This is a genomic window from Clostridium sp. (assembly GCF_047718555.1).
In the GTDB taxonomy this organism is placed as follows: domain Bacteria; phylum Bacillota; class Clostridia; order Clostridiales; family Clostridiaceae; genus Clostridium_I.
In genome coordinates, this window is record NZ_JBDNRK010000003.1 from 56,720 (window position 1) to 114,390 (window position 57,671).

Below are 57,671 nucleotides of genomic sequence, written 5' to 3' on the forward strand. Positions count from 1 at the left end.
TTAATGATTTTATTAAAAGAGCAGTGGAATAAATGGTTTAATAGCATGATTGAAGATAGGGGTAAAAAAGTTATTTTAAAGCAAAGTTTTGATTTAACAACCAATATGTTTAATCCACCTGTTTTTTCTGAGTTCCCATATTATGAATTAAGAGAGTGCTGCAAAAATGCATGGCAACCCTTTATAGAATGGTGGCAAATGACTGGTGGAGGCAGAAATGCACTTTCGTACTTTGAAAGATTAGATAATGAAAAAATATATGAATATATTAGTGAGTTTGAAAATATATCTCAGAGAAAAGTTAAACCATTTAACTTATACATAGATATGATATACACATATACAAGTGAAATTGTAGAAGTAAATAGTGAATATATTATTATTGTTCCAGATAGACCTTTGTATTTTGATAAGGATTGGTGGATGAATAAATTAAGTCAGATAGGTTAGAAAATGATAATGTACGTTTTTAAAATATAAATTAAATAAGATTAGGAAGATATATTATGAAAAGTATTTATAATATTGGAGATTTAGTGAAGGAATTAAAGATAAATAAAGAGACTATAAGATATTATGAAAAAATTGGATTGCTTTCTGACCCTAAAAAAGATAAAAATGGATATAGAATATATTCAAAAGAAGATATACAGAAAATTAGATTTATACTCATTGTCAAAAAATTTGGTTTTTCATTGAAGGAAATAAGCATGTTGCTTCCCAAGATATATGATGAAATATTGGAAGAGAATATGGAGAACATTAAAGCTATAGTTGAATATAAAATAAGTGAAATAGATAATAAAATAAATGAATTAGAAGAAACTAAAAGGTTACTTCAAAAAGTAAATGATAATATATTATCGCAGAATAGAGAATGTTGTAATGATATAGAAACCTATTTAAGAAAATAATTCTTGACTGTGTAGTATAGTACATGCTTTACAATACCATTAAAAGCTGATAATCTGCTTTTCGGCAAAATGAAAAGTGAATATAAAAAAGAGGTGGCATTATTATGGTAATAGAAAAGGATACTATACTGTATTTCTCGGGGACAGGCAACAGCTTACAAGTAGCAAAAGATATAAGGAGTGAGCTTGGAGAAATTGATTTATGTGGCATATCTTCACTCATAGATGAAAAAGAAATAAAAGTGAATGCAGGAATACTTGGAATAGTATTTCCAGTGTACTATGCACGTCTTCCATTAATAGTAGAAAGAATTGTAAAAAACCTAAAATTTAATAAAGGAACTTATATTTTTGCAGCAGCAACTCATGGTGGAGCCCCTGCAGAGGCATTGATTAAGTTGAAGGATATATTACAAAATAATGGAGGAGTACTTAATTCGGGTTTTTTAATTCATATGCCAGGAAATCATATTTTTGCCTATAATCCTAGTGCTGCGGGAAAATATGATAGAGTTTTTCAAAGAGAAAAAACAAAAGTTAAGGAAATATCAGATATTATAAGACAAGGAAAAGATTATAAATGTGAAGTAAGCAAATTAATTATTGATAGAATAATAGACAGGGTTTTTATCAAAATTACGGATAGAATAATGGATAGTCTCCATGTAAAAGATAAAAAGTTTTGGGTTAAAGATAATTGCAATGGGTGCAAAATATGTGAAAGAATTTGTCCGGTTAATAACATAGAATTCAATACAGACAATCCCATTTGGAAACATAATTGTGAGCAGTGTACAGCTTGCATTCAATATTGTCCTAATGAAGCTATTCAATGGGATAAGAAAACTATAAATAGAAGAAGGTATAGAAATCCTAATGTAGATATTAATGAGTTAATATAAAATAATACATTAAAGAAGAAGTTTCATATGATTGGAAGCTTCTTCTTTAATTTTGTTTACAATAGAATTTTTAAAATTTTAGTAGAATGTAATGACTTACATAAAATTTAATTATTAAGATATTTCAACATTATGTATATGTGATGGATATATTTATACTTTATTCTAATTATTAGTTGATAATTTATAATTTATCTTATACTATTTACATAGAAGACAATTGAAAATTTCAGCATATAGATTAAAAGATTAAAATAAATAAAAACTATAGGAGGTGAACGATATGGCTAACGCAATATGCCCTAAATGTGGAACGCTTAAAGAACTTGATATTATTGTAAATGAAACCGAAGAAATTGACTCTGATGAAAATATACTAAAGATTAAGACTAATAACTTCTATTGCTCTTCTTGTCATGTATTTGTAAAAAGTGAAAATATAAAATCAAAAAAATTATAGCTGTATAAAAAATAATATAGCTAACTATTATAATGAATTGAGGTGATTTTATGAATAAGATATTTATATTTATTTATGATGGAATGGCTGACTTTGAAATGACTCTTATTGCTCACATTTTAGGGACAGACTTAGGTAAGGAAATAGTTACTATTGCATATGAAAATCATATTATAAGAAGTTTATCTGGCTTGGAATATAAACCTAAAGCTTTAGTTAAAGATATTGTTGAAGCCGATGCGAATGGATTAATAATTCCTGGTGGGTGGAATGGTGAACTTAGACCAGAATTAATTGATTTGATTAAAAATATTAATTCAGGAGGAAAGCTTTTAGGTGCAATTTGTGGTGGACCATATTTTTTGGCAAAAGCTAATATTCTAAAGAATAGAAAATATACTACTTCAATGATTGAATGGACAGAGATGCATAAACAACAATATGGAGAAATTGATCCTTTCCCAAGAGAAAGCTTTGTTAATGAAAGAGTTGTAGTAGATGAAAATTTAATAACCTCTCAGGGAGTAGCTTTTATTGATTTTGCATGTGAAATATGTGATTGGTTTAAATTATTTAAAAGCAAAGATGAAAAAAATCAATTTTTAAAAACTCTAAAAGGTAATATCAACTAAGTATTATAAGTATACTTGTAAATTAATTTGTAAATTTCTTATTGGTGAAATTATATGGTGGAGGGGTTTATGAATACATTATATGTCTCTGATTTAGATGGAACACTATTGAATAGCAATTCTCAATTGTCAGAAGAAAGTAAAGAAATAATCAATACTTTAGTGAAGAAGGGTGTTAAATTTACCTACGCAACTGCTCGTTCCTTTTCATCTGCCTCCAAAATAATTGATGGATTACAATTATCTATTCCTGCCATAACCTATAATGGTGCTTTCTTTGTGGAAACTAATAATGGAAAAATTATATATTCAACTTCTTTTTCAGATGAACAGATAAAATATGTTTCAAGGATTTTTATAGAAAATAAAGTTTATCCCCTTGTTTATTCTTTATTAGAGGGCAAAGAAAGAGTTTCATGGATAAAAGGGAAGGAAAACGAAGGAATATTATACTATCTAAAATTAAGAAAAGGAGATAAAAGATTAAGATCTGTCACAGAGGAAATGGAATTGTATTCAGGTAATATATTTTATTTTACAGCCATCGGTGAAAAAAATAAATTGGAATTATTAAAAAGATATTTTGATGATAAATCTCAGTTTGTATGTACATTGCAGCAAGAGTTATATAGAGATAATGAATATTGGCTGGAAATTATGCCTCCAACTGCAACAAAAGCAATGGGCGTAAAAAGGCTAAAAGAACTTATGAATTTCGATAGAGTAATATGTTTTGGTGATGCAATTAATGATATTTCTATGTTTAAAATTGCAGATTTTGCCTATGCTGTTGCAAACGCCAATCCCCAATTAAAACAGATTTCAACTGGGATTATTGCTTCAAATGATGAGGATGGAGTTGCTAAATGGTTATTAGAGCATGTAATTTAAAATTAAAAGTGGCTAATCTTAAGAAATGAATTAAGTGTAAATTTTTATAATACATTGGAGATTGTGTGGAAAATATTTTATCTAGATCCTTGTAATTTGTTGACAAATATATCATATAAATTTATTCTGTTAACAGAAGGTATGAGAAGAACTTATAATTTTTTATTTAGTGAAAAAGGGTGAATTTTTATGGATATTAATAAAATTTTTGATATGGAAAGAGAAATTAAAGGAAGAACAATCCATTTAGACCATTTTCCAAAGAAAAATACAGCAATAGTTATAGTCGATATGGTGAAGGGCTTTGTAAATAAGGGTATACTTTCTTCACCGAGGATTATCTCTATTATAGATACCATTGTCAATTTAAACGAAATAAGTAATGGATATAAAAAGATATTTTTTCTAGATGAACATGAAGAAAATTCTGCTGAACTTACTACTTACGCAAAACATTGTATAAAGGGAACAGAAGAAAGTGAACTCATAGATGAATTAAATACAGACGCTATATTCAATAAAAATACAACTATGATTTCTAAAAATAGTACTAATGGATTTCATGCACCGGCTTTTAAAGTATGGCTTGAAAAGAATGAAGATATTATAGAAAACTATATAGTAATTGGGTGTGAAGCTGACATATGTGTAAGTCATTTTGCTACTACCCTTAAGACTTATTTTAATGAAAAAAATCTCAACAAGAGAATAATTGTGCCTATAAATGGGGTTGAAACCTTTGATTTTGGAACTCATGATGGAGATTTGATGAAAATTATTTCACTATGGGAAATGAAAGCAAATGGAATTGAAATTGTAGATAAGATATTATAAGAACCATTAATAAATATAATACCAATTGTAAATCAGCTATTTGAATAGAAAATTAAAACTTCCCAAGTTTCTAAAGAGCATTATAGCAGCAATTAAATAGAAAATAAATTAATTGGAGATTACTTTATGAAAAATAAAGATAAAAATAAAATAAAATTAACTAATGAGAAAAGAGAAGAGATGATTTCTGCAATAAAAGCTTATTTTTTTAATGAAAGAGAGGAAGAAATGGGTGATTTAGCCGCAAGTCTTATTTTAAATTTTATTATAGAAGAATTAGCTCAAGAATTTTATAATCAAGGAGTTTATGATTCCTACAAATACATGAATGACAGAATTGATGATTTATTATCAATTCAAAAATATTAACGTTGTTTTAATCCAGTAAATAAATTCAGAAGGACTAAAATATGATACATTATTCTAAAATAACAGATTATAATAACTATTATACTAATATCATTTTATAATAAATATATAATAGAATTTTATTAGTATATATGTTATTATATAAATAACATACGAATATCGTAATAAACGTATAACGTATATTATTTATTGAGAACTAAATTTTTCAATAAAAATAATAATATGTACTTTTAACAATATAATTTATAGGAGGAGATATTATTTGGACCAAAATACTTTATTGCATAAACTGATAGAAATATTAGAGTACAAAAATCTTTACCAGTTTGAAACATCTAATATTCAACCGCAGGACATGTATATTTTAGAAAGGATATATTTTAGAAAGAAATTAAAGGTTAAGGATATATCAAAGGAATACAACATACCAGCTTCAACGGCTACAGGCATTATAGATAGATTAGAGGATAAAAGGTATATTAAAAGAACTAGAGATAATGCAGATAGAAGAATTGTAGAACTTATTATAACTGAAGAGGGGTGTCAGGTAATACAGGATCATATCAATCAGGATAAAATATTTGCTGAAAATTTATTTAGTACATTGGAAGAAAATAAAAAAATAGTATTTAAACAGCTGCTGTCTGAATTGATTGATAATGTAAATAAAGAAGAGTTGTTTAAACAAAATCAATAATTAAAGAAGGTGCTCATATTGTCTTTAGTAGATTTTCAAAATGTGACATATGTTAATGATAATAAAATTATATTAAAAAATATATCAGTAAATGTTGATTCAGGAGATTTTATTTCTGTAGTAGGACCTTCAGGCAGCGGAAAAAGTACATTTTTAAAATTGTGTGCTCAGCTAATAAGTCCTACAGAAGGAGATATAGTTTATAAGAATAAATCCTATATGGAATATAGTCCCGTAGAGTGGAGAAAAAGTATAGGATACTGCTTTCAAAATCCTTATCTCTTTGGAGACACTGTAATGGATAATTTAAAATTTCCATATTCAATAAGAAGTAAAAAAATAGATCTAAAAAGGGTGGAAGAACTTTTTGCAATTTTTAACATTAAAAGCGATTGTCTAGATAATAAGGTAAAGAATCTTTCAGGAGGAGAAAAACAAAGAATAGCACTTATTAGAACTTTATTATTTAAACCAGAAATTCTTCTGTTAGATGAAGTCACTTCAGCTCTTGATGTGGACAACACTTTGATTGTGGAAAAAGTAATACAGTCTTTAAATGAGGAAGGTATTACAATTTTATGGATAACACATAATCCTGTACAAAGTAAGAAATATTCAAATAAAGTAATATCCATGGAAAATGGTGAAATAATGTCTTTGGAGGTTTTAAAATGAATAACGGAGCAGATATTAACATTTCTTCAATGCTAGTTTCGTCTCTACTTGTATTGATTTCTCTTTTTTTTGCCTATTTTCAAAAACTAAAGTTAGAAAAAGAAATAATTATAAGTGTAATTAGAGCTGTAATTCAGCTGGTTGCTGTTGGCTATTTACTTAACTACATATTTGGTTTTAAAAGTCCTATTTTTACTACGTTTTTATTGGTTTTTATGACATTTAATGCTGCTTATAATGCGGCGAAAAGGGGCAAAGGAGTAAAAAATGGAGTACTCATAGCCTTTATTTCAATATCTGTAGGAACCATTAGTACTCTAGTAATTCTTGTGCTTTCAGGAGTTATAAAATATGAGGCCTACCAGATAATACCTATAGGCGGAATGATTATAAGCAATGCAATGGTAGCTTTGGGATTGTCTTTTAAACAGATGAGTTCATCTTTTAAAAATAAACGTGAAGAGGTGGAGACAAAACTTTCACTAGGGGCAGATGTTTTACCATCATCTATAGAAATAATAAGAGATTCTGTTAAAACTGGAATGCTTCCCACAATCGACTCCACAAAGACATTAGGAATTGTATCTCTACCGGGTATGATGACCGGACTGATTTTGGCTGGTACTTCACCAGTTAATGCTATTAAATATCAAATAATAGTTGCCTTCATGCTTCTTTCTACTACAGCTATATCCTCATTTATAGCCTGTTATATGTGTTATAAGAATTTTTTTAATAAACGAAAACAACTAATTTAGGAAAAAATTATATATTCTTTATATATTTACAAATTCATAACTTGACAATAGGAATTATTTATCATAGTATATAAATTGATAAATACGTATTGGTTTAGTAGGGTGATTTTAGATGAATTTACAGGATATGGATCGCTTTAGCTTGATTAAACAAATTGAAGAGCTAAAAAAAGAAAATGAAAAGTTGAAAAGAGAAAATGAAAAATTAATAAAAAGTCTTGAGAATAATGCCGTTGATTTTAATATAAAAGCTAAAGAGGCAATACAGAGGAAAAAGGAAGAAAAAATTGAGAGATATAAGCAGAAAATTTCTGAAATAGTTAAGAAAAGAAAAGATATAAATACTAAAGAGCTTATAAATGTGTTAGAAATAAATAATAAAACTTTTTATAATTTAAAGTTGAATGATTTTTTTAATGATGGAGCAGGTATATAAAAATATTAAGGCATATGAAAATAAATAATAAGTCAAAGATGCGACGGATATTTTGAATCATACAAGGAAACAGGTTCCGAAGATAGTGAGCTATCTGAGGGTTCTGTTGACGCAGTAGGATTCAAAATAGACTAGCATACTGACTAGTTATTTATTTGAATGTGCCTTAAAGTTAAGATGAGGAATGTTGATAGTTATTAAAGTTTAAATTCAGCATTCCTCATTTTTGGTTAGATAAAAAATCAAAATTGATATTACAAAGTGTATGTATTAGGAGGTGCATATGTGAACATTATTTTTAGATTTTCTCTAAAAAGTATTAAAGAAAAAAAGTTTAGGACCTTTCTTATTTTATTCGCAATTGCTGTATCATCAGCATTATTTTTTGCTTCCAGTGCCATATCTGGTACCATAGAAAAAATTTATGTAAATAAATTGAGCAGTTCCTATGGTAATTCAAATGTTATAATTCATTCTGGAGACAAATCACCTTCCAAATATTTTTATATGAATAAGATACAAAAAGAAAACGATAAGATAGATTATGCTATTGGATCAATTAGTGAAATAGGTTTATATAAAATTAATAAAGATGAAACAGTCAGCTTTAATTTACGTGGCTTTAATTTTAATGAATTACAATTGATGAATCCCATTTCTTTTATGGAGAGCAGCAATGATAAGAATTTTAGCGGGAAAAAAATCATAATAAGTAAATTTACATCACAAAAATATAATAAGAATGTGGGAGATTCAATTGAACTGGAAATAAATGGCGCAAAATATAAGTTTACAGTGTGGAGAATAGCTGGTCAAACAGGATTCTTTTCTAATGATGGAAAATCTGTATCTGGTATAGTTCCTTTGGAAGCTTTAAATTCTATAATGAGTGTTAAGGGTATGGTATCTGTTGTATATATAAAATCCAAGGATTCAATTAAAAAGGAAGAAATTATTCAGGATTTAAAGCCTGTATATAAAGATTATGAAGTTGAGAGTGCTATAAATGATGATGATTTAAAGCAGCAAGTAAGCAGTTTTACCACACCATTTATGATGATGACTATTGTAGTGCTCTGTATGAGTATGTTTATAACTTATACAGCCTTTAAGGTAATTGCTATGGAAAAATTACCGGCAATAGGAACCTTCAGGAGTATAGGTGCCACCAAAAGAATGACGGATCTAATATTAATTATAGAAAGCTTATGTTATGGTGTGATTGGTGGAATAATAGGCTGCGGCTTAGGTATAGGAATATTATATATAATGACCTGGATTACTACACCGGATTGGATGAAAGGCAATTCAATACAAATCCATTTTTCAATTTTACAGCTTTTAATTGCATTTGTTTTAGCCGTTTTTATTTCATTTATCAGTGCAATACTGCCTATAATCATGATATCAAAACTTCCAGTTAAGGATATTGTATTAAATGAAGTCGAAAAAGAAAATAAAAAAAATAAACTTTGGAAATTAATTTTAGGTATTATATTATTAGGTATTTCTTTTGGGCTTCCTAATATAGCACCAAAAAGTTTTGCACTGTACATAGATGGACTTTGTATGGTACTAGCTGTTTCTTCCGTTGTAGTTCTGGTACCATTTATAACTAATATATTTATTAAAATTTTTGAAAAGGTATATATTTTTACTTTTGGAAATGAGGGTGTATTAGCAGCTAAAAATTTGAGGGAAAACAAGAGCCTTTTAAATAATATTTCACTTTTAGCTATAGGAATATCTGCATTACTTATGATAAATACCGTGAGCTATAGTGTAGGAGTAGAGGTTCTAGATGCTTACGCAAAATTTAATGTAGATATTGAAATGTGGGGTAATATGCTGGATAAAAATACGGAGAGGCTGGTTCAAAATGTAGATGGAGTTAGTGATACTTATGGAGTCTATAGTTCTAGTGTAAAAGTTGCTGATTCAAATAGAACCATTGATTCTGTGGAAGGTGTGGCTACAAATAAGTATCTGCAATTTTATGATCAAAGATTGGGAGACAATCCAGATGAGATTTTTCAAAAGCTAAATGAAGATAGAAATATATTGTTAACAGATTCACTACTTTCAAGATTGGGCTTAAAGATAGGAGATTATATTGCCTTGGAAATGGGAAAAAATGAGAAGCAATATAAGATAATTGGAGCATTCAATTCAGTAATGTATAATGGAAACTATGCACTTGTAGGAGAAAAATATATAAAGAATGATATGGGAATTAAATATTATTCCGCAATATATGTAAAGACAAATAAGAATCCACAGATTGTATTAGATAATATTAAAAATAAGCTGCAGACTATAAGATTATCTCTTATGACAAAAGAGGAGATGGAAACTGAAAATAGAAAAAGCAATGAGCAAATGTTTAATGTCCTCAATGCTTTTTCTATAATGGCATTGGTAATAGGTATATTTGGTGTATTGAATAACCTTCTCATTAGCTTTATGGAGAGAAAAAGATTCCTGGCAATATTTCGTTCCGTAGGTATGAGTAAATTACAGACTATTAAAGTGATATTTATAGAATCATTAAGTGGAGGTATTGTGGGAGGAACGGTAGGCATTTTTGCGGGAAGTCTAATGATTAAAATTGTACCTAAAGTCAGTGAAGCTATGAATCTTCCACTTGAAATAAATTATTTATGGACTTTATTTGTTTATGCTTTTATAGGTGGAATAATTATTAATGTGGCAGCATCCATAATACCAGCTTTTAAATCTTCTAAACTGAATATTATTGAGGCTATTAAATATGAATAAATGTGTGTAAAAATTATAATTAGTATTTAAGTTAATAATAAAGAATTTTGTGAAATTATACTTTATTAACAATTAAAGGGCAAGCAATTGGTAAACAGAATTCTTAGCATCAGGTGGAGTTTTTTATTCCAACTGATGATTAGGAGTCGTTATCCAGGGATGTAGCCACTCTTTATTCCAACTTCGAAGAATATGGGAATATTAGAGTGGGTAGTCATCGGATAAATGTTTAAAATTGCTTGCCTACTTACAGAATTAAAAATCCTTTTACAATTTTTATTGGTAATAGTTTTCCTCAAATATTTTTTTTATTTCAGATAAATCTTTAGTAAATCCAAGAGCTACTATCAGCTTTATTCTGGCTTTTTGTCCATTAAGATTATCGCCTAGTATTACACCTCTTTTAGTGAGATCTCTTCCCGCACCTTCATAACCATAGTTGTCATAAACTTTTCCAGATATGCATCTGGAAACTAGAACAACAGGTATATTTTTATTTAGAGCATACTGAACGCCGGAAACCATATCAGGAGGAATATTTCCTCTACCCATACCTTCTAGGATAATACCTTTTGTTCCAGAGTCTACACAGAATTTTAGAATACTATCGTTCATGCCACAAGCACATTTTATAAGATCTACTCTGGTTTCAACTTCTGTTGATGGTATATATTGGCGCTTTGCGTAGTTTAGATAAAAATAAGGTTTACTGTTGTCTATAAATCCTATAGGACCAAAATCCAAGCTCTTGAAGGTATCTAAAGATGATGTATTTGTTTTTGTTACCTGAGAAGCGCAGTGAATTTCACCATTCATTACTACTAACACTCCTCTATTTTTTGAATCTTCACATATAGCAGTATGAACAGCATTTATGAGATTCAAGGGACCATCCCATTCAAGTTCTGAACTATTTCGCATAGAACCTAAAAAGATTACAGGCTTTGAACTATTGTAGGTAAGATCTACAAAATAAGCAGTTTCTTCTAGAGAATCTGTTCCATGAGTAACCACGATACCATCATAATCCTTAGATTTATCTCTTATTATTTTTAACAATTCCAGCATTTTTTCTGGTGTCATATGTGGACTGGGTACAGTGCCGAAATCCATACAATGAATATTGGCTATGCTTTCTATTCCTGGCGTTAGATTCAATATATCTTCACTACATAGCGATGGTACAGCTGCATTAGTGTTTTTATCTGTTTTCATTGATATTGTGCCACCAGTAAATATAATAATAATGTTTTTCATTTTTAATGCTCCTTGTATATAATTATTAAATAGAATTTATGAGTATAATTGTTATTAATATCTATTCGGACAAGCTATTTAAACTATTCCTATTTTAACATAATCTTTTGCTGAGGTATATGTGAAAAATAATTTAATATGAAATGTAAATGTTTTAATTTTATAAATTTAATAAAAAATACAATGAATATGCCAGCGTGATTAATAAATTGATAATAGTGTCCATTATTGCACAAAAAGCAGCAGAACATTGTAAACGTTTTTCGAATATGCACGTTTATATGATAAATTATTAACTTTGTAAAAATAAACTTAAATAAGCAATAAAATAATAATTATTTAATCAAAAATTAACAAAATAATGTTTTTTTAATTACAAATGTGGTATTATAGAATAAAGAAAAAAATATTTAACTGTTATATAACGGGATAAAATATTAATTGATAAATTTAAAGATAGTTGGTGGAATATTATGAATAAAGTAGAACAAGCCATAGGAAAATTTAGCAGAGGGGTTAATTGCGCTCAAAGTGTATTGTTAACCTATTGTAATGAATTGAATTTAGATATGGATTCACTTTTAAAACTTGGTAATGGTTTAGAAAACGTATTATGCGGGGATGAAGTTTGTGGAGCTGTAACTGGTGCAATGATGGTTTTGGATCTTAAATATGGAACCAATGAAATTGAGAATAAGCTATCAAAGGAAAAAGCACAGCAAATGATAGAGATTTTTAGTGAAAAATTTAAAAATATGAATTGTTCAATGCTATGTAAGGATCTAATTGGATGTAACTTAAAGCAAAAAGGTATGATAGGTTATGCTAGAGAAAAGGGCGTATTTAAAGATGTGTGTCCCAAGCTAATAAAAGATGCCATTAATATTATAGAAGAACTTCAGTGTAGTGTACAAGAGGTAGTTTAATAATGAAGGAAAGAAAAGTTATATTTCACATTGATGAATTAAATAAATGGAAATTACTTTTAGGAAATATTAATAATTTGATAAATGCTCTTCAAAATGAAATTTATAATATCGAAGTAGTAGCTAATGCAGAAGCTGTAAAATTATATGATTTTAATAATAATTTTTCTTCTGAAGAGTTCCATGTTATGGAGGATTTAAGCCATAAAAAGGTTAAATTTGTAGCTTGTAATAATGCATTAAAGAGTTATGGTATACAAAGAGAAAATCTAATGGCGTTTGTTCTGGTAGTACCAGCAGGTATTTTAGAACTTATAGATAAGCAAAAAGAAGGATATGCATATATTAAGCCTTAGACTTCATAATATTAGTACCTTTATATTATTTTCACGTCTATTTTAAATTAGGATGATCTTATGATATTAAAATTTATTTATGCAGGAAAAGAGATAGAGTTTGAAGTGGTGTTTAGTAAGCGAAAAACTATGGAGATATCCATAGCACCTTCCAGAGAAATTAAAGTACGGGCACCTTTGGGGATTCCAAAAGCTGTAATAAGAGAACGAGTAATGGAAAAAGCACCTTGGATTGTTAAAAAGCTCTATCAGTTTAGAAATGTTAAGAATGAACCTTTAATTAGGGAATTTATTAATGGTGAAGTGGTTATGTATTTGGGAGTAGATTATCAGCTGCAGATAGACATAAAATCTCATATTAATAAAGCTAAAGTTAATTTACTTAATGATAAAATTGTAGTTACTATCAATAATGAAAATAAAGAAAATATAAGAAAAACTATGGAATTATGGTATAGAGAAAAGGTAAAGGAAGAAATAGATAAAAGAATAAATTTTTATCAAAAATTTTTTATTATGACTCCATCTGAAGTTAAGGTAAAAGAACAAAAGAAAAGATGGGGGAGTTGTACTTATAAAGATGCTCTACTGTTTAACTGGCGCTGTGTTATGGCAAAATCAGAGGTGCTTGATTACATAGTTGTTCATGAAATGTGTCATATGGTTCACAAAAATCACTCTAAGGAGTACTGGAAATTAGTAGCTTTTATTTTACCGGACTATAGACAAAGAGAACAGTGGCTTAAAAATAACGGATATAAATTCTTCATAATTGCTCCATAATTTAATTTTATAATTTAATTATAGAAAATTAAAAGGAGGAGGATATTATGTTTGGTTGTGGTTACGGTTATGGTAATGGATTCATAGGCTGGGGAGGCCCATATCTTATAATATTTATGATAATACGACTTCTAATAATTATAGGAATAGTTGTTGCGGCAGTAAAATTATTTAAGGGCTATTTTAAGGTGAATAGCAATGCAATTAAAACTCTTGATAACATGTATGCTAAAGGAGAAATTACCGAAGAAGAATATAAAAAGAGAAAAGAATTTATCAAAAATAACTAGAGATCACTCTCTAGTTATTTTTGATATAATAATCCTATGAAGTAACGAATTGCGTATTGAGGTGTTTGAAAAATGAATGATACTATTAATATACTTGTAGTTGATGATGAATATACAATACTAGAAGTAATTAAAGCTTATTTAGAAAAGGATAATTTTAAAGTATATACAGCTGCTGATGGTGAAGAAGCAATTGAAATTTTTAAAAAGGAGAATATTAAACTCATTGTATTGGATTTAATGCTTCCCAAAATTTCTGGAGAAGAAGTTTGTAGGAGGATAAGAACAATATCTGATGTTCCCATTATTATGCTTACTGCTAAAATAGAGGAAGATGATAAAATTGAAGGTTTAGCAATGGGAGCAGATGATTACCTTACAAAACCTTTTAGTGTAAGAGAGCTTGTGGGAAGAATAAGAGCGCTTCTTAGAAGAGCTTATAGAGATGATAATCCACTTGCAGATTATCTTGTATTTAATGATGGTGATTTGGAAATAGATGTGAGAAAAATGAAAGTTAAAAAGAAAAGTAAAGAAATAGATATTACTCCCTATGAATTCAAAGTATTGGTGGCACTACTTACGAATCCTGGCCAGGTGTTTACAAGAGAGCAGTTAGTTAAAAAAGCCTTTGGAATTGAATATGAAGGATTTGATAGAACTGTGGACAGCTATATAAAGAATGTAAGACATAAAATTGAAGATGATGCAAAGAATCCTAAATATATAAGTACGGTTTATGGAGTAGGCTATAAATTTACAGGCTCAAAGTCTTAATAATATCTTAGTTGATATAGGAGGTCATGGTGGTGAAAATAACACTTGGTAAAAAATTATCTTTAGGTTTTTTAATTGCTCTTATTGGCTCTTTAGTTATTACTAGTATTATTTCAAATTTAAGAATTTCTAATGAATTTAGTAAATATTTAGTAGATGAACATAATACAAAGATAAATGAAATAGTTAAATTTATCGAAGATTCCTATAATAAAGATAATGGGTTTTCAAGTGATAGCCAGGAAACAATGGTCAGAAATTCAAATATGAATGAATTATATATTGAAGTAAGAGATAATTCAGGTAATATTATATTTTCTTCTGGGAATTCATATATGCAGCATAAAAATATGATGAATTCAATGATGGGCGGAGGAAAAAGCAGTATGATGGGGGGGTTATCCAATATTAATTCTGGAGAATACAAAGAAGAAAAACATGAACTGAATAAGGATAATAGTGTAGTTGGGACAATAATCATTGGCTATTATGGCAGTTCTTATTTTTCTTCCAATTCATTAACCTTTATAAATAATCTTAATCAATCTTTTATAATATCTTTTTTTATAACACTAATTTTTGGATTATTAATAAGTTTCCTTTTATCAAGGCAGATTGCATCTCCACTTGAAAAGATAACTAAGGTTGCTTCTGACATGAGGAGAGGGAATCTATCAGTTCGTTCTAATATAAAATCCAATACGAAGGAAATAGAAGAATTGGCTTCTTCAATAAACTATCTTGCAGAAACATTACAGAATCAAGAGGAGCTTAGGAAAAGACTCACTTCTGATATGGCTCATGAAATAAGGACTCCACTTACTACATTAAAAACTCATGTGGAAGCTTTGATTGACGGCATATGGGAACCATCAAAAGAAAGGTTTCAAGTATTTTATGAAGAATTAGATAGACTTTCAAAATTAGTAAATAATCTTAGAAATATATCAAAACTTGAGCAAGCAGGTATAACCCTGAATAAAAGTAAATTTAATTTATCTTCTGAAATTATAAATATTGTAGATACTTTTAAACCTATATTTATGAGGAAAAACTGTTTGATTATCACTGAAATTACAGAAAACATAATTGTATATATGGATAAAGATAATTTAAAACAAATATTGCACAATCTTCTTTCAAATGCAAATAACTATCTTGAAATTAATGGTAGAGTAAAAGTAGCTTTATTTCAAAAAAAAGACCATATTATAATAGAGGTAGAAGACAATGGCATAGGCATTTCTGAAAAAGATTTACCATATATATTTGAGAGATTCTATAGAAGTGATATATCAAGAGCTAAAAATACCGGTGGATCAGGACTTGGACTTACCATAACTAAAAGTTTAGTAGAAGCTAATGGAGGAAAAATTCAGGTTGAAAGTAAAATGGGGGAAGGTACTATATTTAGAGTAAAATTTCCTAAAATTATATGTGTGTAATATTAATTTGCCTAAATTTTATCCCTAACTTGACATAGGGGTATTTCAAAATTATATAGATAAATCAAATTGTTTTATCTAGTTATAACAAATAACACCTGAATTAATTAGTATGAACGTTAATTCAAGTGTTATTTGTTACTATACAACCATTTTTATTTATACTGTGTATGATTTCTTTCAAATTCATTAGCACAATTTTTACTACAAAAATAATATGTGGTACCATTTATTTCTCTTGAGATGGCATCTTTCTTTGATACATTCATACAGCACACAGGATCTTTAGCAGTATCTATACTTATATTTGTTGAATTTTCTATATATCCACCATTGTGTTCATTAGGTTTTTGGTGATCCATGTGTTCGTTTCCACAGCACCCACCATCATGAGAATCATTGTGCTCGTTGTGACTTCCATGTCCACCGCCACAGCAGCCTCCGCCGCGAAACATCATGTATGCCATTACTGCTATAATTAAAATATACCACCAGTTATCTGTTAAGAATTTCATCACAAACGCCTCTTCTCAATATTAAAGCATATTAAAATTTGCTTATATTTTTATTATTTGTATACAGTATAGAATAGAATTATGTAGATAGAATGAAGAAATGTACTGACAAGTAAATGCAACGTATTATGGAAGTATATTATAAATTCTTCATAATTTCTTTATAAAAATAATATATAATTCGTTTAAAGACCGATTATTAGATAATAAATAATATTATTTATGGAGGGGTTAACTTGAATAAAAAAGGAAATATATTGATTATAGTCGTGATTGCTGCTATAACGATTACAGGTTATTATTTAATTTTGAGTTTTAGAAATAATAACTATAACAAAAATAAATCAGATCAGACTGGGGCTATGATGAATAGTAATATGGAAGAGCAACAAGACCCTATGAATTCAAGTAGTGCAAATAAAGGCGGTTTGAAGCAAAGCACAATGCTGCCAATACCAAAAGTTTTGGAAGATACGAATCCTGACCCTAATGTAGCAGACTTTACATTAAATGCTCAGGAAGGAACTACTTCTTTTTTTAATGGAAAAGAAACAAATACCTATGGGTATAATGGAAATTATCTAGGACCAGTTATTCGTGTAAATAGAGGAGAAGAAGTAAACATCAATGTAAATAATAAATTGAAGGAATCAACTACTGTGCATTGGCATGGATTAAATGTTAATGGAGACATAGATGGTGGACCTCATCAGCCAATTGCAGCTGGTAGCCAATGGAATGTTAAGTTTAATGTTGATCAACCAGCTGCAACTTTATGGTTTCATCCTCATGTGGATAAGAAAACAAGTATACAGGTATACAAAGGGTTAGCAGGGCTTATATATGTAGATGATGAAGTGTCCAATAAATTAAATATACCTAAAGATTATGGAGTAAATGACATTCCTCTAGTCATTCAAGATAAGACCTTTGATGACAATGGAAATATATTTTATTCTCAAAGAAAGTCAGTGGACGGTGCTCTGGGAGATACTATTTTAGTAAATGGAGCAGTACAACCATATTTAGATGTAAAGAAAATAAAGATGAGATTTAGGATTGTAAATGGATCTAATGCCAGAGTTTATAATTTACAACTAAGTAATGGTGGAGATTTTACGCAAATTGCATCAGATGGTGGGTTTTTAGCAGCTCCAGTTAAATTAAATAAATTAGAATTAGGCCCAGGAGAAAGGGCAGAGATTATAGTGGATTTTTCTAAATACAAGGATGGAAGTACAGTAACATTATCTGGTGGTAAATTTGATATAATGACTTTTAATGTAAAAGGCGACGGGAATGATAATACAATTATTCCTGAAAAGTTAACTGAAATCGAAAAACTTTCACAGGAATCTGTGTCTGCAACAAGAAAGCTTGATCTTCAGGGCATGGGAAATATGGTTGCAATCAATGGCAAGAAATTTGATATGAATAGGACTGATGCAAGAGTAAAGCTTAATGATACTGAAATATGGGAAATCAATAATATTGAAGATATGATGGGTAGTATGAATCATCCCTTACACATTCATGGAGTTCAATTTCAAATACTATCACGTAATGGAAAGCAACCTCCCGAAAGTGAGAGAGGATGGAAAGACACAGTATTAATTCATTCAGGAGAAAAAGTTCGTATTATAATGAAATTCACTAAAAAAGGAGTCTTCATGTATCACTGTCATATTTTAGAGCATGAAGATGGAGGAATGATGGGTCAGTTTGAAGTACAATAATAAAAATTAATGAAGTATATCTCTATTTATATAAAAAGTTAGTATATCAAGTATCACAAATTAGATATACTAACTTTTTTATGTGAAAAAATAATGTAAGAAAAAATAACTGGAACAAAAGTAGATAACCAAAATCTTCGATTTTGTGCGAATCACTTTCACAGAGTGCAGGTAGATAGAGTAGATTTAAATTATATTACTAGATATATTAAGAAAAGGTTATATTAGTAACAGATATTATAACAAAAAAGTATATAAAACTTTGTTGTTTGAGAATTCTAATTAATATTTAATTGTTTTCTAATTTAATTTTAATTTTGATAAGAGATAATTACTAGGAAGATAAGTAATCTATATTATACAAAAATATTACTAAAAGTAGCTTATTCTTATAAATCAGAGATTGAATAACAAGGGGCACAGAAGGAGGAGTGGATAAATAGTAATAGAATTTCCATAAGATAAAAGAATATTGTAAAAAATCAAGAGATTAAATGAAGAAAGGAATACAGAAATGAATATGAAAATTTTTCGATTAATAAATAATTTAGCAAACAAAGATATGTTACTGGATAAAATAATGATATTTTTTTCAAAAAATGGGATTTACATGTTTGCGGGAATACTTGTGCTATTATTTTTATTAGGTATTTTTAAAAAGGATAAAAAAATTCGTTGTGCAGCTGTTAATACAGCTTTATTTACAAGTATTAATTTAGTATTAGCTTATTTTATTGGAATTTTATATTATACTGATAGACCATTTGTTAATAATAAAGTTAATTTACTTTATCCTCATGTTAAGGATGCATCCTTCCCAAGTGACCATGCTACTGCAACAATGAGCATTTCATTAGGTATAAACAAATATAATAAAGTTCTTGGAATAATATTAGGATTTTTATCAATTATAATAGGATTTTCAAGGATATATGTGGGTCACCACTCTCCTTTTGATATAGTCGGTTCATATATAATAGTATTTATTATGAGTTACATATATCATGCTAAATTAAGCAATAAAATTAACAAAATATATGATAAAATTGAAAGTGTGATTGCAGCTAAGTTAGAATTCACTTCGCTATATAAATAGGCATAATAATATTTAATTAATATGCTCTGTTTTAATAATTATTAATCAGTTTTAATCTTCAAGTTATCAGTATTAGATTAACAAAATCTGTCAATGATTTAGAGAGTTACCTATGCTGAAAGGAAGTATTATTATGAAAAAAAGTAAAATCAATATATTTTTAATTATAGGTATAATAGTGTTGATATTAGGATTTATCGGAGGTACCATCAATAATTTCAGGATACAGGAAAATTATACTGAGATACCTCTAAATTTTTCTTCATCAAATTCTGTATCTTCTTATGATTGGAATGGTACAAATGTGACTATAAAGGGCGGATTTGTTAAAGGAAAAGTGGTGGAAAACAAAGCAGAAAATCTAATCCTTAGAAGTCTTTCTCCAACACCGCAAATAAGAATTAGAGGAAATCCAAAAACCTCCGGAACTTATCTAATTAGATTAGAAAACATAAATCCAATAGACACGACTTTCTCAAACTTGGATAAAGACGCAATGAAGATATCAGATCCACATACATTGTTGTTGAGTATTAATTTAAAGCCAGGTGAAAACAAAATTATAGATGTTTCTCCCAAAGATAATACTCAAGGATTTGAATTTGTAATGCTTGGTGATAATAGAGATGGTTATGATACATTTTCAAATATAATTGATCAAATAAATGCTATAAATCCAGTTTTTACAGTTGATGATGGTGATTTAGTGTATGGGGGAGAGCCACATAAGTACAGGTTATTTAATGAGACAGTTTCAAAATTCAAGGGTCCACTTTACACTACACTTGGAAATCATGATATTAGAGAAAATGGAAGGCCCACCTATACAAAGCTATTTGGTCCACCCTATTATTCTTTTGAATACAAGAATGCACATTTTGTATTCTTAGATAGCTCACGGGGGTGGGCAGAAAAAACAGCAATTCCTGAAGAACAATATGTATGGCTGGAAAATGATCTTAAGAATGCCCAAGGAAAGATGATATTTGTTTTTACACATGTACCACCCAGAGATCCAAGATCGGCAAAAAAACCTAACAATATACCTAATGTTTCAGAGGACGAAAAACCGGGGTTGATCGAGCGATTAGCCAATAATTATAGTGAATATAAGAGTTTAAATCATGGTTTCCCGGATAGTAACGAAGCAACGAGATTTGAAAACTTAATGACTAAATATAAGGTAAACACTGTTTTTGCTTCACATATACATAGCTATCTTAGTTATGCTAAGAATGATGTCAGATATGTAATAAGTGGGGGAGCAGGTGCTGAACTGCTGACTACTGACAGTTATTATCATTACTTGAGGGTAAAAGTAACGGATAAGGATACTTATCTTGAAGCTGTAGAGTTGCCATCTCCCACAAATAGAATTCAAGATAGGTATATTGCTGCAGTCCAGCTGTTTGCACGGGCAATTTATAAAGAATATAAGACATCTGTGTTAGGCATTGCCATTATTACAATCATCGTATTATTGTGGTTATTATGGAATAGTTGTAATAAATGGAAAAAATACATTTTGCTGTGGGCTAAACTTCTAGTTGATATATTTAATTTTTCGGTAGAAAAGTATAGGGAACTGAAAAAGAAGTATATTGATAAGATTTAGAGGGTTAGTAATTAAGAGTCTATAATCTTTAACTTGAATTTTTTTTGTAACGAATATTACATTGTGATAAGATTTATTATGTAGAGAACATTATATAGGTGAGAAAAGTGGCATTAAAAAATGATTGGTAATAAATTATAATCTTCCTACAAATAATATTTAATTTATAAATTTGGGGGGAATAGATGTGGAGGCTAATAATGAGAAGCATAGAAATGTCTTGGGACTGGAAAAAAATATATTTTTTTCGGGTATAACCAGCTTTTTAACTGATACAACGACAAAAATGATATACGCTATTATGCCACTTTTTTTAATGTCCATAGGTGCATCAAAGACAGAAGTGTCTCTTATTGAAGGAATTGCAGAAAGTACAGCATCGGTTATAAAAGCTTTGTCAGGCTGGTGGAGTGATAAAATTGGGAAAAACAAACCTTTTATGGTCATTGGCTATGCATTTACAGCTATTTTATCACCATTATTTTCAATAGTAACTTCGCCTTTACAAGTTCTAATAATCAGATTTAGTGAAAGACTTGGAAAGGGAATAAGAACAGCACCTAGAGACAGTCTTATAGCTGGATCATCAGGTGAGAACACTAAAGGTAGAAGCTTTGGATTCCATAAGGCTATGGATAACAGTGGAGCCATAGTGGGACCACTTTTGGCTTTTGCGGTCTTATCAATGTTTCATGGAGATTACCGTAAGGTATTCCTACTTTCAGCAATACCGGGTTTTTTAGGAGTTGTAGCTGTAGTTTTCTTTGTTAAGGAGGGTAAAAAGAGCAAAGCCAAACTTCCTGAGAAAATTGCTTTTAAGGATTTTTCAATTAAATATTATGTATTTCTAGGAATTGCTTTCATATTTACTCTGGGTAATTCAACTGATGCACTGCTATTGATAAAGGCTAATGACATCGGTATACAGGCATTGTTTATACCTCTTATATATTTGATATTCAACTCAGTTTCTGTAGTTTTGGCTGTTCCTGCTGGTATACTTTCTGATAGGGTCGGTCGGGAAAAACTTATTATTTTTGGATATTTACTATATTCCATAATATACTTTGGTTTCGGATGGACAAACAATAAAGTTGTAGTAATTCTACTTTTTGCATTATACGGACTTTACAGTGCAACAACGGATGGTGTGCAAAAGGCACTGGTTTCTGATCTCATAAATAAGGACAAGATGGGTACTGGACTTGGAATATATAATTCAATTATTGGCATCACATTACTTCCTGCTAGTGTTATAGCTGGCGTGCTATATGATAAGGTGAATTATAGTGCTTCTTTTTACTTTGGTTCAACAATGGCATTAATTGCTACAATATTAATGCTTGGATTTTATAAAAAAAGAATTATAGTGTGTTAAATATAGTTAAAAGATAGTTCAACATTTTCGTATATTCTGAATTTTATGGGGGATAGAAATGAATGTAAATGAAATAAGAAATACAAAAATATTAATATATGGTTCAGGAGCAATTGGAAGTATTTTTGGAGGTAAATTAGCTCTTGCAGGTGTTCATATTACTATGTTAGCAAGAGGGAATCGTTTTGAAGAACTAAAAAATGAAGGCATAATACTAAAAAATGCAATCAACGGAAAAGTGGAAAAGATAAAAGTTCCTATTATTCATACTCTTAAAGAAAATGATATATATGATTATATTATTATTGTAGTGCAAAATACACAGATAGATAGCATATTACCAATATTATCAAAAAATAAAAGTTCAAATATGGTTTTTGTAGTAAATAACCCTTGTGGTTATCAAAAGTATATTGATTCAGTTGGGTATGATAGGGTAATGATAGGTTTTCCCTCTGCGGGTGGAGAAAGAAAAGATGGAATTGTTTCATATTTTATTGGCAAAGGACCAGCCAAATTATTTCAAGCTACAACCTTTGGTGAAGTAAATGGTAAAAAAACGGAGAGACTTAAAAAATTGTTGCAAGTTTTCAAAAGTGCAGGATTTTCACCGAGCCAAAACAACAATATGATGGATTGGCAAAAAACTCATGTTGCAGTTATAGTCCCAATAGGCAAAGCATTATACAAGTTTAATTCAAATAACTATGAGTTAGCTAAATCACCTGAAACACTTAAAAAAATGATACTGTCAATTAGAGAGTGTTTTACGCTATTAAAGAAAAAAGAAGTTAAAATTACGCCCGCGAAATTAAACTTTTTTTATCTACCTTGCTTTATATTAGTTCCAATTTTTTCAATAGGAATGAATACCAAAATTGCTGAATTTGCTATGTCAAAACATACAATAGTAGCAAAAGATGAAATGGAGGTATTGGAAAAACTCTTTATAGAGATGTTAGGTGAAACAGAAGAGAATATGCATTATCTTAATTCTTTAAATTTATAATAACTTCGCCTATTTTATTATTGTTCATCAATTAAAAAGGCAATCATGCCTTTTTTCTTTGCATTTATATAAGTATAGAATACCATATTATAACAGTGAAAAGGTAATTTACCATTTATAAGGAATATACTATATATGTATAATATAATAGTATATTCCTTATAATGATGATAAATCTATTGGTACTTATTTACCCATTGTTCATTATCAATACTTTTTTGGATTGTGTATTGATAATAGAATTTACCACAGGTTTTGTACCATAGTGTATAGAAGCTATACCCCCAGAAAGAGATTTGTAATTAGTATCATTGAAGCCCACGGATTCGAAGGCATACTTAAGTTCAGCTTTTGACATAAACTTGTTTACAGAATCTCTAAGATAAGAATATGCATTTTTACTGCCAGTGCCTAAATATCCAATAATGGGAAGCATATAATTAAAATATAATCCATATAGCTGTTTAAATACAGGTATTTGTGGAGTTGATAGTTCTAAGCAGATTGCTTTTCCGCCTGGTTTTAGCACTCTGTAGATTTCAGATAGTGCTTTTGTTTTATTAGGAATGTTTCTTAATCCAAAGGCAATAGTTACACAATCAAAGCTGCAATCTTTAAAGGGAAGTGCTTGCACATCACCTTTAAGCAATTTAAATTTATAATTATTAATACTCTTATTAAGACGCTTATAGCCTACGGCAAGCATAGCTTCATTGAAATCTAAACCTGTAACTTCAGTGTCTTTACCAACTTTTTTGCAGGTATAATATATCATTTTACCGGTACCGCAGCATAAATCTAAAACTTTACTATTTTCATTTATATTTGAAATATTTATAGCTTTTTTTCTCCAGAGACTATCAATATTAAGAGTTAGTACTGTATTCAACATATCATATTTTTCAGCAATAGATGAAAAAATATTTTGAACATTTGATTTTTCACTGGCCATATTATAACCTCCTTTTATATTAATGGGAATAAAACAAATATTGCAAGATCCCAAAGTGCATGGGATATAATTAAGAGAGACCATACTATCATCATTTGTCTAATAACTAAGAGCTATACATCCCAAAGTACAATGTATGTGTCCTTAGATTTTGATGAGAGATATGGTCTTAAATAAAATTTTAATATTTAGATTTTGATAGTTTAAATTACATACGCATTTCCATTGGAAGAGCAAATAATATAAGATTTACAACTGCTAAAAACACTAATAATATTGTATAAACAACTGTGGTTTTTATGGAATTTTTGTTTCCATAAGTATGCTTTGCAATTTTATACACAGTATATACGGAACCTAAAGCTCCAATAACAATTAATATATATTGTAGGGCTTGTATGGTTTCATTATCTAATAGAGCTGTTGATCCATGCATGTTTACTCCAAAAAGTTCTACAAAGGTGAAAATTACAGATTTACCTTCTGCTAGTAAATGAAATAAATTATGAGCTATATGAGCTGCTAAATCTAATGGTATAATGGCGTATCCAAATCTAGCAAAATTTTGTTTGACTGAATCTCCATTAAATTTCTTTGCAATTAATCCTGTTACAGAAAGTAGAATAATAGGAATTAGCATTGCAACAATAAAAGTTACAGTAAAGGTTACATAATAGCTTGTAGTTCCAGTTGTACGTTCAAGCCAACTTAATATATCTTTCCATATAGTTAGCATAGTAATATTTTGAACAAATACAATACCCATAATTACAACAGCGAGAAATGATTCTGCAAGCTTAGGCTTACGAATAAACCATAATTCTTTAGTAGGTACACGTGGGTACATTTTGATAGAATCATTAGGACAATTTTTTACACAATTACCACAAAAGTTACATTCTGCATTGGTTTCCATGGTTCTTGGGAACTCAAACATTGGACATCCATCAGCCTTTTCACTACCTTTATAGCAGGCAAGTACTTTACATTTAGCACATTTTTCTGGAGTTGCTCTTAGTTCCATCATGCCAACTCTTGTATAGTTACTAGATACACCACCAAGGAAGCATAGATATCTACACCAGGTTCTGCGTTCAAAGAATGCACCTGAAAAAATAACTCCAGCGGTAATAAGTAGTAGTACAACTGCTGAACCACGAGGGGATTCAACAACGCCCCAAATATGGTCGCTCCAGGTTATCATTATAAACATTGCATCTATAATCCATATTCCATATTTTCTTAAGAATTTAGGAACTGGACGATTATTGCCAACAAACTTTTGTACAAGATCATTTATAAGTCCAAAGGGACATATAGCACACCAAAACCTACCAAGAAGAAATAACATGATTGGAAGTAAAGGCCACCATAGTACCCATGTGCCAGCTGTACCAAAGTTATCGTGAGCAACAGATGGACCAACTAATAATTCATAGACAATAAAAGCAAAAACTATTAAAACTGGCCATTGGAATATACCAGGATACCATTTACTCTGTATAAATTTTTTAAACATTTTATTTTTAAGTAAATTTACATTAGATGAAGAATTGGAATTTTGTTTACCTTTATTATCTTCATATTTTTCTTTTTCTTCCATAAGAATTATTTCCTCGCTTTCTATGCTGCCGAAGTTTTTTTCTTATTTTTAGATATTACAGCAATAATAATAATTAAAACAACAACTCCTAAAAATGCACCTATGATAATCCAATTAGGACCAGCGTTAGCTACTTTTACATCAAAATCAGCCATTTTTTCCTGATTTGCTACTGTAAAATCTGTTTTAATTGTCCAATTACCTTTATCAGAGAAATTTACGTTCCCTGTATATTCTCCCTTTTCATGTCCTGCTTTAAAGTCAATAGCTCCAGGTTTAGAATTATCCATATTCATATTACCCATATTGTTGCTTGGCATAGCGGCAGTTACTTTAACATTTGCATTTTCCAACGGTTGTCCTTTCTCATCATAAAGTCTAATTGTTAACTCATTATCGCCGGTTTTCACTGTATCACTGCTTAAAACTAAGTCTGCCTTTAGTCCATCTACATTTTTCTCAATTTTAGTTCCACCACTAGCCGCCAATGCTGTTGTGGATAATGTAAGTGTAAAAAGTAAGCCTAACACTAAATTTTTAATTAATTTTTTTCTCATATAGTAAAATTCCTCCTAAATATATAATTAAATAAAATTCCGCTAAGATTTTAACTGGTGACCTTTTTATTAAATATTTCTTGCTACACCTCTTTCTATATAATTTGTCAATTTAGCTATATTGAACCGAATGGCTTAAGTATATAAATTTCATATGAAGATATTATGAAGATAAAAAATAAAATTATCAAAATAAGTGAAAGATTTTGTAAATACTTTTTCTTTTCTTAGTTTAAGTCTTCATAAAATTCACATATTAATTTGATAAAATAATTTAGAAATATATAATAAACTTAGTAAGTATAATTTTACTTAGTATAAAAGTATGAATTTAGCTGTAATATTTAAGCTTGTATATAAGTCTGGAGGGAATACTTTGCAGAGTATTAGAAGAAGATTAGGTATAATAATTATTTGTTGTTCAATTATTGCTGTTATTCTATCAGCACTGTTTGTTAACTTTACACTTAACAGCACCTTTGATAAATATATGGTAAACATTCAGAATCAAAGAAATAATAGGATTGTGGATTATTTTAAACAAATATATATAAGAGATAAAAAATGGACTGCAAATTCTGGGGAAGAAATGATGCACGAAGCTTATATGAGCAACTATTGTTTAACTCTTTTAGATGCCAATAAAAATGTAGTTTGGGGAATGAATCCAAATGATATAAGAGAAAGATCTCATTTAATGATGCAAAAAATTAATAATAACAGTGGAGTTTATACATCAAATTCCTTTGAAATTAAATCTGATGGAAAAGTTGTAGGCTATGTGGAAATTGGTCAGTATTCTCCAATTTTGTTATCGCAGCAGGATATAAATTTTAAAATATCAATAAACAGAGGCATTATTATTAGTGTTTTAATAACAATTTTTATAGCTGTTATAATCAGTATAATTATATCGAAGCAATTTTCTGCACCTATTAAAGCGGTTTCAGATACATCTGTTAAACTTTCCAATGGAGACTATGATTCTACTGTAAATATAAAGAGTAATATAAGAGAACTAAATAATCTGACTGAAAGTATAAATACATTAGGTAAGAGATTGAAAGAGCAGGATCAGCTAAGAAAGAGATTGGTTTCTGATATTTCTCATGAAATAAGAACTCCATTAAATGTTCTTCAAAATAATTTAGAAGCAATGATTGATGGGATATTTCCTGTGAATGAGGAACGCTTGAATTATTTGAATGAAGAAGTAATAAGATTTGGAAAAATGTTAAATAATTTAAATATATTAAAAGAATTTGATGAAGAAAAATTAAATCTTAATATGACAACTGTATTTTTAGATGAACTTGTATCTTCTGTAAGTAATGAGTTTTCTATTGATCTTAAAAACAAAAATATTAAATTTAATTTGAATATTGATAAAGATAAGGATTTTCAAATAGTGGGAGATGAAGATAAGATAAAACAGGTTTTTATAAATTTATTAAGTAATGCCATTAAATTTACTCAGGCTGGAGGAAATGTGTGGGTTAATCTGGATGTAAACAAAGATAAGGTTATAGCTAAAGTTAAAGACGATGGTATGGGTATAAAAAAGGAAGATTTACCTTATATTTTTGAAAGATTATATAGAGGAGATAAGAGTCGACATGAAATAGAAGGAAGTGGTATAGGGCTAACTATTGTAAAAAGAATACTTACTCTTCATTCTGCCACTATTAATGTTGAAAGTGTTGCTGGTATAGGAACATCGTTTACATTATATTTTAATAAGAAGATGTCTTAATATGTCGTTAAAATATTAAGAATAATTATCAAAGGTTTTACCTTTTAAATGAAAATTAAAAAAACAGATAAAAAGTGTACTTATAATCTTGATAATCAGTAATAATCTATATATTTAGAAAATAAGGAGAATAGGGATGAATAATATTTTAATAATTGAGGATGAAATAAATGTATCAGAGGTAATTAAAGCCTATCTTGAAAGAGAAGGATATAAAGTATATTGCACAACTAAAGGATATGATGGACTTAACCTATTCAATAAAATAGATTTTCAGTTGATTATATTAGATTTGATGCTTCCAGATATTGATGGGGAAGAGGTTTGTAAGTTTATAAGGAAAACATCAGATGTGCATATATTCATGCTTACTGCAAAGGTAGAATTAAGTGACAAAATTCAAGGACTTAATATTGGAGCTGATGAATATCTCACTAAACCACTAAGTCCAAGAGAATTGACAGCAAGGGTAAATGCTTTGTTTAGAAGGGTAGATTCTAATAAGACAACAATGCTTTCATATGATAATAGAAAACTTAAGATTGACAAAGAAAAGAGAACTGTTCTATTAAAAGGAGAAGATATAATTTTGACTCCAAATGAATTTGATCTTTTGTATACTCTTGCTTCAAATGAAGGTAAAGTTTTATCACGAGAACAGCTCATTCAAAATGTATATGGTATTGATTTTGAAGGATATGATAGAACTGTAGATGTCCATATTAAAAATCTAAGGAAAAAAATAGAAGATAACAGTAAAGCGCCTAAATATATAATCACTGTTGTTAAAGTAGGTTATAAATTTGGCGGCGAAAGAGATAAGGCATCTGAAAATAAATAATAAGTCAAAGATGCGACGAATATTTTGAATCATACAAGGAAACAGGTTCTGATGATAGTTGAGCTATCTGAGGGTTCTGTTGACGCAGTAGGATTCAAAATAGGCTAGCATACTGACTTAGTTATTTTTTGAAGATGCCTAAGTAGTATTTAATGAGGTGGATAGCTTGAAATATCAGAAAGTGCAAATTAAATTAGATAATCCACTTACTTTTTTAAAGTATTTTAAAAATGAAGAAAATTTTTCCTTTTATAATCCATTGAAAAAGGAATTTATTCTTGGGGCAAAGCGTTTAAAAGCCTTGACTTTAGAGGAAAGTTTAAAGGATTATCCATATATTTTTTCATCAAGAACCTTCTTTAATTCTATCAAAGATGAAAAGTGGTCAGGCATTGGAAATGAAAATATAGCATTTGAATATTATTTGATTGTAAAGGAAGATATACAGACGCTTTATTATTTAAAAGATTTTGTTGAAATTGAAAATATAAAGGTGGAAATTTGCAGACATTCTTTCAGATATGAAATAGATGACTATAATTCTTGGGAGCAGCTATTTTATGCTGCTCATAATGCTATATTGAATAAACAATTAAATAAAGTTGTTATTTCAAGAGAAATTAAAATCAAGAGCGATGGGTTAATAAATATAGAAAGTATTTTACAAAACCTTTTGAAGCAGAATGAAAGTAGTTTTATATTTTCATATTGTAAAGGTGGAAAAACTTTTCTGGGTGCAACGCCTGAAATTTTGATTCAAAAAGAAAAAAATAATATTTTAAGCTATGCCTTAGCTGCTACTGTTTTGCGGAGCTATAAAGAGGATGAGAGTGAAGAGAAAAGATTGCTAAGGGATACAAAAAATCGTCATGAACATCAAATCGTCATTGATTCAATAGTTAATTCCATGAGGAATTTTACAGATGAACTAATAGTAGATGAAACAAAGATTTTGGAACTTAAAAATTTATATCATTTACAAACTTGTATTCATGGAAAAAATACAAGCAGAACTCTGCATCAATGGGTAAAGCTGCTTCATCCTACACCTGCATTAGGAGGAAATCCTGTAAATAAAGCATTGGAACTTATTAAAAGATATGAAAAGCATGAAAGAGGTCTGTATGCGGCACCAATAGGAATAATAGATGAAAATGGAGATGGGATTTTTGTAGTAGGAATACGATCTGCGCTTATTGAAAAAAATATAGTCTATGCATACAGCGGCTGTGGTATAGTGGATAAATCAAATTGCGAAAGTGAATATATTGAAACTACAAATAAATTGAAAACTATAATTGAAAGTTTATCCGATGATTATCTGCTGTAACACTCGACTTTAAAAGTTGGATAATAGCGATATGTCATTGGGTAATTTAATCTAAACTTAGTTGGCGAATACAAATTGCCACTAAGTTTAGATTTATGGATAGTTGAAAGGGGAAAGAAATGACAAATTATATTGCAGCTTTAGTTGATGAATTATATGAATTAGGTGTTCATGATGCTGTAATCAGTCCTGGATCACGTTCTACGCCTTTAGCATATTTATTTTGGGAGCATAATTTTAATAATTTTGTGAATGTTGATGAACGATCTTCTGCCTTCTTTGCACTTGGAATTGCAAAGGAGCATGAAAGACCGGTGGTATTAGTCTGTACTTCAGGTTCAGCGGCAGCGAACTATTTACCTGCAATTGTAGAAGCAAAATATTCAGGAGTGCCATTAATTGTTTTAACAGCTGATCGTCCATTTGAATTGCGTAATTTTGGTGCACCACAGGCAATTGATCAAAATAAAATATTTAATAATTTCACTAAGTATTATGAAGAATTACATTTACCAGAGGAAAATGAAAATATGTACCGTTATGTGCGTGTGGTTATGCAAAAGGCATATTCAAATGCTATGTCAAAAGAATATGGTGTAGTCCATATTAATGTACCACTTAGAGAACCTTTAATCCCGGAGTTTAAAAAGGTGGATTTTACTAAAGGAAGATTTGAAAACAAATTTGAATATATAGAAGGTGAAAACCAAGTTATTTTTGAACCTTCAATTCTTAAGAATAAGAATGGTATTATCATTTGTGGGGGAGATGCCTATTCAAATTATCATAAGGAAGTTATAAAACTAGGAGAACGATTAAAAGCACCTGTATTAGCAGATCCAATTTCCAATTTTAGAAATTATTCAAAAGATATCATTGTTGATAGCTATGATGCTTTTTTAAAAAATGATGATATTAAAAGAGAATTGAAGCCTGAGTTTATCATTCACTTTGGGCAAGTGGCTGTATCAAAACGCCTTCAACAATTTTTGTCTATGCATAAAGATGCTCTATACCTACAAGTATCTGAAACATTTTACTACCATAATCCAGCTCTGTCTACGAAAAAATATATTGTTTCATCACCAAGAGCGTTTGCTCAGTGTATTTCTATAGAAAATAGCAACATAGCTTACTTATCTAAATGGCTAAATTATCAAAATCAAATGCGAAAACAATTAAACACTGCTAAAGATGAGATTAACTTGTTTGAAGGAAAATTAATTCAAAGTATGCAAAATATGCTCCAAGATGGAAGTAGATTAGTTGTTTCAAATAGCATGGCAATTCGTGACGTAGATTATTTCTTTGAAGCACGGAATCAAAGTATTAAGATACTGTGCAACAGAGGGGCAAATGGAATAGATGGTATTATCTCCACTGCGCTTGGGATATCTACATCAAATAAACCAACGGTATTGTTAACTGGCGATTTATCCTTTTATTATGATTTAAATGGATTGTTAATTGGCAAAGCTCATAATTTAAATTTAATTATTTTGTTGTTGAATAATAATGGCGGAGGTATATTTAGGTATTTACCACAAAGTAAAGAAAAGAATTTTGATTATTTATTTTTAACCCCTCATGATATAAACTTTGAAGGTATAAAAACTTTATATGATGTAACATATTATAAGGCAATTGACTATAAATCATTTGAAAATGCCTTTAATGAGTCATTGATTTTAGATGGAATTAAGCTTATTGAAGTGAAAATTGATTCTGAGTTAAGTAAGATGCTTCATGATAAATATACAACTCTGTAAAATAAGTTATTATGGATATGAATCTTTTAGACTTAGAAAAGTTTATGTATTTATATTTAATGTTATATGGATTCATAATAGCTCCATAATTGAGCAGTACAATGAATATATAAAGAAAAAATAATTATGGAAGTGATATAAAATGAAAAATAAAATTGTGGTTTTAATAATATCAGGTGTACTTGTAGTTGGTAGTATTTCAGTTGCATATGCAAAGGGAAGAAACAATATAAGTTACAATAATATTAGTAGACAAATGATGAGTGCACAAAATATAGGATATCAATCAAATGATAGCTTTAATAATATGATAAAAATAATGCAAGATAATGGTTTTAGTGATGAAGCAAAGGCTATGCAAAATAGGGATTATAATGCTATGAACAAGTTTATGAATAATTTAAATAATGCTGATTATAAAAAGATGATTGATATAATGCAAAACAACGGATATGGATCTATGGCAAGGATGATGGAATCTGTAGGCAAAGACAATATGACAAAAATGCATCAGGACATGATGGGAAGATAATATTGTGATTTATTAGTCATGTTAAAAGAGTAATAACTATTTCTCTTTTGACATGACTTTTTTAATGCTGATAAATGTATGAACAATAAAAAATTATGCAAATAAACCTTTATTTTATATATGACACTTTACTTTCATTTTAAATAAAGATAAAATAGAAGCAGTTAAATTTAATTGAAATTATAATTAAATTTAACTTAAACGTAAAAATAAATTAACTATTTCATAACTTACAAATAGTCATCATTAGTATATGATACTAGTAGATAAATGTCATTTATTATCTATGGAATTATAAAAATATTAAAGGAGTGTTACTATGAAAATCAGCAGAAGAGACTTCCTAAAGTGGTCTGTAGCTACCGCAGTAGCTTTAAATCTTGATTTAGATATGGGTAAGGTTAATACTGTACTTGCAGCAGAAACAGATCCTCCAGTTATTTGGTTAAATGGAGCAGGATGTTCAGGATGTACCATATCAACATTAAATGTTACTAATCCAACAACTATTGATGATGTACTTTTAAACAAGATAAGCTTAAAGTACGCTACTACGCTTATGACACAGTCAGGAGACTCTGCAATACAGACTCTTGATCAAGCTGCAAATACATACAATGGACAATTTATACTTGTAGTTGAAGGTGCAGTACCAACAGGTGCCAGTGGAAACTATTGTATAATTGGTGAACAAAATGGCTCACCATTAACAATGCAGCAGGCTTTGTTAAATTATGGTCCTATCGCTAAATATGTAGTTTCAGCAGGAACTTGTGCATCTTTTGGAGGGGTACCAGCTGCTAGCCCTAATAATACTTCTTGTCAATCTGTACAAACAGTATTAAGCGGAAAAACTGTTAATCCTGTAATAAACCTTTCAGGTTGTCCAGTTCATCCAACAGTTATCATTCAAACTTTATTAAATTTAATATTAACAGGAATGCCTAGCCTAGATGGCAATAATAGACCTAGTGCATACTATGGAAGCACTATTCATGCAAATTGTCCTAGAAAAGGACAAACTCAAGTATCCCAACCTGGAATATATGGATGTTATCATGCTTTAGGCTGTAAAGGACCTGGGTGTCAAAATGTATGTCCAACAATGAAGTGGAATAATGGAATGAATTTTTGCACTCAGGCTAACTATCCATGTATAGGATGTTCAAATCCAAGCTTCCCTACAAATCCATTAAACCCACTATCAACAGGCTAAAAACAATAAAAAAGAAGTGATGGGACATCAGTAGAATTATTGGGAATAGTGTACTCCTTCCGCTTATGTGCAGGATGTTCAGTATACGTAATGTCACTTTAGGGAGTAGAAATGTCTAAGTTTATAGTACAACCTTTAAGGATTTAATTATAAAATATAAATATAATAAAAATTATAATTATATTTAACTTTAAATTAAAGATAATTTAACCATTCCATAACTTATGAATAGGCAGCATTATATATCATAGTAGTGGGTGAATGCTATTATTAGGTAAAATAGGAAAATATAAACTTGTATTTTTATATTTAATTCGGATAACAATGTTAACCCATGAATGGAATTATAAAAAAATTTAAAGGAGTGTTACTATGAAAATTAGCAGAAGAGACTTTCTAAAGTGGTCTGTAGCTACAGCAGTAGCTCTAAATCTTGAATTAGATATGGGTAAAGTTAATACTGTACTTGCAGCAGAAACAGATCCTCCAATTATCTGGTTAAATGGATCTGGATGTTCAGGATGTACCATATCAACTTTAAATGTTACTAATCCAGCAACTATTGATGATGTACTTTTAAACAAGATAAGCTTAAAGTACGCTACTACTCTTATGACAGGTTCAGGAGATTCAGCTATGGAAACTCTTGATCAAGCTGCAAATACTTACAATGGACAATTTATACTTGTAGTTGAAGGTGCAGTACCAACAGGTATAAGTGGTAATTATTGTATAATTGGGGAACAAAATGGTTCACCCTTAACAATGCAGCAGGCTGTATTGAAATATGGTCCTATGGCTAAATATGTAGTTTCAGCAGGAACTTGTGCAGCTTTTGGAGGAGTTTCCGCAACTAGTCCTAATAGTACTTCCTGCCAATCAGTAAAAACTCTTTTAAGTGGTAAAACTACTAAGCCAGTTATAAACCTTGCAGGATGCCCAGTTCATCCAACTGTTATGGTTCAAACATTACTTGACCTTATATTAACAGGAATGCCAACAATAGATACTTACAATAGACCAACTAAATACTTTGCAAGCTCTGTTCACAGCAAATGCCCTAGACGTAGTGCTGGAGATGCAAATCAGCCAGGTGTATATGGATGTTACGAAGAAATAGGATGTAAAGGACCAGGATGTAATAATGTGTGTGCTACTATGAAGTGGAATAATGGTCAAAGTTGGTGTGTATTATCAGATTATCCATGTATAGGCTGCGCAAATCCAACTTTCCCTACAAATCCATTGTTAAGTAGTGGCGATTAATAAATAAAAAAGAAAGGGATGAAATAGATGAGTACTATAGTATTAGATCCAATTACAAGATTAGAAGGACACTTAAAAATCAATGTAACACTTGACTCAAATAATAATGTAACAGCGGCACAGGCTTCAGGAGGTCTTTACAGAGACTTTGAAAATATGCTTTTAAATAGAGTGCCAAAGGATGCAGCATTTTTAACACAGAGAATATGTGGACTATGTCCAGTTTCACATGCTATATCTTCATCTAAGGCAATAGAGCAAGCTGGTGGCTTCACACCTACTTTGCAGGGGCTTCTTTTAAGAGATCTTATTCAGGCTTCAAATTTTATATCAAGTAATATATTGCATTTCTATCATTTAGCGTTAATGGATTATGTTCAAGGACCACAAATGTCCCCATGGACACCAGGATACAGCCAGGATTATAGATTTAATTCAACAGATAACCAAAATCTGGTTAACAATTATGTAACTGCACTATCAATAAGAAGACAAGCTCACGAAATGGGAGCAATATTCGGTGGAAAGCTTCCACATGTTGCTAACATTGTACCAGGTGGTGTAACTGCAATACCATCTTCAACAGATATAACTAATTTCAAGAATTATTTAACTACAATAACATCCTTTATTACAAATACATATCAAGCGGATGTTAACAAGTTAGCTTCAACTTATAGTGATTACTATAGTGTAGGTGCTGGTTATGGTAATTTAATAGCTTATGGTGTATTTGATACAAATACTACTGGAGGCAAGTTATTCCCAGCAGGTACAGTAACTAATGGAACAGTAGGAAGCTTTAGTCAGACTAATGTAAAAGAGTATGTAGGACATTCATGGTATTCCTCACCATCAGGAGTAAATCCAGCTAGTGAGACTACAACACCAAGCTACGGAAAATCAGGAGCATATACTTGGCTTAAGGCACCAAGATATAGTGGACAACCTTACGAGGCAGGTTCATTAGCAAGAACTTGGGTAAGCGGAGATTATAGACATGGTGTATCAGTTATGGACAGACATATGGCAAGATATACTGAAACAGCTAAGATAGCAAGCAATATGAATACCTGGATAAATCAGATAGTAACTGGTACAAATGGATATACAAATATAGGAACTCCAACTTCAGGAAGTGGAGTAGGTTTAACAGAAGCACCAAGAGGAGCTCTTGGACACTGGGTATCTGTATCAAGTTCTAAAATATCAAAATATCAGATTATTACACCAACATGTTGGAATGCTTCCCCAATGGATGACAGCGGTAATGTTGGTCCAATAGAAAAGGCATTAATAGGAACTCATGTTACTGATACAACTCAGCCAGTAGAATTACTAAGGATAGTGCACTCCTTCGATCCATGTACAGGATGTTCAGTACATGTAATGTCACCTGAGGGAGTAGAAATGTCTAAATTTATAGTACAACCAGGAGTTTAATTATGAAAGATACTGTCATCCTTGGAATAGGTAATATACTTTTAAAAGATGACGGTGTAGGAGTCTATACAATAAGAGAGTTAGAGAATGAAAAGCTTCCATCTACTATAGAATTAGTAGATGGAGGTACTTCTACACTGGATACATTAAGTTATTTTCTAGATTATAAAAAAGTAATTATTGTAGACTGTTTAAAAGCTGGATATGAACCTGGTACTATATATAAGATTAATCCAGAAGACATAAAAAGCTATAAAAGTGAAAATTTATCTATACATGATGTTCAAATTTTGGATGTAGTCAAAATAGCAAATATGTTAGGTAAGTTTCCTAAGGTTACAATATTCGGAATAGAGCCTGAAAAAATATGTTTAGATACGGAAATGACAGAAACTATGAAGAATAAAATACCTGAAGTTATAAAACTTCTTAAGATGGAGTTAGATCTTAAAGAAAAGCAAGAAAATGTAAGTTAGGTGATAAATATGCATGAAGTTTCAATCATGGAAAATACAATAAATATTATTTCAGAAAAGGCTAAAGAAAATAATCTAAAGAATATATCTAAAATTACTATAAAAATTGGAGAACTTTCTGGAGTAATGTCTGATTCATTAATATTTGCATTTAACAGTTTATCTAAAGGAACTATAGCTGAAGGTGCAAAGTTCTTAATAGAGAAAGTTGATGCCACAGCTATGTGTGATGACTGCGGTATTACATTTGAAATAGATCATTTTAATAAATTATGTCCAAATTGCAATAAGTTTTCAACTAACATTTTAAGTGGATATGAACTCTATGTTAATACAATTGAAGGAGAATAAAGAATGAGTGAAATTAAGGTAGTAACAAATATACTTCAAACCAATGATGAAATAACTGCACAGAATAAAAAAATATTAGATGAAAAAGGCATATATGTAGTCAATTTAATGAGTTCACCTGGTTCGGGTAAAACTTCAATACTTGAAAAAGTTATTTCAAAACTTAAAGATGATATAAAAATTGCAGTTATAGAAGGGGATATTTACACAACAAAGGATGCAGAGAGAATTGAAGCACAGGGAGTACCAGTTGTACAGATTAATACAGGTGGAGCCTGCCATTTAGATGGAGATATGATTAAGAATTCTCTAAATTCATTAAACTTAGATGAGGTTAATCTGCTTGTTATAGAAAACGTAGGTAATCTTGTGTGTCCAGCTGAATTTGAGATTGGTGAGGACATAAAGATATGCGTTTTAAGTACTACTGAAGGAAATGATAAACCACTTAAATATCCGCTGATGTTTGAAAAAAGCAGCGCAGTTATTTTAAATAAAATAGATTTAATGCCATTTACTAATTTTAATATAGAAGAATTTTATAGAGACGTAAAATCTTTGAATGCTAATACTATCACCTTTGAAACAAGCTGTGTAAAAGATGAAGGATTAGATGAATTGTGTGTATGGCTGAAAGACAGGATTATTGAGAAGAGAAAGTAATAAAATTTTAAATATAAATATATATTTTAGGAGGTAAAATATCATGCCAAGAATAGGAATTCCAGAATTAATTGTTATTTTAGTAATAGCTTTAGTGGTTTTCGGACCAGGAAAGCTTCCAACAGTAGGAAAATCAATAGGAGAGGCAATTAATGAGTTTAAGAAAGCTTCGACTGAAATTACCAAAGGAAGTACTACTGAGGGTGACGCTACTGTAGCAAAGGCAGAAGAAAAGGTAGAAGAAAAGAAAGCAGAGTAGTTAGAGGTATATTATGATAAAAAGTGAACAAATCGTTGGTTTTGCAAAGTTGCTGGAGAAATTTAGAAAGATAATAATAACAATGCTTGTCATTGTTATTATTGCTGCTTCACTTATGTATTTTGAGGCTGATTTTATAATAGGTATTTTAGAAAAGCCTATTCATGGAGTTAATTTATACTTTATGGCGCCAGCCGAAGGAATAATGGTGAAAATGAAGATTGCCTTTTTAGGTGGCATAGTAATTTCATTTCCCTTTATAGCATATTTATTAATTTATCAAACAGGCTCAAAATTAACTGTAAAAGTAAGAAGGATCCTTTATTTTTTTGTAACTCCAGTTGCAGTATTACTTTTTATTGGTGGAATTTTATTTGGATATAAGCTATTACTTCCTTCCACAATTGGTTTTTTGATGAGTTCTGGAAATGAATTTATGAAAGCAAATTTGTCTGGAGATAATTATTTTTCTTTTATAGAGACTATACTTTTAGCTGTAGGTCTAATTTTCGAGCTTCCATTGGTTTTAATAGCCTTATCCAGAATAAATATTGTCAATTCTAAAATGTTAAAGGGAAAACGAAAAATTGCTTTGATGGCTTCGCTTATAGCTGTAGCATTTATAGCACCTTCACTAGATGCTATGACTTTTGTTTTAGTAACCTTACCAATAATAGGATTATATGAAATAAGTATTTGGTGTGTATATTTATTAGAAAAGAGTGATAAAAAGAAGCAATCATCTAAACTAGGGGAAAGTGCTTAAATGTCAATATTAGAGGTGAATATATGACTAATGAAAATATAAAAGATATGTCCGTGGTAGATCATCTTAGTGAGCTTAGAAAGAGATTGATAATTGTAATAATAGCAATAGCTGCTGCTACTGGAGTTATGTATGAGAAAGCTCATTATTTAATTAAATTTTTAATGCTGCCTCTAGCTAAATTTAAATTGGAACTTGTATATTTTTCTTTAACAGAAGGTTTTATGACTAGAATGGAAATATCACTGTTCGCTGGGGCTATAATTGTAAGTCCGGTTATATTATATGAATTGGCTGCTTTTGTTAACCCGGGATTGTCTAAAAAAGAGAAAAGTCTAGTATATAAAAATTTATTTTTTATAGCAATTTTACTTATTGCTGGCATGGCTTTTGGATATATATTGGTACTGCCCTATGCTCTTAGTTTTTTAATATCCTATGGACAAAATTACATGAATCCACTGCTTTCAGGCAGTACATATTTCAATTTTATTGGTATTTTTTGTTTCTTTACTGGAATCGTATTTTTGATTCCATATATAATTATACTTTTGGGTAAGTTGTCATTAATAAATTCAAAACGTCTTAGAAAGTGTAGAAAGTATATTATTATAGCTATACTGACCCTTGAAGGATTATTTATTTCCAATGCAGGCTTAATTACTTGCATACTTGTTGCAGCTCCTGTACTGATATTATATGAGATCAGCATATGGATTGTTTATTTTACAGAAAAAAGGATAGAAAAGAAAAAAAGCAAAAATTAATGCATTAATATTGGAGGGATTAGTATGTGCTTAGCCGTTCCAGGCAAGGTTTTAAAAATAGATAACTACAAAGGTGTTGTAGAAATAGGAAATATGCAAAGAGAAGTATTTATGCACCTTATTCCAGATATAAAAGTGGGACAATATGTTTTAGTTCATGCAGGCTGCGCAATTGAAACAATTGATGAAGAAGAAGCAGCAAAAACTCTGGAAATAATAAAGGAGCTGTCAGAGAATGAAATATGTTGATGAATTTAGAAATGGAGATTATTCTAAAAGCCTGGTAAAACTAATACAAAATATTACTGATAAAAAAATAAATATAATGGAGGTATGTGGTACCCATACTATGGCTATATTTAGATATGGCATTAGAGATATACTTCCAAGCAACATAAATCTTATTTCTGGACCAGGATGTCCAGTTTGTGTTACTCCACAAAGTTATATTGACACTGCTTTAGAACTGACATCAAATAAGGATGTTATTATTGCAACTTTTGGGGATATGATAAGAGTACCTGGAAAGAAAACTTCTTTAATGAAAAGAAAAGCAGAGGGTGCTGATATCAGGATTGTCTATTCACCGATGGATGCATTGGTATTGGCGCAGAACAGTCCATTAAAAAAAATAGTTTTTCTTTCAGTAGGATTCGAAACAACAACACCCATGACAGCTGTAACGGCTATAGAGGCAAGAAAGCAAGGGGTTAAAAATCTATTTTTCCTCACCGCCCATAAGATTGTACCACCAGCTATGAGAGCTCTTGTAGATGACAAGGAACTTAATATCAGTGGTTTTTTACTTCCAGGTCATGTTAGTGCTGTTATAGGTAAAAAACCTTATGAATTTTTAAGCAGTGAATACAGTATACCTGGAGTTATAACTGGCTTTGAACCTTTAGATATACTTAAGGGCTTGAATACACTTATAAGCATGATAAATAATAGGGATTATAATATAATAAATGAATATAAAAGGATAGTACGAAATGATGGAAATTCTCAGGCTATAGAGTACTTACACAAAGTTTTTGAAGTTAGTGACAGTACTTGGAGGGGAATTGGTACTATTCCAAATAGTGGATATACATTTAATAAAGAATATGAAGAATTTGATGCAATAAAGCATTTTAATATAGAGTATAAGGAATATGATGGCAGTCCGGGCTGCAGATGTGGTGACATACTTAAAGGAAAAATAACTCCACTTCAATGTCCACTATTTAAGAAGGCGTGTACACCAGAAAATCCTGTAGGTTCTTGTATGGTATCCTCTGAAGGCACCTGTGCAGCTTACTATAGGTATAATAGTTAGAAGTTGGCTAATACAATTGTTTAGGTACTACATATGTATAATGCAAAAAAATAATAAACTATTAAATTTATAAGTATTTATTAAAAAACTTAGGAGGGACAAAGTATGGAAGACAAGATACTATTAAGTCATGGAAGTGGCGGTAAACAGACTAATAATTTAATAAGCGATTTATTTATAAAATATTTTGACAATGAAACCATAAGGAAAATGAATGATTCTGCACAGCTTAATTTGGATCACAATAGAATTGCTTTTACTACGGATTCCTTTGTAGTTACACCATCCTTTTTTAAAGGCGGAAATATTGGTAAGCTTGCAGTATGCGGTACAGTAAATGACTTGGCAATGAGTGGTGCAAAGCCACTTTATTTAACCAGTGCATTTATTATAGAAGAGGGTTATTCAATTGAAAGTCTTGAGATAATTGTAAAATCTATGGCTGATACGGCAAAGGAAGCAGGAGTTCAAATTGTAGCAGGAGATACAAAAGTAGTAGAAAAAGGCGGAGTAGATGGGCTATTCATTAATACAGCTGGAATAGGTACCATTTATGAAGATGTTAATATTGAAGCAAATAAGGCTGAAGCTGGAGATGTAGTTATTGTAAATGGAACCCTTGGAGATCATGGAATGACTATTATGTGTGAAAGAAGTGGAATAGATATACAGGGTGAATTAAAAAGTGATTGTGCTCCTTTAAATTCCTTGGTAGATTCAATATTAAATGTATGTAAGGACATTCATGTGCTTAGGGATGCTACTAGAGGTGGAGTTGCAGCAGTTCTGAATGAAATTGCGGAAACCAGCAGAGTATCTATTGAATTGGAAGAAGATGCTATTCCTGTAAGCGAAGAAGTAAAGGGTGCCTGCGAATTGCTGGGATTAGATCCTTTATACATTGCTAATGAAGGAAAGCTGTGCTGCTTTGTACCAGAAAAATATGCTGACAAAGTATTGGAGCAAATGAGAAATCATCCATTAGGATCTAATGCTAAAATAATTGGTAAGGTTGTAGCAAAGGTATCACAAAAGGTTTATTTGAAAACTATTATTGGAGGAAAAAGAATAGTAGATATGCCATCGGGGCAGCAATTACCTAGAATATGCTAGAAGGTGTTAGTGTGAAAAGATTATTTTTAAAGGTGGAAGGAATTGTACAGGGTGTAGGTCTTAGACCTTTTGTTTATAATGAGGCACTTTCTCTTAATTTAAAAGGATGGATTAATAATAACTCACAGGGAGTACATATTGATATAGAGGGTGAAGAAGAAAAACTAAAGAATTTTATAGAAAAATTAAAATATAAGCATCCTCCATTGGCTAGAATAGAAAATATAATTGTAGAGGAAAGAAAAGCTGTAAATTACAATAGTTTTGAAATAAGGGAAAGTGAGATAAATAATAAAAAAATTACTCTTATTTCTCCAGATAGAGCTATTTGTGATGAATGTATTGAGGATATTACAAATCCGTCAAATAAAAGATATAGGTATCCATTTACCAGTTGCACAAACTGCGGCCCAAGATTTTCTATAATGAAATCTATTCCCTATGATAGGGAAAAGACAACAATGAAAAAATTTAATATGTGTGAAGAGTGCAATAGAGAATATACTGATCCAACTAACAGGAGATTCCATGCTCAACCTAATGCCTGTGAATCCTGTGGCCCACATATTTGGATTGAAGATTCCACTGGAAAGAAGATAGAAGTAGAGGATGTAATTCATTGGACAAGACAGAAGCTGAAGGAGGGTAAAATTTTTGCTATCAAAGGACTGGGTGGATTTAATCTAGTATGTGATGCAACAAATGAGGAAGCTGTGAAATTACTTAGGATTAGAAAAAACAGACCTCATAAACCCTTTGCGGTTATGCTGAGAAATATAGAAGATGTAAAAAAGTATTGTGATGTACCTGTGGAAGAGGAAAAGTTATTAACTGGATCCATAAAGCCTATAGTAATACTAGCTCAAGCTAATGGATATGATTTACCAAAATGTATAGCTCCACATCAGAAAACATTAGGAGTAATGCTTCCATATACACCTTTACATCATTTACTATTTGGGAATAACATAGATGCTTTAATTATGACCAGCGCAAATAGTCATGGGCTGCCTTTGGAATATAAAAATGAAAGTGCAGTTGATAAATTGAGGAATGTTGCAGATTATTTTTTACAACACAATAGAGATATTCATGCACCTATAGATGATTCGGTGGTAAAGGTAGTAGACAACGAGATACATATGATAAGAAGGGCAAGAGGATATGTGCCAGAACCCATAAAAAAAGATAATATAAAAGAAATTCTAGCCTGTGGATCAAATATGAAAAATACCTTTTGCATAGCAAAGGAGAATTTTATATTTTTAAGCCAGCATAATGGAAATTTAGAGAATGTAGAAACAATTGAACATTATAAAAATAATATTGAGCATTTTAAGAATATATTTAATTTTACTCCAAAATATATAGCTTGTGACATGCATCCAAATTATATATCAAGTGAATATGCATATAGGTCATCGCTGCCTAGAATTGAAGTTCAACATCATCACGCACATATAGTAAGCTGTTTGGCAGAAAACAATGTAGATAGAAAAGTTATTGGAATTGCCTACGATGGAACAGGTTACGGTGTTGATGGAAGAATATGGGGAGGAGAGTTCCTGCTCTGCGATAATAAGGAATTTACTAGGCTGGGACATTTGAATTATGTAAAGATGCCTGGTGGTGAAATGGCAGTGAAGGAACCCTGGAGAATGGCTGTTTCTTATATTTACAATCTGTTTAAGTCTGCTAAATATAATGAATATAGTACTAATAAACAGCTGAAAGAAATATTGATTAAGCTGTATGGAAATAAGGCAATCAATATTATAGCTATGATTGAAGCAGATATTAACTGCCCTGAAACATCAAGTATGGGACGCTTTTTTGATGCTGCTGCAAGCTTAATTGGACTTAGGGATAGTGTTACATATGAAGGACAGGCAGCTATAGAACTTGAAGCCGTTGCTTCTCAAGAGAGTTTAGATTTCTATGACTATGATGTAGTCCAAGAGAATGGTTATATTGTGAAGACAGAAAAGATTATTATGGGTATCATAAGAGATAAACTGCTAGATGAACAAGATAATGTTATTTCAGATAAATTTCATAGCACAATAATCAAGTTTTCAAAAGATATATGCAAACTAATTAGAAAAGATACAGGTATTAACGAAGTAGCATTAAGTGGAGGGGTATTTCAGAATTCTTATTTATTAAAAAACCTATCTAATGAATTAAAAAATGAAGAGTTCCTTGTCTACACAAATAAATTAATACCTGCAAATGATGGTGGGATAGCTTTAGGACAAATTGTTATAGCAAATGAAGTTTTAAGTGATAAATAATTAATATTTGAGGTTACAATATTTTATCCGATGACTAGTCGCTGGATAATTCATCTAAACTTGGTGGGAATATAAACTCCCACCAAGTAAGATTCATTGATCTTTTATTTTATACAGGATTATACAATTCAAATAATTTTGGTTAAAGAAGAACAAAAATTTTGGAATAATGAAGGAGATACAAGTGAATGAAATATGTTGATGAATTTAGAAATGGAGATTATTCTAAAAGCCTGGTAAAACTAATACAAAATATTACTGATAAAAAAATAAATATAATGGAGGTATGTGGTACCCATACTATGGCTATATTTAGATATGGCATTAGAGATATACTTCCAAGCAACATAAATCTTATTTCTGGACCAGGATGTCCAGTTTGTGTTACTCCACAAAGTTATATTGACACTGCTTTAGAACTGACATCAAATAAGGATGTTATTATTGCAACTTTTGGGGATATGATAAGAGTACCTGGAAAGAAAACTTCTTTAATGAAAAGAAAAGCAGAGGGTGCTGATATCAGGATTGTCTATTCACCGATGGATGCATTGGTATTGGCGCAGAACAGTCCATTAAAAAAAATAGTTTTTCTTTCAGTAGGATTCGAAACAACAACACCCATGACAGCTGTAACGGCTATAGAGGCAAGAAAGCAAGGGGTTAAAAATCTATTTTTCCTCACCGCCCATAAGATTGTACCACCAGCTATGAGAGCTCTTGTAGATGACAAGGAACTTAATATCAGTGGTTTTTTACTTCCAGGTCATGTTAGTGCTGTTATAGGTAAAAAACCTTATGAATTTTTAAGCAGTGAATACAGTATACCTGGAGTTATAACTGGCTTTGAACCTTTAGATATACTTAAGGGCTTGAATACACTTATAAGCATGATAAATAATAGGGATTATAATATAATAAATGAATATAAAAGGATAGTACGAAATGATGGAAATTCTCAGGCTATAGAGTACTTACACAAAGTTTTTGAAGTTAGTGACAGTACTTGGAGGGGAATTGGTACTATTCCAAATAGTGGATATACATTTAATAAAGAATATGAAGAATTTGATGCAATAAAGCATTTTAATATAGAGTATAAGGAATATGATGGCAGTCCGGGCTGCAGATGTGGTGACATACTTAAAGGAAAAATAACTCCACTTCAATGTCCACTATTTAAGAAGGCGTGCACACCAGAAAATCCTGTAGGTTCTTGTATGGTATCTTCTGAAGGCACTTGTGCAGCTTATTACAGATATAATAATTTTTAAAGGATAAGATATTGAAAAACCTGCCTTGTAGTTACTGGTACAGTAATGATTTAGCTGTGAGTAGTGCTAAATTGTTGTATCTAACTAATGCATTTCCTGTAGAAATTTGTAGTTTATTATAAAATCTTTGGCTTTCGCAGCTAAAGTATTGACGTAATTTATTATTATAAATTAATGATAGGGAGGAGTTTAAAATGAAGTTACCATTAAAAAAATATCCTAAATGGCTTCCTTATGGTACTATAGTGGTGCTACTGCATATTATAGGAGTAATACTTTTATTATCTAATGTCTATAAATACCCTCAGATAGTTGGATTGGCATTTTTAGCCTATACACTTGGATTAAGACATGCTTTTGATGCAGATCATATTGCTTCCATTGACAATACTGTTCGTAAATTAGTACAACAAAAAGAAGAACCTACAGGTGTCGGTTTTTTCTTTTCCATTGGACATTCCTCTGTAGTATTTGTTATGTCAATATTGACTGCATTTTCAATGAAATGGGCTCAATACAACATTCCTCATATAAAAGTGATAGGTAGTATGATTGGCACTACCGTATCAGGTACTTTCCTTATGCTTATAGGACTATTAAACCTGTATATCTGGTTTGATATTTACAAACTTTTTATTGGAGTACATAAGGGAGAAGTTAATGAAGAACATATGAATCAGCTTTTATTACAACGGGGATTTATTTCACGTTTTTTCGGATCATTGTATCGCTTCATTAATAAGAGTTGGCATGTATATCCGCTTGGTTTCCTATTTGGATTAGGATTCGATACTGCGTCTGAAATAGCACTTCTAGCTATTTCAGCAAATGCAGCTACTCAAGCTGTTCCATTTTCCATGATAATATCTTTACCCATTCTTTTTGCTGCTGGAATGAGCTTAATGGATACAGCCGATGGCGTTTTTATGACTACCGCATATAATTGGGCATTTTCAACACCTTTACGTAAAATTTATTATAATTTATCAGTTACTGGACTATCTATTGTAGCAGCATTATGTATAGGATTTATTGAATTAGCTCAGATATTAACACCTAAATTGGGCCTGAATAGTGGGATTTGGAAATGGATACAAAATCTTGAATTCGGTGGGATTGGATATTTACTAGTAGGTTTATTTATTATATCATGGGGAGTATCATACATGATTTGGAAGATGCTGCGTTTTGAAAATGCATAGATTTAACCTGACTAACTTGGCGTAAGTCTCCCACTTATTCAAGTGGGAGTTCAACGCCAAGTAAGCCATGCATTTGCAGTTCTAAAATTCAGATGGGGTAAAAGAATCCCCACCTGAATTAAGAACTTGCTTCAATAGTAGTGAGCATGAAAAAACAATATAAATGAGAAGCCAGTAACTTTAGTATGTACTGGCTTCTTTATTTTAACCTATTGCATACCAGCCATTCTTCTGTTATATTTGCAATATATATTTTAATAAGATAAATGTTAAGTTTTTTTAATATACATTAATATAATTTTTATATGGCCTTCATATTATCTTAATATCAAATCGTTATAATGCAAAGATAAGAATTTTATTTAAGAATGTACTAAGGAAGAGAGGAAACTACATGAGACGAAGTATAGTTTTACTAATAACCATAGCTATTAGCAGTTCCATATTTTCTTATGCTCATGCAGCAGGGATTCAGGATAGCCAAAACAAATTAAATGAGATAAACAAATCTATTCAGCAAAATAAAGGCAAGCTAAATAATGTTACTGAAGATAAAACTGGTGCAGAAAAAGAAATAGAAAATTTAGATAAAGATATGAATCAAGTGGGGTCAAGACTTCAGGAATTAAATGCTAAAATTACAAATTTAAATTATGAGATAAAGGAAAAAGAAGTTGAAATTGAGGGAAGAAAGCAAGAACTTTTGAAAAAAGACCAATTATTAAAAAAAAGAGTTAGAGCTATGTATGAATCGGGAAATAGTGGGTATTTAGATGTAATTCTAAATTCAAAGAATTTTTCTGATATTATAGGTAGAATAGAGATAGTAAAAAGAATTATTACTTATGATAAGACTCTCATTGCTGATATCAAAAATAGACAAGAGAGTCTAGAAAAAAATAAGTCAGAGTTAGAAAGTAATAAGAATAGTATAGCTGTATTAAAAACTGAAACGGATGAAAAATATAAGTCTTTACAGACAGCATCCAATGAAAAAAGACTATTGGTTGAGAAACTTGAGAAGGACAAAGATTTTTACGAAAGTATGATTTCTAAAGAGCAGTCAGAATCTCAAGAGGTTGCAAAAACTATTCAACAGATGAAAGATGCTAGCAGTAAAATAGTGGCTTCAAGAGGAGGTAAAGTTAGTACACCTTCTCCGAAAATCAATTCCCAAGAAAGTAAAACTAATACATCTTCTTCACAGGTTAGTTCTCAAGGAAACTTATTTTCTGTAACAGCAGGCTCTTATCCTATTACCTCTCCTTTTGGCATGAGGTTTCACCCTGTTTTAAATTACAGTAGACTTCATGCAGGTATGGATATAGGTGTACCAATGGGTACTCCGATTTATGCTTTAAAGGATGGAGTAGTCATTGCTGCAGAGTCCATGTCCGGATATGGGAATGTGGTGATGATTAATCACGGAGATATAACTTCCGTTTATGCACATAATTCTTCTTTGGCTGTAGCTAAAGGACAAACGGTAAAAGGAGGACAATTAATTTCCTATTCAGGTAATTCTGGTGTGTCTTCAGGACCACATCTTCATTTTGAAATAAGAAATTCAAGTGGACAACCTATAGAGCCTAGTGGTTATTATGTAAATTAAAATTATGTTATTTTTCACTATAAAAGCAGGCTATTATGTGAATTTAATAGCCTGCTTTTATAGAACTATGGGTAGTTAATTTAACCACCTATATAATCTTTTCTTATTTTTTCTAAATCTACATTTTTTAGATCATCTACCACAACTACAGCACCTATAACGCTGTTATCTTTTGAAATTACATATAAACCGTTAGCATTAAATGTAACTGTTGCATTAACAAGTCCTTTTTTACCTTCAAAAGAGGCAACTGGATTGCCTGTATCTGTAGATGAAATTATAAAAGTGCCATTTGGACTGTCAAAATTATTTAAATCAAAGCCTAAGGTTGTATTAACATTTTTTGTTACAACTACGATTAATGGTTCAAACTCATAACCTATGCCTTTAAGTGAAGCTGTTTGTGTGTTTCCAGAAACTACAGCTTTGTGGATAAATCGGCTAGTTTCAATTTTACTTAAATCTGTGCCATAAATACTTGGTTTTTCAGGGACAGCAGGTGATGAAGCTGGCCCATTCATGTTACAACCAGGCATTCCACTGGATGGGGCTGGTATTGAAGAATCAGGTTTTGAGGTATCTACAGTTGAAATGTTATCAACTACCTTAATTACACCTCTAATCATACCCATTTCACAGCTGAAGCTTATATCTTTATCCTTTGGTGTAAATTCAATTACATTTTCGCCAGATTGTAAATTCTTCTGAATATTTAAGGATGGTACAATGATTTGTCCGTTGCAGGAATTCAATGTTTTACCGTCTATTATCCATTTCACAGGCATATTTTTTTGAACATATAGACCATTTGGAGTATAGCCTGCACCATCTGCCGTCATTCTAATTACCTGAACTCCATTTTCTATGGTTGCCTTAGCACCTGATGAAGATGTTGATGTTTTGTTACCAGATAAGCTGGTGGTAAGTGTCGCAGTAGTTGGTATATTTACACCAGCTAAAGCTAGACCTCTAGTGCCCATTACAATACCTAAAACTACAACCAGTATTCCACTAAATTTTAATAGAGTTTTTGTATAGCCTTTGCTTATTAGACCTGATAATGCACCAAAGGTTAACATTAGAGGTATCGTACCAAGGGAAAATATAAGCATAGATAATGCTCCATTAAAGGCACTTCCAGTTCCTAAAGCATATAGCTGCATTGTCTGAAGTGGCCCGCAGGGCATAAGTCCATTAAAAACACCAACTAAGAAAGGTGTTTTAGGTTTTTTCTTAACTGAACAAGCAGACCATGGAAGCTTTAAATTGACCTTTCTAAAGATACCATAACCACTCATATTAAGTCCCATTATTATCATGAAGATACCAGCAAATATTTGAAGTCCAGCCTTCATGGATATAGATAGAGAAAGTACTGAACCTAGAGCACCAACTACTCCACCAATTAAAGTATAGGATAGAATTCTTCCAGCATTGTATAGGATAGCAGGTTTAATGGAATCAAATCTACTTTTGCTATCTTTATTTATACTTTGTGATAGCATTATTCCTCCACACATACCTACGCAATGTATTGATGTAAGTATTCCAACGATGAATAGAACAAAATATGTAGCACCATTAAGTTTAGAGGTCATATCAAATCCACCTGATGAATTCCCAATTAATATAATTGCGGCCACTATTATAAATATACCTGCAATTTTGTAGCTATTTGAACTTTCCGTACTGTAACCAGCTGTCTTTATAGCAGCTTTAATTTTATCAGGATTACAGAGTGATGTATCATATTCTATAGTTAGAGATTGATCGCTGAAGCTTGCTATAGCATTTTTTACGCCATCCAATTTTTTAACGGCTCTTTCTACTCTTAATTCGCAGGATGTACATGTCATGTCAAAGACTTTTATTTTTTCTTTTTTAATACTCAATTTAAACCTCCTGAAAGTTTTTAATATGATTATTTTTCGTAAGAATAATTTTACATTCAATGAATTTTTATGTTGAAAGTCTTATGAATAGAATATTAAGATTAATTTTCTAATTTTATAAATATAAATCTCAATTTAAACTATACAAAAAAGATGTGTAGATTTTATAAAGATGTAAGTGGTAAATATAGAGTTTAATCTATATTTACATTTAATTCTAATTCTTTTGAAAATGCAATACAAAATCTTTTGTTCATCTGAAATAATTTTATTACTAGATTGGTTATTATCAATTTCAATAAAGATACCATAATTAGATAAATTGTGAGTGAAACATCATATACCCGTATTTTGTAAAAAGTTAACATAATTTTAATAAGTTATAAAATCACATTACCTTTCATATAATTGAGTACGGGGGGGATGCAGATGATTAATAGACAAGTAACCAATAGGACAAGTTATCTTATATCAATTCTAGGGGTTAGCATAATTATATTTTCTTTATATACATTTTTTAGCTTCTTTAATCAGGCAAAAATTCAAGACTTATTAACTGGTGGAAGAGGAAATATGTTATATGTACAGTTAGTTAATTATGTAATGCCAATAGTAAAAGTTACAAGCTTTGATGAGTCGGATATGGTAGAAAGTACCTTTTCTTTAAAAAGTGGACTTTTAAACTACATAGGAATTAATCTTAATAAACCTGATGAAATTTTAAAAAAAGAAATATCCTATTTTAAAGTAGATAATAATTCTATAAACTACAATAATAATAAAAGTATAAATTTAAGTAATTTTCAGTTAAAGGATAGTGATATAACTAAAAATGCTGGAAATAGTGATTCGAATAATAATGCTAATTTAAATCTTCCTAATCAAACTTATCAAGTTTACAATCCAAAGTTAAAGAAAAACGTTGATAATTCAAAGCCTGAAATACTTATATACCATTCGCATACAACTGAAAGCTACGGGACTTATGGAAAAGATAATCTTGATCCTACAAAAAATGTATGTGCAGTTGGAGATGAACTTGCTAAAACTCTTTCAAATGATTACGGTATTTCAGTAATACATGATACAACTATTCATAATGTTTTAGCTTACAACAGTAGCTATGAGAGATCAAGAGAAACTTTGAATAAATACTTAAGTAGATATGGAGATTTTAAAATGATAATTGATATACATAGAGATTCAGATACAAATAAAAATAATGTTACTACAAATATAAATGGACAAAATTTAGGTAAATTCATGTTTGTCATGGCAAAAAATAACCCACATTTTAATAAAAATATGGCCCTTGTAAATTCATTATTAAATACAGCCAAAAAGGATTTTCCACAGTTACTTATTAAAGCAGACGATTATGGATTATTTTATTATACTCATGGAGTTAATGCTTTTAATCAAGGCGCCAGTAATAATGCATTTTTATTGGAAATAGGTGCCGTTTCTAATACACTTGAGGAGCCAAAGGGAACAACAAAATATATTGCAAGAATGATTGCAGAATATTTAAATGTTAAAAATTAATAAGCATAAGTAGATTTTTTTACGAAAATCCTAACATCATATCCTTAAAATATAGGTCTCTTACAACTGTACTGAGCATATGCTTTTCCTTCACATAAATTTTTACTGTGACATCTCTTCCTAAAGCTTTGCATTTTTCTTCAACAGATATTATAATTACAGCAGGTATTTGTATGCCATTTACCGCATTTGGGGCTTATGTTGGATGCCACAACTGTTTCCATGGCTTATAGGAATTATCTTACTGTGTGTTAACAGAAATAATAAAAACTCTATATATTAAGGAATTTAAGAAATGGTTATAATTTTTAAAAAGGGAGAAGTAATAATGAACAAATCAAAATATTATCCCGTGATAATGGCTTTATTAGCTGCAATTTTGTTTGGAGCCAGTGCACCTATAACAAAAATACTTCTAGGAAAAATTGAACCAGTACCACTTGCTTCATTCTTATATCTTGGAAGTGGGATTGGATTAATGATTTTTCAACTCGTAAATTTTATAATAAAAAGACAAAAAATCAATGAAGCTTCTCTAAAGAAAGATGATTTAAAATGGCTTCTTGGTGCTATAGTTGTAGGTGGTATTATAGCTCCTATTATACAGATGATAAGTTTAAACACAACTCCAGCTTCTACAGCTTCACTGCTTTTGAACTTTGAAGGAGTTGCTACTGCAATACTAGCCATAGTATTTTTTAAGGAAAATGCTGGAAGGCAAGTTATAAGTGGAGTAATATTGATTACACTTGCAAGTATTATTTTGTCATGGAATTTTACAAATCAATGGGGATTTTCCATAGGTTCACTGGGAATTATATTTGCCTGCTTTTGTTGGGGTATTGACAATAATTTTACAAGAAATATTTCTTCTAAAAATCCATTTTCAATTGTAACCATAAAAGGAATTGGAGCAGGTACTTTTTCTTTTATGTTAGCAATTGTATTAAAAAGTCCTATTCCTCAGTTTAAAATTACTGTGCTGGCAATGATAATAGGGTTTTTCTGTTACGGATTAAGTATTGTACTCTTTGTATATGCTATGAGAAGTCTAGGAAGTACAAGAACTAGTGCACTCTACGGCACAGCACCTTTTATCGGTACAATTCTCTCATTTATACTGCTAAAAGATATTCCAAATAGCATGTTTATTATAGCTTTTCCGGTTATGATTCTTGGCACAATATTCTTGCTAAAGGAAACACATAATCACAGACACCAACATTTAGCCTTGCAGCATGAACATAGACACGATCATGCAGATGGACATCATAATCATAAACATACTGATGAGCAGATTATTATAAATGCTTATCATTCACACTTACATACACATAAGGCAACCGAACATATCCACCCACATTCACCAGATATTCATCATAGACATTCACATTGATTTTATTCTGCAACTTTCTTATACTGCAAATTAAAAGGAGCTGAAATTACAGCTCCTTTTAATTTAATAGAAACATATCTGAATAGTTTTGAAATAAAGGCATCAATAAAACTATCTAAGCATTTTCATATATAAAAATGCTTAGATAGTTTCATTTTTTATTGACTTAAATTGTGTATACATATACGAAGTTTGAGTAAGGCGTAATAAATGTTTATTGATTCAAATTCATAAATATTGTTAATTTTCATTATCAATTGATAATGAATATATGCTTGAAAAACGTTGACAAATAAAGCTTTTAGAGGTAACATTATTATATTAATTGATAATGAGGTGAGAAAATGACAGATAGAATTAATGGACTTACAACGAAAGAAGTTTCAACACTACAGGAGAAATATGGATTAAATGAACTGATTAAAAATGAAAAACCAAATCCACTTAAAAAATTTATCGGAGTTTTTAAAGAACCAATGTTCTTATTATTAGTAGGAGCTTCCACACTATATTTTATTTTAGGACAGCCTAGGGAAGGCATTGTAATGTTAGCATTTGTAATATCAGTTGTATCCATAACTTTCATTCAGGAGTGGAAAACAGAAAAAACTATGGATGCGTTGAAAGACTTAACATCTCCTCAAGTTTATACATTAAGAAATGGTAAGAAAGGTTTAATAAAAAGTTCTGAGCTTGTTCCAGGAGATATAATTTATATTGCGGAAGGAGAAAGAATACCTGCTGATTGTCAAGTAATAGAGGCATCTAATTTTTCTGTAGATGAATCTATTTTAACGGGAGAAGCAGAACATGTATTTAAGGTGCCCAAGGAATTGAGTGAAAGCTCTGATGACTATTGGAAAAAATATATGCTTTATGCAGGAACACTATCAGTATTTGGAAAATGTACTGCCATAGTAAAATTCACAGGATTTAATACAGAGTACGGAAAAATCGGAAAGGCTGTCAGTGAAGCTAAAGATGAATTAACTCCTCTTCAGAAGAAGATGGGGGAACTTGTAAAAGCCATTGCTATTGCAGGGATAATTTTATGTTTCACTGTAATGTTATTGTCCTTTTTTTATAATGGAAATTTATTGAATAGCATATTATCAGGAATTACTTTAGCAATGGCATTGATTCCAGAAGAATTTCCGGTTGTGTTAGCAATATTTTTATCTCTAGGGGCATTTAGATTAGCAAAGAAAAATGCATTAATGAGAAAGGTTTCAGCGGTGGAAACATTAGGTTCTACCAATGTGCTTTGTGTAGATAAGACAGGAACTATTACTCAAAACAGAATGAAGGTTAAAAAAGTATATGTTAATAATGAACTTCAAGACAGTACAGCTTTTACAGATAAAAATTTAAGTAAAATTAGTATATTAGCTTGCGAGAAAGATCCTTATGATCCAATGGAAAAAGCTATAATTGAAAATGGAGAAAAAAATATCTCTTTAGATGAATTATATAATTTGGAACTTTGCCAAAAATTTGCCTTCGATTCAAAGACAAAGAGAATGGCTAATATTTTTAAATTAAATGGGAGTTATTATGTAGCAGCAAAGGGATCTCCCGAAACCATAATACCACTTTGTAACTTAAGCGATGAAGAAGTTAAGAAAATTGAAGAAGAAATAGATAAAATGGCTTCTAAAGGTTTAAGAGTACTTGCCTTTGCTGAATGTGGAAATGACAAACTGTTAGAAAAACTGGAGGAATATCCACTAAATTTTAAAGGATTAGTGGGACTCCAAGATCCTCCTAAAGATGGTGTTTTAGAGGCAATAAAGATTTGTAATAATGCAGGTATAAGGGTAGTTATGATAACTGGTGACTACAGTAAAACCGCAGTAGCTATAGGTGAAGAAATTGGGCTTAAATTTGCCAGTAAATCTATAACTGGGGATGAAATAGATTATATGAGTGAACAGCAGCTTTGTGAAGCTGTAAGAAGCTGCGATGTATTTTCAAGAGTAATTCCTGAGCATAAAATGAAGATTATTAAAGCACTAAAAAATAATGGTGATATTGTTGCAATGACTGGTGATGGAGTAAATGATGCACCTGCACTTAAAAATGCTGATATTGGAATAGCCATGGGAAAAAGAGGAACAGAGGTTGCAAAAGAAGCAGCGCATATGATTCTGCTTGATGACAATTTTACGACTATCGTAGAATCTGTAAGGGATGGAAGAAGAATATTTGACAATATCAGAAAGGCCATAGTGTATATTATGATAATTCATATACCTATAGCAGCTCTTGCACTTTTTGCTCCATTGTTCAATCTTCCGCAAATTTTACTGCCAATGCATATAATGCTTTTAGAATTAATAATAGATCCTACCTGTTCCATAATATTTGAAGGAGAATCTGCGGAACCTTATATTATGAATCAGCCACCAAGGTCTCCAAAGGAGCCACTTTTAACAAAGGGATTAACTAAAAAAGTTATAGCACAGGGAGTTACAATGTTTTTAGCTGCTTTCTTACCTTTTCACTATCTGGTAGATTCAGGAATCTCTGTGGAGTATGCAAGGAGTGTTTCTCTAATAACATTGATAGTTGCAAATGTTATTTTAGTATTAGTAAACAGATCAAATACTCAGTATTTAATTCATATTTTTAAGGAGAAAGAAAATAAGGCACGACTTTTTATAAATAGTATTTCCTTAGTTATATTAGCATGTATTGTTTATATACCAATTTTACAATCATTATTTAAAACAAGTGCAGTGGATCTAAAAATGTTAATAGTAGCTGTGTTCATAGGCATCCTATCAACGGGATGGTGGGAACTGGTTAAAATGTATAAAAATAGAATACAAAAATAAAATAAACTCGTTATGCTTTTACATTTGTAATATTCTTAGAGTTGGTAAGGTTTTTAAGAAGAAAGTTTTCTTTCTAGTTACAGAGAATATGAAAATAGTGTGAAGATTTGATATATTCTTAATCTTATGATATTATTACAATATAATGAAATTATTAGTGAATAAGATCTCTTATAATTTTATATACAATAATTTTTTTGTTAAATTAAATGTTTTAAATATTAGAACATCAAAGAATAAAATTGGCTATGACAAGGAACTTTGTACCTTGTACATCAGATATTTCAGGAGGATGATATTATGGGATTTTTTTCAAGATTATTAGGGAAACGGGATCATAGAGATAATCAGCAGGGGAGCAACTATTATAAGAGAGAGGGATTTTTTAGTCGTTTATTTAATATGTTTGGCTCATTTTCTAATCCAGATAGAAGACACAATAATAATTACCATGATTCAGATAGAAGATATGATAATCACTACTCTGATGATTCAAATAGAAGAAGATACAATACTCACTATTCTGATGATTCATATAGAAATAATCACGATGATAGGAATTATCATAGAAAAAAATATAGAAGTTCCTGGTCATGATTTTGTTTTTTTCAAAAAAGAAGTACCCATCGGGCTTTTTAATTGATGGATACAAAGTTATAAGATCAATAGGCGAAGGTCGATTTGGAATATGTTATTTAGTTGATTTAGATGGAAAACAATATGTTTTAAAAGAAATAAAGCCTAAAGTAATGAAAAAGAAGGATAAAAAAGTTGTGTTTGAAGAAGAAATACTCTCATCTATTGACAATCCAACTATTCCTAAAATAATTGATACAATAAAAAAGGATAATATTTATGCCTATATTTTAGAATATAAAAGTGGAAAAACCATTGAGGATATGATTTTTGGAAATAAGCATAGGTTTAGCAAGTATGAAATTTATAAAATTGGAATAAAATTGATAGATATAATAAAGTATCTTCATGGAAGAAGTATTGTTCACAGAGATATAAGAGTACCAAATGTAATTATTGATGAAGAGCGTGTTTATCTTATTGATTTTGGACTGGCAAGATTAATTGATAATAAAAAGTATACACATTATGAAGATTTT

At 30.3% G+C, this 57,671-nt stretch carries 56 protein-coding genes (2 of these 56 running past the window's edge); 50 read left to right on the forward strand and 6 right to left on the reverse strand.

Translation table 11 applies throughout. From position 1 onward, the window contains the following. The 13 genes from ABF633_RS01930 to ABF633_RS01990 all read left to right on the forward strand — a co-directional run. Positions 1 to 450, forward strand: partial view of a hypothetical protein gene (locus ABF633_RS01930; protein ID WP_415521474.1) — the 3' portion only. It extends 168 nt beyond the left edge of the window; 450 of the gene's 618 nt are visible here — the last part of the coding sequence; its start codon lies beyond the left edge, outside the window; it ends in the stop codon at positions 448 to 450. Between the two features lie 56 nt (positions 451 to 506). Further along, positions 507 to 914, forward strand: a complete 408-nt coding sequence (locus tag ABF633_RS01935) for a MerR family transcriptional regulator (RefSeq protein WP_415521476.1) — start codon at positions 507 to 509, stop codon at positions 912 to 914. 104 nt (positions 915 to 1,018) lie between these two features. After that, on the forward strand, positions 1,019 to 1,816 hold the full coding sequence (locus tag ABF633_RS01940) for an EFR1 family ferrodoxin (RefSeq protein ID WP_415521478.1): 798 nt from the start codon (positions 1,019 to 1,021) through the stop codon (positions 1,814 to 1,816). A gap of 283 nt (positions 1,817 to 2,099) precedes the next feature. Then, complete coding sequence (locus ABF633_RS01945; RefSeq protein ID WP_415521480.1) at positions 2,100 to 2,276, forward strand: hypothetical protein; 177 nt, start codon at positions 2,100 to 2,102, stop codon at positions 2,274 to 2,276. 50 nt (positions 2,277 to 2,326) lie between these two features. After that, positions 2,327 to 2,908, forward strand: a complete 582-nt coding sequence (locus ABF633_RS01950; RefSeq protein ID WP_415521482.1) for a DJ-1/PfpI family protein — start codon at positions 2,327 to 2,329, stop codon at positions 2,906 to 2,908. 69 nt (positions 2,909 to 2,977) lie between these two features. After that, on the forward strand, positions 2,978 to 3,799 hold the full coding sequence (locus ABF633_RS01955; protein ID WP_415521484.1) for an HAD family hydrolase: 822 nt from the start codon (positions 2,978 to 2,980) through the stop codon (positions 3,797 to 3,799). A 189-nt stretch (positions 3,800 to 3,988) separates the two neighbouring features. Next, positions 3,989 to 4,633, forward strand: coding sequence for an isochorismatase family protein (locus ABF633_RS01960; RefSeq protein ID WP_415521486.1), 645 nt, complete (start codon positions 3,989 to 3,991; stop codon positions 4,631 to 4,633). Positions 4,634 to 4,759: 126 nt separating this feature from the next. Further along, positions 4,760 to 5,002, forward strand: a complete 243-nt coding sequence (locus ABF633_RS01965) for a DUF2164 domain-containing protein (RefSeq protein ID WP_415521488.1) — start codon at positions 4,760 to 4,762, stop codon at positions 5,000 to 5,002. A 262-nt stretch (positions 5,003 to 5,264) separates the two neighbouring features. Beyond that, complete coding sequence (locus tag ABF633_RS01970; RefSeq protein ID WP_415521490.1) at positions 5,265 to 5,699, forward strand: MarR family winged helix-turn-helix transcriptional regulator; 435 nt, start codon at positions 5,265 to 5,267, stop codon at positions 5,697 to 5,699. An 18-nt stretch (positions 5,700 to 5,717) separates the two neighbouring features. After that, the gene (locus ABF633_RS01975; RefSeq protein ID WP_415521492.1) at positions 5,718 to 6,374 is read left to right on the forward strand and encodes an ATP-binding cassette domain-containing protein; all 657 of its coding nucleotides are present in this window, start codon (positions 5,718 to 5,720) and stop codon (positions 6,372 to 6,374) included. Next, positions 6,371 to 7,132 (forward strand): ABC transporter permease, encoded by a 762-nt coding sequence (locus ABF633_RS01980; RefSeq protein ID WP_415521494.1) that lies wholly within the window; start codon positions 6,371 to 6,373, stop codon positions 7,130 to 7,132. Before ABF633_RS01975 ends, ABF633_RS01980 begins: the two co-directional genes overlap by 4 nt. A 112-nt stretch (positions 7,133 to 7,244) precedes the next feature. Next, the gene (locus ABF633_RS01985) at positions 7,245 to 7,568 is read left to right on the forward strand and encodes a hypothetical protein (protein WP_415521496.1); all 324 of its coding nucleotides are present in this window, start codon (positions 7,245 to 7,247) and stop codon (positions 7,566 to 7,568) included. Between the two features lie 285 nt (positions 7,569 to 7,853). Next, positions 7,854 to 10,346, forward strand: a complete 2,493-nt coding sequence (locus tag ABF633_RS01990; protein WP_415521498.1) for an ABC transporter permease — start codon at positions 7,854 to 7,856, stop codon at positions 10,344 to 10,346. 276 nt (positions 10,347 to 10,622) lie between these two features. Here the strand turns inward: ABF633_RS01990 and ABF633_RS01995 are convergent, their stop codons facing one another. Continuing rightward, a complete protein-coding gene (locus ABF633_RS01995) occupies positions 10,623 to 11,603 on the reverse strand; it encodes an asparaginase (RefSeq protein ID WP_415521500.1) in 981 nt (326 codons plus the stop codon). Positions 11,604 to 12,076: 473 nt separating this feature from the next. Here ABF633_RS01995 and ABF633_RS02000 point away from each other — a divergent pair, with 473 nt between their 5' ends. From ABF633_RS02000 to ABF633_RS02025, 6 genes are all read left to right on the forward strand, one after another. Then, a complete protein-coding gene (locus ABF633_RS02000; protein WP_415521502.1) occupies positions 12,077 to 12,529 on the forward strand; it encodes a C-GCAxxG-C-C family protein in 453 nt (150 codons plus the stop codon). Positions 12,530 to 12,531: 2 nt separating this feature from the next. Continuing rightward, on the forward strand, positions 12,532 to 12,885 hold the full coding sequence (locus tag ABF633_RS02005; protein WP_415521504.1) for a DsrE family protein: 354 nt from the start codon (positions 12,532 to 12,534) through the stop codon (positions 12,883 to 12,885). A gap of 60 nt (positions 12,886 to 12,945) precedes the next feature. After that, on the forward strand, positions 12,946 to 13,668 hold the full coding sequence (locus ABF633_RS02010) for a M48 family metallopeptidase (protein ID WP_415521506.1): 723 nt from the start codon (positions 12,946 to 12,948) through the stop codon (positions 13,666 to 13,668). A gap of 47 nt (positions 13,669 to 13,715) precedes the next feature. Beyond that, positions 13,716 to 13,958, forward strand: coding sequence for an SHOCT domain-containing protein (locus tag ABF633_RS02015; RefSeq protein WP_415521508.1), 243 nt, complete (start codon positions 13,716 to 13,718; stop codon positions 13,956 to 13,958). A gap of 72 nt (positions 13,959 to 14,030) precedes the next feature. Then, positions 14,031 to 14,735, forward strand: coding sequence for a response regulator (locus ABF633_RS02020; RefSeq protein ID WP_415521510.1), 705 nt, complete (start codon positions 14,031 to 14,033; stop codon positions 14,733 to 14,735). A 32-nt stretch (positions 14,736 to 14,767) separates the two neighbouring features. Continuing rightward, positions 14,768 to 16,180 (forward strand): ATP-binding protein, encoded by a 1,413-nt coding sequence (locus ABF633_RS02025; protein WP_415521511.1) that lies wholly within the window; start codon positions 14,768 to 14,770, stop codon positions 16,178 to 16,180. A gap of 155 nt (positions 16,181 to 16,335) precedes the next feature. On the opposite strand, the gene ABF633_RS02030 is transcribed toward ABF633_RS02025, so the two are convergent. Then, on the reverse strand, positions 16,336 to 16,695 hold the full coding sequence (locus ABF633_RS02030; RefSeq protein WP_415521513.1) for a YHS domain-containing protein: 360 nt from the start codon (positions 16,693 to 16,695) through the stop codon (positions 16,336 to 16,338). A gap of 236 nt (positions 16,696 to 16,931) precedes the next feature. On the opposite strand from ABF633_RS02030, the gene ABF633_RS02035 reads away from it, so the two are divergent. From ABF633_RS02035 to ABF633_RS02055, 5 genes are all read left to right on the forward strand, one after another. Further along, the gene (locus ABF633_RS02035) at positions 16,932 to 18,431 is read left to right on the forward strand and encodes a multicopper oxidase family protein (protein ID WP_415521515.1); all 1,500 of its coding nucleotides are present in this window, start codon (positions 16,932 to 16,934) and stop codon (positions 18,429 to 18,431) included. Positions 18,432 to 18,945: 514 nt separating this feature from the next. Next, a complete protein-coding gene (locus tag ABF633_RS02040) occupies positions 18,946 to 19,527 on the forward strand; it encodes a phosphatase PAP2 family protein (protein WP_415521517.1) in 582 nt (193 codons plus the stop codon). A 133-nt stretch (positions 19,528 to 19,660) separates the two neighbouring features. Further along, entirely contained in the window at positions 19,661 to 21,142 is a 1,482-nt protein-coding gene (locus tag ABF633_RS02045) for a metallophosphoesterase family protein (RefSeq protein ID WP_415521519.1), read from the forward strand. 187 nt (positions 21,143 to 21,329) lie between these two features. Next, a complete protein-coding gene (locus ABF633_RS02050) occupies positions 21,330 to 22,520 on the forward strand; it encodes an MFS transporter (RefSeq protein WP_415521521.1) in 1,191 nt (396 codons plus the stop codon). Positions 22,521 to 22,578: 58 nt separating this feature from the next. Beyond that, a complete protein-coding gene (locus ABF633_RS02055; protein ID WP_415521523.1) occupies positions 22,579 to 23,529 on the forward strand; it encodes a ketopantoate reductase family protein in 951 nt (316 codons plus the stop codon). Positions 23,530 to 23,719: 190 nt separating this feature from the next. Here ABF633_RS02055 and ubiE read toward each other — a convergent pair whose 3' ends face one another. The 3 genes from ubiE to ABF633_RS02070 all read right to left on the reverse strand — a co-directional run bounded on the left by ubiE (position 23,720) and on the right by ABF633_RS02070 (position 26,641). Next, positions 23,720 to 24,481, reverse strand: a complete 762-nt coding sequence (gene ubiE / locus ABF633_RS02060) for a bifunctional demethylmenaquinone methyltransferase/2-methoxy-6-polyprenyl-1,4-benzoquinol methylase UbiE (RefSeq protein WP_415521525.1) — start codon at positions 24,479 to 24,481, stop codon at positions 23,720 to 23,722. Between the two features lie 208 nt (positions 24,482 to 24,689). Beyond that, complete coding sequence (locus tag ABF633_RS02065; protein ID WP_415521527.1) at positions 24,690 to 26,084, reverse strand: 4Fe-4S binding protein; 1,395 nt, start codon at positions 26,082 to 26,084, stop codon at positions 24,690 to 24,692. A gap of 20 nt (positions 26,085 to 26,104) precedes the next feature. After that, positions 26,105 to 26,641 carry a FixH family protein gene (locus tag ABF633_RS02070; protein ID WP_415521529.1) on the reverse strand — a complete coding sequence of 179 codons (537 nt, stop codon included), beginning with the start codon at positions 26,639 to 26,641 and terminating at the stop codon, positions 26,105 to 26,107. A 376-nt stretch (positions 26,642 to 27,017) separates the two neighbouring features. On the opposite strand from ABF633_RS02070, the gene ABF633_RS02075 reads away from it, so the two are divergent. The 21 genes from ABF633_RS02075 (at position 27,018) to ABF633_RS02175 (ending at position 48,886) form a co-directional block, all read left to right on the forward strand. Continuing rightward, positions 27,018 to 28,394 (forward strand): ATP-binding protein, encoded by a 1,377-nt coding sequence (locus tag ABF633_RS02075; protein WP_415521531.1) that lies wholly within the window; start codon positions 27,018 to 27,020, stop codon positions 28,392 to 28,394. A 136-nt stretch (positions 28,395 to 28,530) separates the two neighbouring features. After that, positions 28,531 to 29,235 (forward strand): response regulator transcription factor, encoded by a 705-nt coding sequence (locus ABF633_RS02080; protein WP_415521532.1) that lies wholly within the window; start codon positions 28,531 to 28,533, stop codon positions 29,233 to 29,235. 166 nt (positions 29,236 to 29,401) lie between these two features. Beyond that, on the forward strand, positions 29,402 to 30,565 hold the full coding sequence (locus tag ABF633_RS02085; RefSeq protein WP_415521534.1) for an isochorismate synthase: 1,164 nt from the start codon (positions 29,402 to 29,404) through the stop codon (positions 30,563 to 30,565). A gap of 119 nt (positions 30,566 to 30,684) precedes the next feature. Further along, positions 30,685 to 32,334, forward strand: a complete 1,650-nt coding sequence (gene menD / locus ABF633_RS02090) for a 2-succinyl-5-enolpyruvyl-6-hydroxy-3-cyclohexene-1-carboxylic-acid synthase (protein ID WP_415521536.1) — start codon at positions 30,685 to 30,687, stop codon at positions 32,332 to 32,334. 142 nt (positions 32,335 to 32,476) lie between these two features. Continuing rightward, complete coding sequence (locus ABF633_RS02095; protein ID WP_415521538.1) at positions 32,477 to 32,866, forward strand: hypothetical protein; 390 nt, start codon at positions 32,477 to 32,479, stop codon at positions 32,864 to 32,866. 319 nt (positions 32,867 to 33,185) lie between these two features. Continuing rightward, the gene (locus tag ABF633_RS02100; RefSeq protein ID WP_415521540.1) at positions 33,186 to 34,082 is read left to right on the forward strand and encodes a hydrogenase small subunit; all 897 of its coding nucleotides are present in this window, start codon (positions 33,186 to 33,188) and stop codon (positions 34,080 to 34,082) included. 372 nt (positions 34,083 to 34,454) lie between these two features. Further along, a complete protein-coding gene (locus ABF633_RS02105) occupies positions 34,455 to 35,348 on the forward strand; it encodes a hydrogenase small subunit (RefSeq protein WP_415521542.1) in 894 nt (297 codons plus the stop codon). A gap of 27 nt (positions 35,349 to 35,375) precedes the next feature. Beyond that, a complete protein-coding gene (locus ABF633_RS02110; protein WP_415521544.1) occupies positions 35,376 to 36,791 on the forward strand; it encodes a nickel-dependent hydrogenase large subunit in 1,416 nt (471 codons plus the stop codon). Between the two features lie 2 nt (positions 36,792 to 36,793). Then, the gene (locus tag ABF633_RS02115; RefSeq protein ID WP_015614972.1) at positions 36,794 to 37,267 is read left to right on the forward strand and encodes a HyaD/HybD family hydrogenase maturation endopeptidase; all 474 of its coding nucleotides are present in this window, start codon (positions 36,794 to 36,796) and stop codon (positions 37,265 to 37,267) included. A 9-nt stretch (positions 37,268 to 37,276) separates the two neighbouring features. Beyond that, positions 37,277 to 37,618, forward strand: a complete 342-nt coding sequence (gene hypA / locus ABF633_RS02120; RefSeq protein WP_015614973.1) for a hydrogenase maturation nickel metallochaperone HypA — start codon at positions 37,277 to 37,279, stop codon at positions 37,616 to 37,618. 3 nt (positions 37,619 to 37,621) lie between these two features. Further along, complete coding sequence (hypB, locus tag ABF633_RS02125) at positions 37,622 to 38,281, forward strand: hydrogenase nickel incorporation protein HypB (protein ID WP_415521547.1); 660 nt, start codon at positions 37,622 to 37,624, stop codon at positions 38,279 to 38,281. A 43-nt stretch (positions 38,282 to 38,324) separates the two neighbouring features. Further along, positions 38,325 to 38,540: a twin-arginine translocase TatA/TatE family subunit gene (tatA, locus tag ABF633_RS02130; protein WP_415521548.1), complete on the forward strand. Its 216-nt coding sequence runs from the start codon at positions 38,325 to 38,327 to the stop codon at positions 38,538 to 38,540. 13 nt (positions 38,541 to 38,553) lie between these two features. Then, complete coding sequence (gene tatC, locus ABF633_RS02135) at positions 38,554 to 39,306, forward strand: twin-arginine translocase subunit TatC (protein WP_415521549.1); 753 nt, start codon at positions 38,554 to 38,556, stop codon at positions 39,304 to 39,306. 23 nt (positions 39,307 to 39,329) lie between these two features. After that, entirely contained in the window at positions 39,330 to 40,073 is a 744-nt protein-coding gene (gene tatC / locus ABF633_RS02140; RefSeq protein WP_415521551.1) for a twin-arginine translocase subunit TatC, read from the forward strand. Positions 40,074 to 40,097: 24 nt separating this feature from the next. After that, the gene (locus ABF633_RS02145) at positions 40,098 to 40,322 is read left to right on the forward strand and encodes a HypC/HybG/HupF family hydrogenase formation chaperone (RefSeq protein WP_415521553.1); all 225 of its coding nucleotides are present in this window, start codon (positions 40,098 to 40,100) and stop codon (positions 40,320 to 40,322) included. Further along, the gene (gene hypD, locus ABF633_RS02150) at positions 40,309 to 41,391 is read left to right on the forward strand and encodes a hydrogenase formation protein HypD (protein WP_415521555.1); all 1,083 of its coding nucleotides are present in this window, start codon (positions 40,309 to 40,311) and stop codon (positions 41,389 to 41,391) included. The genes ABF633_RS02145 and hypD (ABF633_RS02150) overlap by 14 nt, the downstream gene beginning before the upstream one ends. 105 nt (positions 41,392 to 41,496) lie before the next feature. Continuing rightward, on the forward strand, positions 41,497 to 42,504 hold the full coding sequence (gene hypE, locus ABF633_RS02155; protein WP_415521557.1) for a hydrogenase expression/formation protein HypE: 1,008 nt from the start codon (positions 41,497 to 41,499) through the stop codon (positions 42,502 to 42,504). Next, entirely contained in the window at positions 42,498 to 44,798 is a 2,301-nt protein-coding gene (gene hypF / locus ABF633_RS02160) for a carbamoyltransferase HypF (RefSeq protein WP_415521559.1), read from the forward strand. The genes hypE and hypF overlap by 7 nt, the downstream gene beginning before the upstream one ends. Before the next feature lie 188 nt (positions 44,799 to 44,986). Then, complete coding sequence (gene hypD / locus ABF633_RS02165) at positions 44,987 to 46,072, forward strand: hydrogenase formation protein HypD (protein ID WP_415521561.1); 1,086 nt, start codon at positions 44,987 to 44,989, stop codon at positions 46,070 to 46,072. Between the two features lie 194 nt (positions 46,073 to 46,266). Further along, a complete protein-coding gene (locus ABF633_RS02170; RefSeq protein ID WP_415521563.1) occupies positions 46,267 to 47,274 on the forward strand; it encodes a HoxN/HupN/NixA family nickel/cobalt transporter in 1,008 nt (335 codons plus the stop codon). Between the two features lie 394 nt (positions 47,275 to 47,668). Continuing rightward, on the forward strand, positions 47,669 to 48,886 hold the full coding sequence (locus ABF633_RS02175; protein WP_415521565.1) for a murein hydrolase activator EnvC family protein: 1,218 nt from the start codon (positions 47,669 to 47,671) through the stop codon (positions 48,884 to 48,886). 80 nt (positions 48,887 to 48,966) lie between these two features. Here the strand turns inward: ABF633_RS02175 and ABF633_RS02180 are convergent, their stop codons facing one another. Next, complete coding sequence (locus ABF633_RS02180; RefSeq protein WP_415521567.1) at positions 48,967 to 50,778, reverse strand: sulfite exporter TauE/SafE family protein; 1,812 nt, start codon at positions 50,776 to 50,778, stop codon at positions 48,967 to 48,969. A 429-nt stretch (positions 50,779 to 51,207) separates the two neighbouring features. On the opposite strand from ABF633_RS02180, the gene ABF633_RS02185 reads away from it, so the two are divergent. The 5 genes from ABF633_RS02185 to ABF633_RS02205 form a co-directional block, all read left to right on the forward strand. Then, positions 51,208 to 52,323, forward strand: coding sequence for a stage II sporulation protein P (locus ABF633_RS02185; RefSeq protein ID WP_415521569.1), 1,116 nt, complete (start codon positions 51,208 to 51,210; stop codon positions 52,321 to 52,323). 328 nt (positions 52,324 to 52,651) lie between these two features. Further along, complete coding sequence (locus tag ABF633_RS02190) at positions 52,652 to 53,719, forward strand: EamA family transporter (protein WP_415521570.1); 1,068 nt, start codon at positions 52,652 to 52,654, stop codon at positions 53,717 to 53,719. A 344-nt stretch (positions 53,720 to 54,063) separates the two neighbouring features. Continuing rightward, positions 54,064 to 56,556, forward strand: a complete 2,493-nt coding sequence (locus ABF633_RS02195; protein WP_415521572.1) for a cation-translocating P-type ATPase — start codon at positions 54,064 to 54,066, stop codon at positions 56,554 to 56,556. Between the two features lie 300 nt (positions 56,557 to 56,856). Next, on the forward strand, positions 56,857 to 57,153 hold the full coding sequence (locus ABF633_RS02200; RefSeq protein WP_415521574.1) for a hypothetical protein: 297 nt from the start codon (positions 56,857 to 56,859) through the stop codon (positions 57,151 to 57,153). Beyond that, a protein-coding gene (locus tag ABF633_RS02205) for a serine/threonine protein kinase (RefSeq protein WP_415521576.1) crosses the window boundary here: on the forward strand, positions 57,150 to 57,671 show its 5' portion. 198 nt of this gene lie beyond the right edge of the window; 522 of the gene's 720 nt are visible here — the first part of the coding sequence; the start codon lies at positions 57,150 to 57,152; its stop codon lies beyond the right edge, outside the window. The genes ABF633_RS02200 and ABF633_RS02205 overlap by 4 nt, the downstream gene beginning before the upstream one ends.

Excerpts from the sequence above, each read along its gene's own strand:
- ABF633_RS01935 (WP_415521476.1), top strand. The coding sequence starts at position 507 with ATGAAAAGTATTTATAATATTGGAGATTTAGTGAAGGAATTAAAGATA.
- ABF633_RS01940 (WP_415521478.1), top strand. The coding sequence starts at position 1,019 with ATGGTAATAGAAAAGGATACTATACTGTATTTCTCGGGGACAGGCAAC.
- ABF633_RS01945 (WP_415521480.1), top strand. The coding sequence starts at position 2,100 with ATGGCTAACGCAATATGCCCTAAATGTGGAACGCTTAAAGAACTTGAT.
- ABF633_RS01950 (WP_415521482.1), top strand. The coding sequence starts at position 2,327 with ATGAATAAGATATTTATATTTATTTATGATGGAATGGCTGACTTTGAA.
- ABF633_RS01955 (WP_415521484.1), top strand. The coding sequence starts at position 2,978 with ATGAATACATTATATGTCTCTGATTTAGATGGAACACTATTGAATAGC.
- ABF633_RS01960 (WP_415521486.1), top strand. The coding sequence starts at position 3,989 with ATGGATATTAATAAAATTTTTGATATGGAAAGAGAAATTAAAGGAAGA.
- ABF633_RS01965 (WP_415521488.1), top strand. The coding sequence starts at position 4,760 with ATGAAAAATAAAGATAAAAATAAAATAAAATTAACTAATGAGAAAAGA.
- ABF633_RS01980 (WP_415521494.1), top strand. The coding sequence starts at position 6,371 with ATGAATAACGGAGCAGATATTAACATTTCTTCAATGCTAGTTTCGTCT.
- ABF633_RS01985 (WP_415521496.1), top strand. The coding sequence starts at position 7,245 with ATGAATTTACAGGATATGGATCGCTTTAGCTTGATTAAACAAATTGAA.
- ABF633_RS01995 (WP_415521500.1), bottom strand. The coding sequence starts at position 11,603 with ATGAAAAACATTATTATTATATTTACTGGTGGCACAATATCAATGAAA.
- ABF633_RS02000 (WP_415521502.1), top strand. The coding sequence starts at position 12,077 with ATGAATAAAGTAGAACAAGCCATAGGAAAATTTAGCAGAGGGGTTAAT.
- ABF633_RS02005 (WP_415521504.1), top strand. The coding sequence starts at position 12,532 with ATGAAGGAAAGAAAAGTTATATTTCACATTGATGAATTAAATAAATGG.
- ABF633_RS02010 (WP_415521506.1), top strand. The coding sequence starts at position 12,946 with ATGATATTAAAATTTATTTATGCAGGAAAAGAGATAGAGTTTGAAGTG.
- ABF633_RS02015 (WP_415521508.1), top strand. The coding sequence starts at position 13,716 with ATGTTTGGTTGTGGTTACGGTTATGGTAATGGATTCATAGGCTGGGGA.
- ABF633_RS02020 (WP_415521510.1), top strand. The coding sequence starts at position 14,031 with ATGAATGATACTATTAATATACTTGTAGTTGATGATGAATATACAATA.
- ABF633_RS02030 (WP_415521513.1), bottom strand. The coding sequence starts at position 16,695 with ATGAAATTCTTAACAGATAACTGGTGGTATATTTTAATTATAGCAGTA.
- ABF633_RS02040 (WP_415521517.1), top strand. The coding sequence starts at position 18,946 with ATGAATATGAAAATTTTTCGATTAATAAATAATTTAGCAAACAAAGAT.
- ABF633_RS02045 (WP_415521519.1), top strand. The coding sequence starts at position 19,661 with ATGAAAAAAAGTAAAATCAATATATTTTTAATTATAGGTATAATAGTG.
- ABF633_RS02055 (WP_415521523.1), top strand. The coding sequence starts at position 22,579 with ATGAATGTAAATGAAATAAGAAATACAAAAATATTAATATATGGTTCA.
- ubiE (WP_415521525.1), bottom strand. The coding sequence starts at position 24,481 with ATGGCCAGTGAAAAATCAAATGTTCAAAATATTTTTTCATCTATTGCT.
- ABF633_RS02065 (WP_415521527.1), bottom strand. The coding sequence starts at position 26,084 with ATGGAAGAAAAAGAAAAATATGAAGATAATAAAGGTAAACAAAATTCC.
- ABF633_RS02070 (WP_415521529.1), bottom strand. The coding sequence starts at position 26,641 with ATGAGAAAAAAATTAATTAAAAATTTAGTGTTAGGCTTACTTTTTACA.
- ABF633_RS02080 (WP_415521532.1), top strand. The coding sequence starts at position 28,531 with ATGAATAATATTTTAATAATTGAGGATGAAATAAATGTATCAGAGGTA.
- menD (WP_415521536.1), top strand. The coding sequence starts at position 30,685 with ATGACAAATTATATTGCAGCTTTAGTTGATGAATTATATGAATTAGGT.
- ABF633_RS02095 (WP_415521538.1), top strand. The coding sequence starts at position 32,477 with ATGAAAAATAAAATTGTGGTTTTAATAATATCAGGTGTACTTGTAGTT.
- ABF633_RS02100 (WP_415521540.1), top strand. The coding sequence starts at position 33,186 with ATGAAAATCAGCAGAAGAGACTTCCTAAAGTGGTCTGTAGCTACCGCA.
- ABF633_RS02105 (WP_415521542.1), top strand. The coding sequence starts at position 34,455 with ATGAAAATTAGCAGAAGAGACTTTCTAAAGTGGTCTGTAGCTACAGCA.
- ABF633_RS02110 (WP_415521544.1), top strand. The coding sequence starts at position 35,376 with ATGAGTACTATAGTATTAGATCCAATTACAAGATTAGAAGGACACTTA.
- ABF633_RS02115 (WP_015614972.1), top strand. The coding sequence starts at position 36,794 with ATGAAAGATACTGTCATCCTTGGAATAGGTAATATACTTTTAAAAGAT.
- hypA (WP_015614973.1), top strand. The coding sequence starts at position 37,277 with ATGCATGAAGTTTCAATCATGGAAAATACAATAAATATTATTTCAGAA.
- hypB (WP_415521547.1), top strand. The coding sequence starts at position 37,622 with ATGAGTGAAATTAAGGTAGTAACAAATATACTTCAAACCAATGATGAA.
- tatA (WP_415521548.1), top strand. The coding sequence starts at position 38,325 with ATGCCAAGAATAGGAATTCCAGAATTAATTGTTATTTTAGTAATAGCT.
- tatC (WP_415521549.1), top strand. The coding sequence starts at position 38,554 with ATGATAAAAAGTGAACAAATCGTTGGTTTTGCAAAGTTGCTGGAGAAA.
- tatC (WP_415521551.1), top strand. The coding sequence starts at position 39,330 with ATGACTAATGAAAATATAAAAGATATGTCCGTGGTAGATCATCTTAGT.
- ABF633_RS02145 (WP_415521553.1), top strand. The coding sequence starts at position 40,098 with ATGTGCTTAGCCGTTCCAGGCAAGGTTTTAAAAATAGATAACTACAAA.
- hypD (WP_415521555.1), top strand. The coding sequence starts at position 40,309 with ATGAAATATGTTGATGAATTTAGAAATGGAGATTATTCTAAAAGCCTG.
- hypE (WP_415521557.1), top strand. The coding sequence starts at position 41,497 with ATGGAAGACAAGATACTATTAAGTCATGGAAGTGGCGGTAAACAGACT.
- hypF (WP_415521559.1), top strand. The coding sequence starts at position 42,498 with ATGCTAGAAGGTGTTAGTGTGAAAAGATTATTTTTAAAGGTGGAAGGA.
- hypD (WP_415521561.1), top strand. The coding sequence starts at position 44,987 with ATGAAATATGTTGATGAATTTAGAAATGGAGATTATTCTAAAAGCCTG.
- ABF633_RS02170 (WP_415521563.1), top strand. The coding sequence starts at position 46,267 with ATGAAGTTACCATTAAAAAAATATCCTAAATGGCTTCCTTATGGTACT.
- ABF633_RS02175 (WP_415521565.1), top strand. The coding sequence starts at position 47,669 with ATGAGACGAAGTATAGTTTTACTAATAACCATAGCTATTAGCAGTTCC.
- ABF633_RS02185 (WP_415521569.1), top strand. The coding sequence starts at position 51,208 with ATGATTAATAGACAAGTAACCAATAGGACAAGTTATCTTATATCAATT.
- ABF633_RS02190 (WP_415521570.1), top strand. The coding sequence starts at position 52,652 with ATGAACAAATCAAAATATTATCCCGTGATAATGGCTTTATTAGCTGCA.
- ABF633_RS02195 (WP_415521572.1), top strand. The coding sequence starts at position 54,064 with ATGACAGATAGAATTAATGGACTTACAACGAAAGAAGTTTCAACACTA.
- ABF633_RS02200 (WP_415521574.1), top strand. The coding sequence starts at position 56,857 with ATGGGATTTTTTTCAAGATTATTAGGGAAACGGGATCATAGAGATAAT.